This is a genomic window from Variovorax soli, from assembly GCF_031454625.1.
In the GTDB taxonomy this organism is placed as follows: Bacteria; Pseudomonadota; Gammaproteobacteria; order Burkholderiales; family Burkholderiaceae_C; genus Variovorax; species Variovorax soli_A.
On the sequence record NZ_JAVDRF010000009.1, the window covers coordinates 1 to 54,174 of the forward strand.

A 54,174-nucleotide genomic window follows, 5' to 3' on the forward strand; every position below is an offset into this window, starting at 1 on the left:
CAGGGCCGCGCGTGTTTGAGCGAAGCGAGTTTGCGCGGACCCCGCGAAAAGCGAGCACCGCAGGCTTCCCGCAGCGAAGCGCAGGGTCGCGGCCAGTGGGGTCGCCTTTTCTTTGGTTACTTTCTTTTGGCGAAGCAAAAGAAAGTGACTCGCCTGCCGGGGCGACATCCCGGCCCCGGGCCCAAACCAACAGTAACGCCCCAACAAAGCCCCCACCGCACCCCTCTCCAAAACAAAAGAGGGACAAACCCATGAGCCTTCTCAAACTCAAGGTCCAACACTCCCCCAACCCGCAAGCCAACCCGACAACCCGTCGAGAGGCCCCCCGATGACCCGCCGGCATCTCACGCTGGCATTCATCGTCGCCCTAGCGGCCGCGTGGCCCTTCCTGCCCGACTTCTCCGTCACCGTGCTCAGCTACATCGGCCTCTACGCCCTGGTCGCGGCCGGCCTCGTCATGCTGACGGGCGTAGGCGGCATGACCTCCTTCGGCCAGGCCGCCTTCGTCGGCACCGGCGCCTACGCGACCGCCTGGATCTGCACGTCGCCGCTGGTGGCGACGGCGCTGGCCGGCATGAGCCCGGCGCTGCTGCCGTGGCTCGGCCTGCTGTTCGGCATCGCCGTCACCTTCCTCATTGCCTGGGGCCTGGGCGCGATCACGCTGCGGCTGTCGGGCCACTACCTGCCGCTGTGCACCATCGCCTGGGGGTTGAGCTTCTACTTCCTGTTCGGCAACCTCGAGTTCCTCGGCGGCCACACCGGCGTGGCGGGCGTGCCGGCGATTGTGGTCGCCGGCGTTTCCTTCGCTTCGCCGCGTTCGCTGGGCCTGGTCATCTGGGGCGTGCTGCTGCTGGCGCTGTGGGCCCTGCACAACCTGCTGGACTCGCGCGAGGGCCGCGCCATCCGGGCGCTCAAGGGAGGCCGGGTGATGGCCGAGTCGATGGGCGTGGACACCGGCCGCTACCGCATCAAGGTCTTCGTGCTGGCGGCGCTGCTGGCGGCGCTGTCGGGCTGGCTCTATGCGCACCTGCAGCGCTTCATCAACCCGACGCCTTTCAATCTCAACATCGGCATCGAGTACCTGTTCATGGCGGTGGTCGGCGGTGCCGGCCACCTGTGGGGCGCAGTGTTGGGCGCGGCGCTGATCACCCTGCTGAAGGAGCAACTGCAGGACATCCTGCCCAGCCTGCTCGGATCGAGCGGCAACTTCGAGGTGATCGTGTTCGGCCTGTTGATGCTGGTGGTGCTGCAGCGCTTCGCCGACGGGCTGTGGCCGACGCTCGCGCGGCTCGGCGACCGCTTCCTGAAACCCGCGCCCGCGCGCGCGCCGCACCAGGTGCTGGCGCTGCCCGAAACCGCCTTGCCGCCGCGCAACCAGGTCGTGCTGGAGGCCAAGACGGTGACCAAGCGCTTCGGGGGCCTGGTGGCCAACGACGCCGTCAGCCTGGACATCAAGGCGGGCGAGATCCATGCGCTGATCGGGCCCAACGGAGCCGGCAAGAGCACCTTCTTCAACATGATCTCGGGGGTCGACGATCCCACCGAAGGCGAAGTGCGGCTGATGGACCGGCCGATGACGGGCCAGCCCTCGCGCGCCTTCGCCGCGCTGGGCCTGGGCCGCACCTTCCAGCATGTGCGCCTGCTGGGCCAGCGCCGCGTGATCGAGAACGTCGCGCTGGGCGCGCATCGGCGCGGCCAGCGCGGCTGGATCGCCTCGATGCTGCGCCTGGACCGCGCCGAGGAGGCCGCCCTGCTCGCGCAGGCACGCCGGCAGATCGAACGCTGCGGCCTCGGCGAATTCGCGGAAGTCCCGGCGGGCTCGCTCGCGCTCGGCCAGCAGCGCGTGGTCGAGATCGCGCGCGCCCTCGCAGGCCATCCCGCGGTGCTGCTGCTGGACGAGCCCGCGGCCGGCCTGCGCCACCTGGAAAAACGCGCGCTCGCCACCTTGCTCGATCAGCTGCGCGCAGAAGGACTGGGCATCCTGGTGGTCGAACACGACATGGAGTTCGTGATGAACCTGGCCGACCGTGTCACGGTGCTGGAGTTCGGCGCCGTCATCGCGCGCGGCACGCCGGCCGAAGTGCAGTGCAATCCGAAGGTGCTGGATGCCTATCTGGGCGGCGTCGACGAACCCGCGGCAGCAAGCCTCGTGGAGCAGACCGCATGAGCGCCTCGAACCTGCTCCAGCTCGAAGACTTCTGCGTCTCCTACGGCCCGGTCGAGGCCGTGCACCACGTCGACCTGCGCGTCGACGCCGGCGAGATCGTCACCGTGATCGGCCCCAACGGCGCCGGCAAGACCACGCTGCTGTGCGCCGCCATGGGCCTGCTGCCTTCGCGCGGCCGGGTGCTGCTGGCCGGCGAGCCGATGGCGCGCATCAGCGTGGAAGCGATGGTGGCGCGCGGCGTCGGCCTGGTGCCCGAGAAGCGCGAGCTCTTCGGCGAGATGCCGGTCGAGGACAACCTGCTGCTGGGCGGCTTCTCGCGCTGGTGGCGCGGCGAGCGCGACCAGCGCCGGCGCATGGACGAGGTCTTCGCCATCTTCCCGCGCCTGGCCGAGCGCCGCGCGCAGCTGGCCTCGACGCTGTCGGGCGGCGAGCGCCAGATGCTGGCGATCGGCCGTGCACTCATGGCGCGCCCGCGCTTGCTGATGCTGGACGAGCCCTCGCTGGGCCTGGCGCCGCTCATCGTGCGCGAGGTGCTGCAGGTGGTGTCCTCGCTGCGCAAGCATGGCGTCTCGGTGCTGCTGGTGGAGCAGAACGCGCGCGCCGCCCTGCAGGTCGCGGACCGGGCCTATGTGCTGGAGATGGGTGCGATCGCGCTGCAGGGCGCGGCCTCGGAACTGCTGCACGACCGCCGCATCATCGATACGTACCTGGGCCTGGGGGCGCGCGCCGACAAGGCGGCCTAGCGAGCGCACAGGCGCGGCCTTGTCCTTCATGGGGGCGCCGTGCCGCGCCACAGAATCGCGCGTGGAGGCCCGGCATCCCGCGCGGGCCCGCACGCGAAGGCCTCTTTCCGGGGCCGGAAAGCATGGCTGCAAGACCCGGCGAGACCCGCATCGGCATCTCAGGCTGGCGCTATGCGCCCTGGCGCGGCAAGTTCTATCCCAAGGGGCTGCGGCAGCGCCAGGAGCTGGCGTTCGCCTCGCGCATGCTGCCCACCATCGAGCTCAACGGTTCCTTCTATTCGCTGCAGCGGCCGGCTTCTTACCTGGCCTGGCACGACGAGACGCCGGATGGCTTCGTGTTCGCCGTCAAGGGATCGCGCTACATCACGCACATGCTGCGGTTGAAGGAGGTCCGCACCCCGCTCGCGAATTTTCTCGCCTCGGGCGTGCTGGCGCTGCGCGCCAAGCTGGGGCCGATCCTGTGGCAGCTGCCGCCTTCGATGCGCTACGAGCCCGAGCGCTTCGAGGATTTCTTTTCGCTCCTGCCGCGCGACACGAATGCGGCGCTGGCCCTTGCGCGCGGCCACGACGATCGGCTCGAAGGCCGCACCTGGCTCCACCGCGCCGCGAAACGGCCGCTGCGGCATGCGGTGGAGGTGCGGCACACGAGCTTCGTCGACGCGGCTTTCATTGCGCAGCTTCGCCGCCACGGCATTGCCCTAGTCGTCGCCGATACGGCCGGGCGCTGGCCGCTGATCGAGGACCTGACGGCCGACTTCGTCTACCTGCGGCTGCACGGAGACAAGGAGCTCTATGCGAGCGGCTACGACGATGCCGCGCTGGACCGATGGGCCGCGCGCATCGATGCATGGCGCCATGGCCGCCAGGTGAAGGATGCGCGCAAGGCCTCGACACGCGCCGCGCCGCGCCGGGCCCGGCGCGAGGTGTTCTGCTACTTCGACAACGACGTCAAGGTGCATGCGCCGTATGACGCGGCGAACCTGGCGCTGCGCCTGGGCGTGCCGACGGGTCTGGGGCCTGACGGAGAATTCGCTGCATGGCATTCCTGAGGCACGCCGCCGTCGCCGTCCTCGCATCGCTGCCGGCGCTGTCGGTCCATGCGGGCGCGTGGGGCGAGGGCGCCTTCGACAACGATGCCGCGCAGGACTTCCTGAGCGAATGCGCGCGCTCGTCGGACCCGGCCGTGGTCTCGCAGGCCATCGAACTGGCGCTGGCTGCGAGCTTCGTGGACGCCGACGACGGTGCTGCTGCGGTCGCCGCTGCCGAGGTGATTGCCGGGGCCCTCGGCAGCAGCGGCTCGGCGCCGCGGACGCGCGTGGTGCCCTGCCTGGCCGCGGCGCCGCGCGAGCAGGTCCGCGCCTTGGCGCCGAGGGCCGTGCAGGCCGTGGAACGCGTCGGCGATCCCGCCGTCTCCGAGCTCGCCCAGCAGTGGGCCGAAGAGAAGCCGAACCGCTGGTCGGTGGTCCTGCGGCAACTGGCGGCGCGTCTTCGCCGTTAAAAGCCGTTGCATTCGGGCAGCTCGACCGGGGGGGCGCGAAGGATGCCCCATCCCCGGCAAGCCAGCAGCAGCTATCGCTTCGGCCCCTTGAAGCTCCACCACGGAAGCAGCGCGCTCAGCGACTGCACGTCGCCACTGTTGGCACTCTCGTAGCCTGCGAGCGTGCCCAGCTGGTGCTGCCAGGCAGCGCTGCGCAGCAGCACGAGCAGCGCCTGCACGGCCGGCTGGTCCAGCGCCGACTTGAGGCAGGCGAGGTGGTAGCGCTCGTGCACCAGCGGCACGAAGCCCAGGCCCGCGCCGCGCGCGGCCGATTCGATGCCCAGCCCCGCATCGGCCCGGCCCGAGGCCACCGCATGCGCGACGGCCGTGTGCGAGGGCTCCTCGCGCGCGTAGCCCTGCAGCGCACACCGATCCAATCCTTGCTGCGCCAGCAGTTCGTCCAGCAGCACGCGCGTGCCGGTGCCGAGCGCGCGGTTCACGTAGCGCGCGCGCAGCCGAACGACATCGGCCATGCCGCGCAGCCGCAGCGGGTTGCCGGGCGCGACGATCAGCCCCTGGGTGCGGCGCGCGAAGCCGATGATCTTGTGCAGCCCCGGCTTGAGCAGCGGTTTGTAGGTGCGCTGCGCGAGCGAGCCGGCCGGCGGCCGCTCCAGCGTGTGGAAGCCCGCCATCACGCAGCGGCCCTGGTTGAGCGCGCTGATCGCGTCGACGCTGCCGGTGAAGCGGATGTCGAGCTGCAAGCGCCCGCGCTCGGCCGCGTGGGCGCGCAACAGCACCAGCGCATCGTCGTGGCTGGCCTGCAGGCTCAGCACATGCAGGCTGTCGTCGAAGGCCATCGCGAAGGCGCGCTCCAGGTCCGCGTGGAGGGCCTCGATCTGCGGCGCGAGCCGGGCCTGCGCCTGGCGCTCGGCCCACAGCAGCTTGTCGCCGAACTCGGACAACTGGGCCGAGCGGCCCTGCTCGCCACTGACGAGCGGACGGCCGAGGTTCTGCTCCCAGCGCTTGAGCTCGCCCCAGACGTGGCGGTACGACAAGCCCAGCGCCCGCGCCGCGGACGAGATCGAGCCGTGCTCGCGCACCGCGTGAAGCAGCTCCATCAGCGGGTTGCGGATCAGCCCGCGGCCGCTGCGGCGCGGGGCGATGGCATAGGACAGTTCGATCTGTTGCACGTCGGGAAGCGAGGCATGAATGGTGGCGCAACGATTATGCAAAGTCCGTGCTTTACCTATGCAAGTGTTTGCATAAGTTGCCCCTTCGCGCTGCCGATACTGGACGGCTTGTGCACCACCCCATGAACACCTTCACGGACAGCGCCATCGCCGCGTGGCACTTGCTGGTTTCGGGCGATCCCGTCCTGCTCGGCATCGTCGGCCGTTCGCTGGGCGTCAGCGCCATGGCCTGCGCGCTGGCCTGCGGGCTCGGCCTGCTGTCCGGCGCCTGGCTCGCGGTCGCGCGCTTCGCCGGCCGCGGACTGCTGCTCACGCTGCTCAACACGCTGCTCGCCCTTCCCTCGGTGGTGGTGGGGCTGGTGATCTACCTGCTCCTGTCGCGCTCGGGGCCGCTCGGTTTCCTGGGCTGGCTGTTCTCCTTCAAGGCGATGGTGCTGGCGCAGGCGCTGCTGGTGCTGCCGGTGGTCACGGCGCTTACGCGCCAGGCCATCGAGGACGCGGACCGCGCGCACGGCGAGCAGTTGCGCTCGCTCGGCGCCGGCGCGCTGGCGCGGGCGCTGCTGCTGGTGTGGGACGAGCGCTATGCATTGATCACGGTGCTGATCGCCGCCTTCGGCCGCGCGGTCTCGGAGGTCGGCGCGGTGATGATCGTCGGCGGCAACATCGACGGCTTCACGCGCGTCATGACCACCGCCATCGCGCTCGAAACCAGCAAGGGCGACCTGCCGCTGGCGCTGGCACTGGGCCTGGTGCTGCTGGGCGTGGTCCTGCTGCTCAATGTCGCGATCAGCGGGCTGCGCGGCTGGCGCGAGCGCGTCGATGGCGGCGCTGTCGACGCGGCGGGACTGCGGCGCATGGAGGCGGTCTCGTGAGCAGCCTGCGGCCATCCGGCGGCGCCCGTCCGCTGCTGCGTGTGGTGCCCCCGCCTGGCGCCGACGCGACCGAGGGCGACTCGGCGCTCTTCGCATTGCACGACATCGACGTGCGCTACGGCCGCGTGCCGGCCCTGACCCACGTCACGCTCTCCATCCACGCCGGCGAGCGCGTGGCCCTGATCGGCGCCAACGGCAGCGGCAAGAGCACGCTGCTGCGCGTGCTGCACGGCCTGGCGCCGCATGCGGCCGGCGCCTTTGCGAGCCAGGTGCCGCCGCAGGGGCAGGCGATGCTGTTCCAGCGCCCGCACATGCTGCGCATGAGCGTACGCAACAACGTCGCGCTGGCGCTCTGGCTGCACGGCGTGCGGTGGCGCAAGGCGCAGCAAGACGCGGTGGCGGCGCTCGGGCAGGTCGGCCTGGCCGGCGAAGCCGGGCGCAATGCGCGCACCCTCTCCGGCGGGCAGCAGCAGCGCGTGGCGCTGGCGCGCGCCTGGGCGCTCAAGCCGGCGGTGCTGCTGCTCGACGAGCCGACCGCCAGCCTGGACCCGACGGCCAAGCGCGAGGTCGAGGCACTGATCGCCGACGCGGCGCACGGCCGCACCCTGGTGTTCGCGAGCCACAACCTGGGCCAGGTCAAGCGCCTGGCAAGCCGCGTGATCTACCTCGAGCACGGACGGGTCCTGGCGGACCTGCCGGTGCAAGATTTCTTCAACGGGCCACTTCCCGAGGAAGCCCGTCAATTTGTCAAGGGAGAGCTGGCGTGAGGTCATTCAAGTTCCTGGCGGCGGCCCTCACCCTGGCTGCGGGCAGCTTCGCGGCGCAGGCCGAAACCATCACCATGGCGTCCACCACGTCGACGGAGCAGTCGGGCCTGTTCGCGCACCTGCTGCCGGCCTTCAAGCAGGCCAGCGGCATCGACGTCAAGGTGGTGGCGGTGGGGACCGGGCAGGCCATCGACATGGCCAGGCGCGGCGACGCCGACGTGCTCTTCGTGCACGACACGGCGGCGGAGGAGAAGTTCGTCGCCGAAGGCTTCGCCGCGAAGCGCTTCCCGGTCATGTACAACGACTTCGTGCTGATCGGGCCGAAGAACGATCCGGCGGCGGCGAAGGGCAAGGACATCGCAGCGGCGCTGAAGAAAGTGGCCATTGCCAACGCGCCGTTCATCTCGCGCGGCGACAAGAGCGGCACCGACGCCGCCGAGCGCCGGCTCTGGACGCAGACGGGCCTGGCCGAGGCAGGCCAGCCGGTGCCCAACGACAGGAAGGGCGCGGGCTACAAGGAATGCGGCTGCGGCATGGGGCCGGCGCTCAACATCGCGGCCTCCAGCGGCGCCTATGTGCTGGCCGACCGCGGCACCTGGCTCAGCTTCAAGAACCGGGCCGACCTGGCGGTGCTGGTCGAGGGCGACAAGCGGCTTTTCAACCAGTACGGCGTGATGGTGGTGAGCCCCTCGAAGTTTCCGCAGCTCGACAGCGCCGGCGCGCAGAAGTTCGTCGACTGGGTGATCTCGCCGGCGGGGCAGTCGACGATCGCGAGCTACAAGATCGGCGGCGAGCAGCTGTTCTTTCCCAACGCGGGCAGCCCGTAGGGCAAGGCGGCGGTCCCTGCACCAGCACCGCCACCTGCGCGGCGGCAGTTTGCCCACAGGGACTTGCGGCCTTCGCGCGACGGGCCTGCGCGCCGCGGGTCATCGGAACCCGAGCTTCAGCGGTCCATCGGCAGGTAGAGGCTTTCCTTGACTTCCTCCATCACCACGTAGCTGTTCGATTCGGCCGGCACCGGCAGCTTCTTGAGCAAGTCGCCCAGGAGCCGCCGGTAGTCGCTCATGGCCCGCAGCCTGGCCTTCACGAGGTAGTCGAAGCCGCCCGAGACCAGGTGGCATTCCATCACCTCGGGCACGTGCAGCAGTTCCTTGCGAACCTTGTCGAAGACATCGGCCGACTTCGACGACAGCGTGATCTCCACGAACACCAGCAAGGTCTTGCCGATCGCCTGCGGGTCGATGCGGGCGTGGTAGCCGGTGATGACGCCTTCGCGCTCCATGCGCCGCACGCGCTCGGTACAGGGCGAGGTCGACAGGCCGATCTGCTGTGCCAGCTCGGTCATCGGGATGCGTCCCTGGCGCTGGAGGAGGTCGAGGATCTTGCGGTCGGTGCGGTCGAGCTCGGTCATTTCACTCCTGGAAGGCGCCTGCTGCCGCCTTGGCGGCAATATGCACTGGCAAACTTGACAATTTCAGTGAAGTTTATGGCGTCAAGATGAATAACCTTGGGTTCTCTCTTGGAGTTTAAGGGGTTCAGCAATGAAAGTGATCGTCCTGGGCGGCGGCGTCATCGGCGTCACCACGGCCTACTACCTGGCGCGGGCCGGCGCGGAAGTGACACTCGTCGACCGCCAGGACGGTCCCGCGGAGGAAACCAGCTTTGCCAATGCCGGCCAGGTGTCGCCCGGCTACTCCACGCCTTGGGCCGCGCCGGGCATTCCGCTGAAGGCGCTCAAGTGGATGTTCCAGAAGCATGCGCCGCTCTCGATCCGGCCCGACGGCAGCCTGTTCCAGCTGCGCTGGATGGGGGCAATGCTGAAGAACTGCTCGCCCGAGCGCTATGCGGTCAACAAGGAACGCATGATGCGCGTGGCCGAGTACAGCCGCGACTGCCTGCGCACGCTGCGCGCCGACACCGGCCTTCGCTACGAGCACCGCACCCAGGGCACGCTGCAGCTCTTTCGCACGCAGGCGCAACTGGATGCGGTCGCGCGCGACCTGGCCGTGCTGGAGGAATGCGGCGTGCCCTACCAGCTGCTCGATCGCCGCGAGCTGGGCGCCTTCGAGCCTGCCCTGGCGCATACCGGCGACCTGCTGGCGGGCGGCCTGCGCCTGCCCAACGACGAGACCGGCGACTGCCACCTGTTCACCCGCGGGCTGGCCGAGGTGGTGCGCGGGCTCGGCGTCTCCTTCCGCTTCGGCGAGGCGGTCGAGAGCCTGCTCACCGATGGCGGACGCATCGCCGGCGTGCGCCTCGCCGGGCCGAAGGGCGAGGTGCTCAAGGCGGATCGCTACGTGATGGCGTTCGGCAGCTATTCGCGCGAGGTGGTGGCACCGCTGGGACTCGACATCCCGGTCTATCCGGTCAAGGGCTATTCGCTGACCGTGCCGCTGCTGGACCCCGCGCTGGCGCCCCAATCGACCGTGCTCGACGAGACCTTCAAGATCGCCATCACGCGCTTCGACGACCGCATCCGCGTGGGCGGCATGGCCGAACTGGCCGGCTTCGACCTGCGCCTGAACCCGCAGCGGCGCGCGACGCTGGAACGGGTGGTCGGCGAGCTGTTCCCCGGCGGCGACCTGCCGCGCGCCAGCTTCTGGACCGGCCTGCGCCCGATGACGCCCGACAGCACCCCGATCGTCGGCCCCACGCCCTTCGCCAACCTGTACCTCAACACCGGTCACGGCACGCTGGGCTGGACCATGGCCTGCGGCTCGGGCAAGCTGGTGGCAGACCAGGTGATGGGGCGGCGGCCCGACATCCGCACCGACGGGCTGGCGATGGACCGCTATGCCGCACCCGAGCGCGGGCGCCTCGTCGGCACCGCGCCGGGCACGGCTTCGGCCTGATCAGGCCGGCTGCGCAGCGCGATCCTCGAGCAGCTTGACCAGCGTGTGCAGCACGCGGTTGACCGGCGTCGCGATGCCCAGCGCCTCGCCCTGGCGCAGCACGTAGCCGTTGAGGTGGTCGATCTCGCTGCGCTTGCCGCGCGCCAGGTCCTGCGCAGTGGAGGAGTACTGCGAGGGCATGCTCTCGGCGATGCGCTGCACGGCGGCCCAGGTGTCGCCTGGCACGGTCACGCCGGCCGCGTCTGCGACCGCCAGGCATTCGCGCACCGCGTCGCCCATCACGGCCTGCACGCCTTCGCCTTGCGACAGGCGCCCATAGGGCAGCTGCGTGATGGCCGACAGCGCGTTGTAGGCACAGTTGAGGATCAGCTTGGCCCACAGCGCGCCGGTCACGTTGTCGGAGATCTGCGTGGGCACGCCGGCGGCGATCAGGAGCTCGGCGACTTCGGCGCTCTTCGTCGAGGGCGCGATGACCAGTTCGCCGCGCCCGTGGTGCTTGACGTGGCCCGGGCCCGCCATCTCCGTGGCCACATAGACCACGGTGGCCGCCACTTCCTGCGCCAGCGCGGCCTGCAGACGCGTCGCGTTGTCGACGCCGTTCTGCAGCGTGAGCACCAGCGCGTCGGACGCCAGGTGCGGGCGCATCGCGGCGGCGGCGCTCTCGGTGTCGGTGGACTTCACGCAGAAGAGCACCAGCCGGGCGTCCCGCACGGCATCGACCACGGTGCTGGCCTCCAGCGGCACGCGCGCCTGGAAGGACTGCGTGTCCAGCAGCAAGCCGTCGCGACGGATCGCCTCCACATGCCGCGGGCGACCGACCAGCACCACCGAATGTCCCGCCCGCGCCAGCATGCCGCCGTAATAGCAACCCACCGCACCCGCGCCCATCACTGCAATCCGCATGACCTGCTCCATCAACGCATTGGCTGCATGGTAGTGCGCCGAACTCGGCTTCGTGCGGCGGGCGCGCCATGACCTCCCACGTCATCGACCCGCGGCGGCTCCGCGGCGACCATTCGTTCACCCCGCGCCTTTGCGGGCTTTGAACGAAAGGAACCGACATGAACACCGCCGCACCCGATGCCGCGCGCATCGCCGAACAGTACATCGCCGTGTGGAACGAGACCGATGCCGAGCGCCGGTTGAAGCTGCTCGAATCCCACTGGAGCGCCGACGCACGCTATGTGGACCCGCTCATGCAGGGCAGCGGCCACGCGCAGATCAGTGCGCTGGTCGGCGGCGTGCACCAGCGCTATCCGGGCTTCCGCTTCAAGCTCAAGGGCCAGGCCGATGCGCACGGCGACCACCTGCGCTTCTCGTGGACCCTCGGCCCGAGCGGCGCCGAGGACCTGGTCGAAGGCACGGACTTCGTGCAGCTCGAGTCCGGCAAGCTGCGCGCGGTCACCGGCTTCCTGGACAAGGTGCCGGCCGGCGCGTGATCGTCAATCGACGATCGCCACGCCCTTGACCTGCGCGTGCACGGCCGCGCCTTCGCGCAGCCGCAGCAGCGCGGCCGACTTGCGCGTGATGCGCGCCAGCAGGCGCGCGCCGCCCACGTCCAGCCCCACCATGACCTGCGCCGGACCGTCTTGCGCGAGATCGGTCACGGTCGCCGGCAGGATGTTGAGTACGCTGGTGTCGGCCTGGGGCGTCAGCGTGAGGCTCACGTCGCGCGCCTGGATGCGCACCCGCACCGCCAGGCCGATGCGGCTGCCGCCGTGCGGCAGCCACAGCGTGCCGCCGGCGAAGGCGAGCTGCGTCAGGCCGAAGGCGGCATCGAAGCCGGTGACGGTCGCATCGACGACCGCGCCGGCCGTATCGCCGTGCGCCAGCGGCAGGTCGAGCCGCGTCATCAGCGCAGGAGCAGGGCCGCTGGCCAGGACGCGCCCGGCCTCCATCAGCACCAGGTGATCGGCCAGGCGCGCCACCTCGTCGGCGGCATGGCTCACGTAGATGACCGGGATGTCGAGCTCGGCATGCAGGCGCTCGAGGTAGGGCAGGATCTCGCGCTTGCGCTGCAGGTCGAGCGAAGCCAGGGGCTCGTCCATGAGCAGCAGCCGCGGGCTGGTGGCCAGTGCGCGCGCGATGCCCACGCGCTGGCGCTCGCCGCCCGAGAGCGTGTCGGGCCGGCGGGCCAGCAGGTGGCCGATGCCGAGCAGCTCCACCGCCTGCGCGAGCGGCACCCGGCGCTGTGCGGTGGCGACCCGTCGGATGCCGTATTCGAGGTTGCGCCGCACGTCGAGGTGCGCGAAGAGGCGCGCCTCCTGGAACACATAGCCCAGCGCGCGACGGTGCGTCGGCACGAAGCGCGCGCCGTCCTGCCAGCATTCGCCGTTGACCACCACCGAGCCGCCGGGCGCCCGCAGCAGCCCCGCGATGGCGCGCAGGCAGGTGGTCTTGCCGCAGCCCGAAGGTCCGAAGAGCGCACTCACGCCGCGGCCCGGCAGGTCCAGCGCGATGTCGAGCGAGAAGCCGGGGTGCTCGACCTTCAGGCGCGCCTGCACGCCCGTGCCCGCTGCCGCATCGCTCATCGCCGCCGCCCGGTGGGATTGAGCGCGTAGAGCGCCAGCAGCACGAGGAAGGAGAGGACCACCATGCCGCCGGCCAGCCAGTGCGCCTGCGTGTACTCGAGCGCCTCCACGTGATCGTAGATCTGCACCGACACCACGCGCGTCTTCTCGGGGATGTTGCCGCCGATCATCAGCACCACGCCGAACTCGCCCACCGTGTGCGCGAAGCCCATGACCACGGCCGTGAGGTAGCCGGGCCGCGCCAGCGGCAGGGCCACGCTGAAGAAGCGGTCGAGCGGCGAGGCCCGCAGCGTCGCCGCCGTCTCGAGCGGCTCGCTGCCCATGGCCTCGAAGGCGTTCTGGATCGGCTGCACCACGAAAGGCATCGAATACAGCACCGAGCCGATCACCAGTCCCGCGAAGCTGAAGGGCAGCAGGCCGATGCCCAGCCATTCGGTGAGCGCGCCGAGCGGCCCGTTCGGCCCCATCGTCACCAGGAAATAGAAGCCCAGCACCGTGGGCGGCAACACCAGCGGCAAGGCCACCAGCGCGCCGACCGGGCCTTTCCACGCCGAGCGCGTGCGTGCCAGCCACCAGGCCAGCGGCGTGCCCACCAGCAGCAGGATCAGCGTGGTGAGCGTCGCCAGCTCGAGCGTGAGGACGATGGCGCCCAGGTCGTCGGCGTTGGGCATGGATGAATCGCCGCTAGATGCCGTAGCCGAAGGAACGGATCACGGCCTTGGCGGCGTCGGACCGGAGGAAGGCCATCAGCGCAACGGCGGCCGCGTTGTCCTTGCCGCGGGCCAGCAGCACCGCGTCCTGGCGGATGGGGCGGTGCAGCTCGCCCGGCACGATCCAGGCCGAGCCGCTCTTGAGCGCGCCGTTCTCCCACACCTGCGACAGCGCGACGAAGCCGAGCTCGGCGTTGCCGCTGGAAACGAAGCCGAAGGTCTGGCCGATGCTCTCGCCCTGCACGAGCTTCGGCGTCAGCGGGGCGAGCACGCCCAGGCGCGTCATCGTCTCGACCGCGGCCGCGCCGTAAGGTGCGAGCCTGGGCGCGGCCAGCGCGAGGTGCGCGAAGCTGCCGCGCTTCAGCACCTCGCCCTGTGCATCCACCAGGTCCGGCTTGGCCGACCACAGCACCAGCTTGCCGAAGGCGTAGGTGAAGCGGCTGCCGGGCACGGTCGCGCCTTCCTTGTCGAGCCTGGCCGGCGTCTCTTCGTCGGCCGCGAGGAAGACGTCGAAGGGCGCCCCGCTTCGGATCTGTGCGTAGAACTTGCCCGTCGCGCCCGAGGCCAGCACCGCCGTGTGGCCGGTCGCCTTCTGGAAGTCGGCGGCGAGTGTCTTCATCGGGCCGGCGAAGTTGGCCGCGACGGCGACCTGGACCTCGCCCGCATGCACGGCCAGCGATGCGCCGAGCGCGAGCAGGGCGCCGAGCCGGCGCGGCAGCACGGGTCGGGATTTCATATCGCTATTCATCGATGGAATAGCGCGAGTGTAAGGCCCGCCGGCACAATGCCACGCATGGCATCTCCCCGCTTCGGCGACGCGCTCGGCCACGGCATGAGCGACAAGCGCATCGACATCCTGCGCGGCATCGGCCGCACGGGCAGCATCTCGCAGGCGGCGCGCGAGGCTGCGGTGAGCTACAAGGCCGCCTGGCAGGCGGTGGCCACGCTCACCAACCTGGCCGGCGTGCCGCTGGTGGAGCGGGCGGTCGGCGGCGCGGGCGGCGGGGGAGCCTCGCTCACGGCGCACGGCAGACAGTTGCTCGAGCTCGCAGACGCGCTCGCGCTGGCGCGCCGCGACGTGCAGTCGCGCGCCGGCGCGGCAGGCGCGGGGTCGGCGGTCGCGCGGCTGGCCATTCGCACCAGCATGCGCAACCAGCTGCCGGCGACGGTGCAGGCGATCGAATCCACCGGCCGCATCGTCCGCGTCCGGCTGGCGCTGGCCGGCGCGCAGCCCATCGCGGCGCGGATCACGCAGGAGAGCGCCGAGCTGCTCGGGCTGGCCGAAGGCATGGCCGCGATCGCGCTGTGCAAGGCGACCGCGGTGCGCATCGAGCGTGCCGCCGCGCCGCGCCGCGCCCGGGGTAACCTGCTGGCCGGCGTGGTGCAGGGCGTGGCGCGCGGCGAAGATGGCGACGAGATCGCGGTGGCGCTGGAAGGCGGCCTGCAGCTCGTCGGCTTCGCGCCCGGCGGCTCGGGGCTGCGCGCCCGGCAGCGGGTGCAGGCCTGTGTCGACGAGGCGGCCGTGGTGGTGGCGCTGCCCGGGTAGCACCGCACACGCCGGGCGACGCTCCACGCGCAGGCCGGCATGGCGCGCACAGCCGCAGTGCCGCGCTTGCAGCGCGGGCACGCCTTGGCGGGTCAGGCCTTCTCAGGCACCGGATTGCGGAAGCTCACGTTGAGCAGGTTCCAGGCGTTGATCACCGCGATGGTGAAGCCGAGCTCGGCGATCTCCTCGTCGGAAAACTGCGCCTTGAGCCGGGCGAACGCCTCGTCGCTCGGGTCCCGGTGCGGGATGGCCGTGACGAGCTCGGCCCACTCCAGCGCCGCGCGCTCGCGCTCCGTGAAGAAGGGCGCCTCGCGCCAGCCGGCCACCGCGTTGAGGTGGCGCGCATCGACGTCCTGCTTGATCAGGTCGCGCCAGTGCATGTCCATGCAGAAGGCACAGCCGTTGATCTGCGACACGCGCAGCAGCACGAGGTCGTACAGGCGGTGGCCCAGCAGGTCCTTGCGGACCGCGGCGGAGAGGGTGAGCAGGGACTGGAAGGCCTTGGGTGCGAGCTGGTGGAAGGGAATGCGTGCCGTGTGCGTCATGCGATGTCCTCGGGGGGGGGTGGCGGAGGGCCGCCCCGTGCGGCCTCCATACCTTCAAGACGCGCGACGCCTCCGGTTTGTGACGGCAAGCGGCGAAAACGCCGCGAAACTTCGCCCTGCGCGGCCTGCTGTCCGACGTGCAAAGCTTTTTGCGTCCCACCAGGGACCAGCCTCCCGTCCCCATCATCGGCAGCACCATTGTGCGAGAAGGCAGTCGAGGCATGGCCGATTCGAGGGTGCCGGGGTTCGTGAGGCGCCACCCGTTCTGGGTGGCAGCGCTGGTGGTGCTCGGCCTCCTGGTCCTGCTGTTCGACTGGAACTGGTTCAAGCCTCCGCTCGAACGCTACATCTCCCAGAAGACGAAGCGCGAGTTCCGCATCTCGGACCTGCACGTCCGGCCCGGCCTCACGCCCACGATCCGGCTGCGGGATGTCTATTTCAGCAACGCCCCATGGGCCACCGACAAGGCGATGGCGAAGATCGAACAGCTGGAATTCTCGGTCTCGCTTCGCGATCTGCCGGACAAGGTCCTGGTGCCGCGGGCGGCGCTGACCAAGCCGGACCTGGTGTTCGAGCGAATGCCGGACGACCGCAGGAACTGGGTGCTCTCGGACCCTTCCGACACCTCGCCGAGCAAGCTGCGCATCAGCACCCTGTCGGTCGATCACGGCCACCTGCGCTACCTCGACCACGGCGAGCCCTTTCAGCTCGACATCCAGGGCAGCACTTTCGATCCTGAGAGCGAGCCGAAGACGCGCAACGCCGATGCGCCGCCCTCGAACAATCGCTACAGCACGCAATACACGTTCAGCGGCAAATACCACGATGCGGGCTTCTCCGGCACCGCCCTGACCGGCGAAGTGCTGAGCTTCCAGGAATCCGGTGTTCCCTTCCCGATCAAGGGCAGCCTGATGGCCGGCACCACCCGGCTGGAGGTCGAAGGCACGATCGCGGATGCCGCCAACATCTCCGGCATCGATGCCTGGCTGCACATCGAGGGCCGCACGCTGGCCAACCTCTATCCCTTCCTGCTGCTGCCGCTGCCGGCCTCGCCGCCCTACCAGCTGCAAGGCCATCTGGTGCTGAAGGGCAACCGCTACACGATGGACGATCTTGCCGGCAGGATCGGATCGACCGACGTCACGGGGCAGGGCGCCTACGTCGCGAAGCAGCCGCGCCCGCTGCTCACGGGGAAGCTGCACAGCAAGCTGCTGAACATGGCCGACCTGGGGCCGATGATCGGGATCGAGACCAAGGGCTCCGGCGGCAAGCCCGCCCTGGGCCAGGCGCAGACGCGCTCCCGCCCATCGGCCAAGGAGGCCGCGAGGAAGGTCGACCCCGACCACGTCCTGCCCGCCGGCTCCTTCGATGGCAGCCGCCTGCAAATGATCGACGCCGAGGTGGATCTCGACGCGGGCAGGCTGCTGGTGCCCAAGTACCTCCCGCTGGAGAGCCTGCGTGCATCGCTGCGCCTGCACGATTCCATCCTCGTGCTGCCGCAGGTGGATTTCGGCTTCGCCGGCGGCGCCATCGTGTCGCAGGCGCGGCTCGATGCCCGCGAGCCGACGATCAGATCGGAAGTGCAGATCCGCCTCCAGGGTGTGCACATCGACCGCCTGATGCCCAAGAACGAGAAGATCGCGCAGGCCGCGGGCCAGATGGGCGGCGCCCTCCGGCTGAAGGGCACCGGCAACTCCATCGCCGATGCCGCCGCGAAGGCCGATGGCGGCATCGCCGTGACGATCACCAAGGGCCGGGTCTCGAACCTGCTGGACGCGCTCAGCGGACTCAATGGTGGCAAGGTGCTGCAGCTGCTGGTGGGCGGCGACCGCGTCATCGCGGTCAACTGCGGCGGCATCGCCTTCGACGTGAAAGGAGGACGCGGAGACTCCAGGCTGTTCGTCGTCGATACCGAGCAGACGCAGATCCTCGGCAGCGGAACCTTCGATCTGGAGCACGAGCGCTTCGACTTCGTCGTGGCCCCCAAGCCCAAGCACATGGGCGTGCTGTCGCTGCGCACGCCGGTGCGCCTGTTCGGCACCTTCAAGAACCCGGACTTCGCCATCGAGAAGGGCCCCCTGGTCGCGCGTGCGGGCGGCGCGGCGGCATTGGCCGCGGCAGGGCCCCTTGCGGCACTGCTGCCGTTGATCGAGACGGGGCCGGGCCAGGACACCGATTGCACCGCCGTGCAGGAAAAAGTCGGCAGCGTCGCGAAGCCCGGCAAGCCGGCGCCAAAGAAATCCAGGTGAGCGGCGCGCGGCTCGCCCCGGGGCCGCTTCTTTGGCCCGCCGCTGATTGGGAGCACACTCGCGCTGCGCAGGGCGCCGTGTGACGTGCCGCAGGCGTCGCAGCCCGGCGTGGCAGCCTCAACCAAACAACACCGAGGAGCAACCATGAGCAAGACCCGAACCGAGCACGACCTGCTGGGCGACCGCGAGGTGCCCGCCGAGGCCTACTATGGCGTCCACACGCTGCGGGCCAAGGAGAACTTCCAGATCTCCGGCACCACCATCTCGGCTTTCCCCGAGCTGGTGATCGCGCTGGCCTCCGTCAAGGAAGCGGCCGCGCAGGCCAACGCCGAGCTGGGCCTGCTGCCGCCCGAGCTGCGCGATGCGATCGTGGCCGCGTGCGAAGAGATCCGCAACGGCGCGCTGCACGAGCAGTTCGTGGTCGACGTGATCCAGGGCGGCGCCGGCACCTCCACCAACATGAACGCGAACGAGGTGGTGTGCAACCGGGCGCTGGAGATCCTCGGCCACCAGCGCGGGGAGTACCGGTACCTGCACCCCAACGAGCACGTCAACATGGCGCAGAGCACCAACGACGTCTATCCGACGGCGATCCGCATCGCCACCTGCTTCGCGATCGAGCGTCTGCTCGAGGCCATGGAGCATCTGCGCACGGCCTTCGCCGAAAAAGCCACCGAGTTCGCGCACCTGCTCAAGATCGGCCGCACCCAGCTGCAGGACGCGGTGCCGATGACGCTCGGCCAGGAGTTCTCGACCTACGCGGTGATGATCGAGGAGGACATCGCGCGCCTGACCGAAGCCTCGGCCCTGATCCGCGAGATCAACCTCGGCGCGACCGCCATCGGCACCGGCATCACCGCCCATCCGGAGTACGCGGGCAAGGCGCTGGCGGCGCTGCGCAAGATCACTGGGCTGGACCTGGCCACGGCGCCCAACCTGATCGAGGCCACGCAGGACTGCGGCGCCTTCGTGCAGCTGTCAGGCGTGCTCAAGCGCATCTCGGTCAAGCTGTCGAAGACCTGCAACGACCTGCGGCTGCTCTCCAGCGGGCCGCGCTCGGGGTTCGGCGAGATCAACCTGCCGCCGATGCAGGCCGGCTCCTCGATCATGCCGGGCAAGGTCAACCCGGTGATCCCGGAGGTGATGAACCAGGTCTGCTTCGAAGTCTTCGGCAACGACCTGACGGTGACCTTCGCCGCCGAGGCCGGGCAGTTGCAGCTCAACGCCTTCGAGCCGATCATCGCCAGCGCGCTGTTCCGCAGCTTCAAGCACCTGACCAACGGCGCCAGGACGCTGGCCGACCTGTGCGTCAAGGGCATCACCGCCAACCCCGACCGGCTGCGCGAGAGCATCGAGCGCTCGATCGCGCTGGTCACCGCGCTCAATCCGATCATCGGCTACAAGCAGGCCACCGAGGTTGCGGCCGAGGCCTATGCCAACGGCACCAACGTGCGCGACGTGGTGCTCCAGCGCAAGCTGATGACGGAGGCCGAGCTGGAGGAGGCGCTGCGCCACGAGGTGCTGATCCAGCCGCGGGCCTACGAGAAGGCGCGCAAGGCTTGAACGCCGCGCGACACGGTCGCGCGCGGCTCGCGGCGGCCTGACGCTTTCAGGCCGGCTGGACGATGCGCGAGAGCTCCCGCGCGATGTCCTCGCTGCGGGTGGGCCGCACCAGGCGCCCCACCTCCTGGCCGTCGCGCATGAAGATCAGCGTCGGCCACAGCTTGACGCCGAAGGAGCGGCCCAGCGGCCGACCGCTGCCGTCCTCGATCTTCAGGTGGCGCAGCGGCGCCGTGCCGGCCAGGGCTTGCGCGATCAGGGGCTGGGCCGCTTTGCAGATGCCGCACCAGGGTGCGCCGAATTCGACCAGCGTGGGGCCGGGGAGAGCGTCGACTTCGCTGCGCGCGGGTTCTTGGGAGGCGTAGGAATCGTTCATCGCGCCATTCTGCGGGAGCCCGGCGTTCATTGCTGGCGGCGGGCCAGCTTGCGATACACCGTGGCACGGCTGATGCCGAGGGCGCGGGCGGCCTCGGCCACGTTGCCGCGCGCATCGTCGACGGCGCGGCGGATCAGCGCTGCTTCCAGGTCGCGCAGGCGGGCGGGCTCCGGCGCCGCGCTCGGCGGATGGCCGGTCAACTGGGGTCGCGCCTGCACGCGCAGGCCGGACCACAGCGGCACTTCCAGCAAGGCGTCGCCGCGCCGCGCCGCATCGAAGAGCATCTGGGACGGCAGGGCGAACAGGTCCTGGCAGTGCGTTGCGGGCTGCCGCGCCAACGGCTGGTGCAGCATCTGGCGCGCCGCGGTGTTGGCCCCGGTCACGCAGCCCTCGGCGTCGATGGCGAGCAGCCCCTCGCTGCCCGGCCCGGCCCCGTAGCCCGGCCAGTCCAGCCGCAGCAGCAGTGCACAGGGATGGCTTTGCACCAGTGCGTTCTCGATGCTGCGTGCGGACTGCACCGCCAGGTGCCGCAACTCGGGTCGCTCGAGCACCTGCACGCCGGTGAGGTCGAGCATGCCGATGCAGTCGCCTTCCGGGCCGAAGAGCGGTGCGCCCGCGCAGCTGTAGATGCTGGTGGCGTCGAAGAAGTGCTCGGCGCGGTGCAGCCACACGGATTCGTGCTCGGCGAGCACGGCGCCGATGGCGGTGGTGCCGACCGCGCGCTCCGACAGATCGACGCCGACGCGCGCGATGTCGCGCGCATGGCGGTCCGCGGGGTCGCTGCCGCCGGGCAGGGCCCCGACCTCGATCACGGTGCCCTCGGCGTCGGTCAGGACCGCGAAGTAGCGCGTGTCGGCGATCGCCCGCGAGAGCCGCGCCAGCACCGGCCGCGCGGCCGAGAGGAGGCTGCGGTTGCGCTCGGCGATGCGACGCATCGCCTGCTGCGTGACCGGATCGAAGCTGACCCGATGCTGCGGCCGGTGGCCGGCCGCGAGGCAGCGCTGCCAGGAGCGCAGCAGCCAGGGCTCGATGCGGACGCCGCGCGTGCCGGCGGGCTCGCCCTCGATCCATTCGCGCCGCGCCTGGGCGATGGTCAGGGAGCGCTCAGGCAGGGGCGTGGAAGGTGAGGTCATCGTGATGGAAGGCGCCGCCGGGCGACGCATGCGGAAGGCCTGCCCGCGCGGCAGGATGTTTCATTTTGAGAATTTCAAGGACAACCCGCAAGCGCCTAGGGTTTTGCCTAGGGTGGTGGCCCTGCCCCGCGTCCAACATCCTGTTTGCTCTAGCCATCACCCAAACGGAGACAGCCACATGCAGGTTCCATTCACGGTCAACGGCCGCGCGGTCACGGTCGATGCGCCCCCCAACACCTTCCTCGTGCAAGCCATCCGGGAGCACCTGCTCCTGACGGGCACCCACGTGGGCTGCGACACCGCGCAGTGCGGCGCCTGCACGGTCCACGTCAACGGCCGCGCGGTCAAGTCCTGCAATGTGCTGGTGGCACAGGTGGCGGGCGCGGACATCACCACCATCGAGGGCATCGCGCAGCCCGACGGCACCCTGCATCCGATGCAGGCGGCCTTCAAGGAATGCCACGGGCTGCAATGCGGCTTCTGCACCCCGGGCATGGTGATGAGCGCGATCGACCTGTGCACGCACTACCCCAAGGCCAGCGAGTCCGAAATTCGCGAGCTGCTGGACGGCAACCTGTGCCGCTGCACCGGCTACCAGAACATCGTCAAGGCCATCCAGATGGGCGGCGAGGCCATGGCGGCCGCGCCGGCCAAGACCGCGGCCGCGGCCTGAGGAGCATCACCATGGGCGCACCTGATTTCGCAAAGCTGCCGCACATCGGCGAGGCACTCAAGCGCAAGGAAGACTACCGCTTCCTGACCGGTGCCGGGCAATACACCGACGACGTGAACCTGGCCAACCAGTGCCATGCCGTGTTCCTGCGCTCGCCGCATGCGCATGCGGCGATCAAGTCCATCGACACCGCGGCGGCCTCGAAGATGCCCGGCGTCGTGGGCATCTTCAGCGGCAAGGACATCGACGGCAAGATGGGCGGGCTGCCGTGCGGCTGGCTCATCAACAACCCCGACGGCACGCCGATGAAGGAGCCGCCGCATCCCGTCCTCGCCATCGGCAAGGTGCGCTATGTGGGCGACCACGTGGCAATGGTGGTGGCCGACACCGTGGAGCAGGCGAAGAACGCCGCCGAGGCGATCGAGGTCGACTACGAGGTGCTGCCCGCGCTGGTGAGCGTGGCCGATGCGGCGAAGAAGGCCGGTGGCGTCACCCTGCACGACGCCGCTCCCGACAACCAGTGCTACAAGTGGGCGCTCGGCGACAAGGCGCAGGTCGACGCGGTCTTCGCCAAGGCCGCGCACGTGACGAAGCTGGACCTGGTCAACAACCGGCTCGTGCCCAATGCGATGGAGCCGCGGGTGGCGATCGGCAGCTACAGCCGCGCCAACGACGAGTACACGCTCTATGTCGCCAATCAGAACCCGCATGTCGAGCGGCTGCTGATGACGGCCTTCGTGCTGGGCCTGCCCGAACACAAGGTGCGCGTGATCGCGCCCGACGTGGGCGGCGGCTTCGGCTCCAAGATCTTCCTCTACGCCGAAGACGTGGCGCTGACCTGGGCCGCGAAGCAGCTCAATCGCAGCATCAAGTGGACGGGCGAGCGCTCCGAGGCCTTCCTGTCCGATGCCCACGGCCGCGATCACGTGAGCCATGCCGAGATGGCGATGGACAAGGACGGCAAGTTCCTGGCGCTGCGCGTGCACACCGACGCCAACCTGGGCGCCTACCTGTCGACCTTCTCGACCGCGGTGCCGACCATCCTCTACGCCACGCTGCTGGCGGGCCAGTACACCACGCCGCAGATCTACGTCGAGGTGGACGCCTGGTTCACCAACACGGCGCCGGTCGATGCCTACCGCGGCGCGGGCCGGCCTGAAGCGACCTACCTCCTGGAGCGCCTGGTCTCGCGCTGCGCGTGGGAGATGGGGCTGGGCCAGGACGAGATCCGCAAGCGCAACTTCATCACCGAGTTCCCCTACCAGACGCCGGTCGCGCTGCAGTACGACACGGGCGACTTCCATGCTTCCATGGACAAGGCCAAGGCGCTGGCCGAGGTGGCGGGCTTCGCCGAGCGCAAGAAGGCCAGCGAGGCCAAGGGCCAGCTGCGCGGCATCGGCTACTCCAGCTACATCGAGGCCTGCGGCATCGCGCCGTCCAACATCGCGGGGGCCCTGGGGGCGCGCGCGGGCCTGTTCGAGTGCGGCGAGATCCGCGTGCATCCGACCGGCAGCGTGACCGTCTTCACCGGCTCGCACAGCCACGGCCAAGGCCATGAGACCACCTTCGCGCAGGTGGTGGCGGCGCGCCTGGGCATCCCGGTGGAGAACGTCGACGTGGTGCACGGCGACACCGGCCGCGTGCCCTTCGGCATGGGCACCTATGGCTCGCGCTCGATCTCGGTCGGCGGCGCGGCGATCATGAAGGCGCTCGACAAGATCGAGACCAAGGCCAAGAAGATCGCCGCCCATCTGATGGAGGCCAGCGATGCCGACGTGGAGTTCGCCAATGGCGAGTTCACCGTCAAGGGCACCGACAAGAAGATCCCCTTCGGCCAGGTGGCGCTGACGGCCTACGTCCCGCACAACTACCCGCTCGACAAGCTGGAGCCGGGGCTGGACGAAACCGCCTTCTACGACCCGACCAACTTCACCTTCCCGGGCGGCACCTACATCTGCGAGGTGGAGGTGGACAAGGACACCGGCGAGGTCAGGGTCGACCGCTTCACCGCCGTGGACGACTTCGGCACCATCATCAACCCGATGATCGTCGAAGGCCAGGTGCACGGCGGCATCGTGCAGGGCCTCGGCCAGGCGCTGATGGAGAACTGCGTCTACGACAACGAAAGCGGCCAGCTGCTGACCGGCAGCTTCATGGACTACGCGATGCCGCGCGCCGACGACTTCCCGATGTTCAAGCTGGACACCACCTGCACGCCCTGCACCCACAACCCGCTGGGCACCAAGGGCTGCGGCGAGGCCGGCGCCATCGGCTCGCCGCCCGCGCTGATCAACGCGGTGCTCGACGCGCTGGCGCCGCTGGGCGTCAAGGATTTCGACATGCCGGCCTCGCCCCATCGTGTGTGGGAAGCGATCCGGAAGGGCAGCGTGAGCCCGACGCAGGAACCCCAGCAAGCCCCCTTGACCGCCAGCACCCAGGGCCGCCCGACGCCCTGACCCCCGGAGGAAATCGAACATGTACGCCTTTACCCTCGAACGTCCCGCCAGCGTGGCGGATGCGGCCAGGCTGGCTGCCGCCGGCGGCAAGCCGCTGGCCGGCGGCCAGACCCTGCTGGCCTCGATGAAGCTGCGCCTCGCGGCGCCCGAGCAACTGGTCGACCTCGGCGGCATCCGGGAGCTGGTCGGTATCCGGAAGGAGGGCAACGCCTTCGTGATCGGCGCGATGACGCGCCACCTCGACGTCGGTGCCAACGCCGAGATCAAGGCGGCCTTCCCGGCGCTCGCCTGGCTGGCGGACCACATCGGCGACCGCCAGGTCCGTGCCATGGGCACCATCGGCGGCTCGCTGGCCAACAACGATCCTTCGGCCTGCTATCCCAGCGCGGTGCTGGGCTCGGGCGCGACCGTGATCACCAGCAAGCGCGAGATCGCGGCCGACGACTTCTTCCAGGGCCTGTTCGCCACCGCGCTGGAAGAGGGCGAGCTGATCACCGCGGTGCGCTTCCCCATCCCCAAGCGCGCGGCCTACGAGAAGCTGCGGCAGAAGGCCTCGAACTTCCCGCTGGTCGGCATCTTCGTGACCCAGGGCGACGGCGGCGTGCGCGTGGCCGTCACCGGCGCGGGCAACGGCGTGTTCCGCCACACCGGGCTCGAGGACGCGCTGAGCAAGAGCTTCACGCCCGAGGCCGCGGCCAGCGTGAAGATCGATGCGAGCGATCTCAACAGCGACCTGCACGCGACGGCGGCCTACCGCGCGAACCTGATCAGCGTGTTGACGCAGCGGGCCGTGCGCAAGGCGCTGGGCTGAATGCGGACACCGGACGCAGAGGGCGCGGAAAGCCATTGAAGGGGATTGACGGGTATCTTCTTCGGTTTCTGCGACCTCTTCGACTTCTGCTCCTTCTGCGACTTCTGCAGAACTTCTGCCTGCCCTGCGTTCAAGAATGATTTTTCCCAGCATCGACTCCGTCATCGCCGGCCTGGAACAGGCGGGTTACTTTGCCGACCGGCGGTTGGCGACAGCGGTTTTTCTCGCCCTCAAGCTGCAGCGTCCGCTGCTGCTGGAAGGCGAGCCCGGCGTGGGCAAGACGGAGCTGGCCAAGGCGCTGTCGAGCGCCCTGAAGCGCGAGCTGCTGCGGCTGCAGTGCTACGACGGCCTGGAGCAGCGCGAGGCGCTCTACGAATGGAACTACGCGGCGCAGCTGCTGCACATGCGCGCGGCCGAGGCGCATGGCGCGGCACGCGACGTGGAGGCCGAGGTCTACCAGCCGCACTACCTGATACGCAGGCCGCTGCTGCAGGCCTTGCAGGCACCGGCGCCGGGCGCGGTGCTGCTGATCGACGAGGTCGATCGCGCCGACGAGCCCTTCGAGGCCTTCCTGCTCGAATACCTGGGCGAATACCAGGTCAGCATTCCCGAGCTCGGCACCGTGCGCGCGCTGGTGCCGCCGGTCACGCTGCTCACCAGCAACCGCACGCGCGAGCTCAACGACGCAGTGAAGCGCCGCTGCCTCTATCACTGGCTGGACTACCCGGAGCGCGAGCGCGAGCTGGCCATCGTGCGCGCGCAGGCGCCGGGGGCCAGCGAAAGGCTGTCGCAGCAGGTGGCGGATTTCGTCGCGCGGCTGCGCAGCGCGCCCTTCGCGAACGCCTTCCAGCGCGCGCCCGGCATCGCCGAAAGCGTCGAATGGGCGCGGGCGCTGATCGCGCTCGATACGCTGGCGCTCGACCCCGAGGTCGTCGTCGACACCGCGGGCATCCTCTTCAAGCAGCGCGACGACGTGGCTGCGTTGACGCTGGACCTGGCCTCGGATCTGTTGAAGCCCGAGGAGGCGGGGACATGAATGCCGGATGCAGGCAGCGAAAGGGCTTTGCAGAGAGCGCAGGCCATTTCAAGAGATCGCTCGATTTGTCGTTTCCACGACTTCTGCGAGAGCTTCGCGTCCTCTGCCTTCGGCCTGCGTTTTCAACATGCAGCAACTAGGCGACGCCAGACGCGGCAAACTGGCCGACAACATGACCGGCTTCGGCCGCGCCCTGCGGCGTGCCGGCGTGCGCACCGACTCGGCACGCATCGCCTTGGCGGCCGAGGCCGCGATGCTGGTCGGGGTGGACCGCCGGCCCGACCTCTCGGCCGCGCTGGAGGCCGTGATGATCAGCCGCGAGCAGGACCGCGGTGTGTTTCGCGAGCTCTTCGACGCCTGGTTCCGCGATCCGGAGCTCGCCAACAAGCTGCTCGCGCAGATGCTGCCCAGCGCCGAGGGCAAGGCCGAACCTTCGAAGCGCCGGCCGCGGGTGCGCGAGGCGCTGGCGGCGCCGCGCGATCCGGTGCCGGCCGTGCGGACCGAGCGCGAGGTGGACTTCGATGCCGCCATGACCGCCAGCGACCGGCAGCGCATGCACCATGCCGACTTCAATGCGCTCGGCGCCGCCGAGTACCGGCTGGTGGAGCGGCTGGCGCGCGATGTCGCGCTGCCGGTGCCCACCCTGGCCGCGCGCCGCCTGCATGCGGCCGGCAATGCCGGCGCGCATTCGCGCATGAACTGGCCCGGCATCTGGCACGAGGCCGGCCGCACCGGTGGCGAGATGCTGCGCCTGCCGCGACTCTCCCGGCGCACGCAGCCGCTGCCGCTGCTGGTGCTGATCGATGTCTCGGGATCGATGGAGCGCTATGCGCGCCTGCTGCTGGCCTTTTTGCATGCGGCGACGCGGCGGGCCGGCCGGCGCGACGTGTTCGCCTTCGGTACCCAGCTGACGGACCTGACGCCGGCCTTCCGCATCGCCGACACCGACGCGATGCTGGGCGCCGCCGGTGAAGCGATCGCCGATTTCGCCGGCGGCACGCGCCTGGGCGCATCGCTGGCCGAGCTGCGCCAGAACCACGCGCGCCGGCTGACCGGCCGCCGCACATTGGTGCTGGTCATCAGCGATGGCCTGGACACCGGCGAGCCCGAGGTGCTGGAGCGGGAGCTCCAATGGCTCAAGCGCCATTCGCGGCGCGTGCTGTGGCTCAACCCGTTGTTGCGCTACGAAGGCTATGCCCCGCTCGCGCGCGGGGCCGCGGTGCTGCACCGCCATGCGGATGCGATGCTCGCGGTCCACAATCTCAACGCGCTGGAACAACTGGCCTCCAGCCTCGCCTCGCTGATGCGCTGCGGCCGCTAACGAAGAAGGAACCCCACCATGGAAATGCTTGGCAACCGCCGGCTCCCGATCACGCAGCAGCAGGCCTGGGAGGCGCTCAACGATCCCGAGACGCTGAAGAAATGCATCCCCGGCTGCGACAAGTTCGAGCCCGCCGGCGACAACGAGTACGCGGTGGCGCTGGCGGTCAAGATCGGGCCCGTCTCGGCCAAGTTCAACGGCAAGGTCAAGCTGGCCGACATCGTGCCGCCCGACAGCTACAAGCTGTCCTTCGAGGGGCAGGGCGGCGTGGCCGGCTTCGCCAAGGGGTCTTCCGCGGTCTCGCTCAAGCCGGTGGATGGCGCGGAGGGCGTGGACGGGCCCGCGTGCGAGCTCGACTACACGGTGCAGGCGCAGGTGGGCGGCAAGATCGCGCAGCTGGGCCAGCGCCTGATCGACGGCGCCGCCAAGTCGACGGCCGACGACTTCTTCAAGCGCTTCGAGGCCGAAATGCAGGCGCGCCATGGTCCGCCGCCCGCTGCCCAGAGCGCGGATGCGCCGGCCGCCGAACCCGCCGAACCCGCCGAGAAGACCGGCAAGATGGCCGGCTTCATGCGCAAGATGGGTTTCGGCAAGAAGGACGAAGCGCCAGAGGCGGCCGGCGGCGAGAAACCGGGCGAATAGCGCCGCCACGGAAGACCGGTATGGAAAACCTCGACGTGATGGTCCTGCGCACGCTGCGCGACTGGCGGCTGGCGGGCCGCCGCGCGCTGCTCACGACGGTGGTGCGCACCTGGGGCTCCTCGCCGCGGCCGATCGGCTCGATCATGGCGCTGGCGGAGGATGGCGCGGTCGTCGGCTCGGTCTCGGGCGGCTGCATCGAGGACGACCTGATCGCCCGCTACAGCCGCGCCCATGGTGCCGTGGGCGAGATGCCCTCCGGCCCGCCGGCGCTGGTCAAGTACGGCATCACCGCCGACGAGGCGCACCGCTTCGGCCTGCCCTGCGGCGGCACGCTGGAGCTGCTGCTCGAATACGACCCGGACGCCGCATCCCTGGCCACGCTGGTCGAGGCGCTCGAGCAGGGGCGCCTGATGCAGCGCACGGTCTCGCTGGCCGACGGCGCCGTTCGGCTGGCCGAGGCCGGCGCGCCGGCCGAGCTCGCGGTCAACGACACGGAGCTGGTCAACACCTTCGGCCCCGAGTACCGCATGCTTCTGATCGGCGCCGGCCAGCTGGCCGAGTACCTGTCGACCATGGCGAAGTTCAGCGGTTTCGCGGTCACGCTGTGCGACCCGCGCGCCGAGTACCGCACGGCCTGGTCGACGCCCGGCGTGGCCATCAGCACCGAGATGCCCGACGACGCCGTGCTCGCCTTCAAGCCCGACCGCCGCAGCTGCGTGGTCGCGCTCACGCATGACCCCAAGCTCGACGACCTGGCCTTGCTGGAGGCGCTGCAGAGCGAGGCCTTCTACGTCGGCGCGATCGGCTCGCGCCGCAACGCGCAGGCACGGCGCGAACGCATGATCGAGCACTTCGACCAGACTGAGTCCTCGCTCGCGCGCCTGCGAGGCCCGATCGGCATCTACATCGGCAGCAAGACGCCGCCCGAGATCGCGGTGAGCGTCATGGCGGAGATCCTGGCGGTGAAGAACGGGGTCACGCTGCCGCGCGAGACGGAGGTGGCGGTGGCGAAAGAGGCTGCATCCGGCTGAGCGGCGCCGAATCAGCGCTTGCCCAGGCCGGCGAGGAAGGTGGTGCTGCGGCCGAAGGCGCGCTGCATCTGCTTCGACTCTCGGGCTTCCTTGCCGGCCCGCGAGAAGGCGAAGATCGCGGCGGCGAACGCGAAGCAGACGCCGATCGCGATCAGCAGACCGGTGAACGAACCCAGCCACCAGGCAGTGGCGAGGACGGCGACGCTGGCGAGAAGAAGTAGGGCACGCATGCGCTGAAAGTACCAGAGCATGCGCCGCGCGGCTGTGAACTATTGCTCGGAACGGGTGAGCACGATCGGGCTCATTCGCCCGTGCCGGGCACGCGCGCCGGGCTGCCATCGAAGACGGCGAGCAGCAGTCGCGTGAGCGCTTCCATGCGCATCGGCGCCGGCCCCTCCTGCGGCAGGAGCCCCGGCCTGAAGCCCGCTGCCTCGAAGCGCTGGAGCAGCGCGGCATCGCTGCTGATGATGTGGACCGGCACGTCCCACGAGGCACCCGCGCCGCTCACGCTGGCCAACGGCTGGTGGTCGCCGATCATGATCGTCAGCAGCTGCCGCGGCGCACGGTGCTCGAGGTAATCGCCCAGCCATTCGAAGGTGTAGCCCAGGGCCTCGAGGTAGGCCGGCACCGGCGCCTGCCACGAGACTGGCGCGGCCAGCGATCGCGCGACCTCGGCCGGCGTGTAGGCCTCGCTGCCCGCGAGCTTGTCCCAGTCGCTGACGTAGGGCGGCAGCGGGCGGAAAGGCGCATGGCTCGCGAGCGTCGCGAAGACCATGAAGCGCGGCGCGCGCGTGCCGGGCGGCGCAGCCAGCTCCTGTGCATGCAGCAGCGCCATCGAGGCCTGGTCGGGAATGCGCCAATAGCCGAAGGCCGGCCCGCGGTAGCCGATGTGCTCGGCATCGCCATAGCGGTCGTAGCCGTAGAAGCGGCCCTCGGGCCAGGGGCGCTGCAGGCCTGGCATCCAGTTCACGGTGCGCCAGCCATGGGCCTGGAAGTGGCGCGCCAGCGTCGGCCGCTGCGTCGCCAGCAGCAGCTCGTAGGCGCCGGGGTCCTGCATGTCCACGCCGCTCAGCAATTCGGCATGGGCCAGCCACGAAGCGCCGCCGTAGGTGGGCGATCGCACGCGCGCCGACACCACCTGCAGGCCACCGGCCGCGAGCGCCTGCGCGAAGGCGGCGCGTCGCGGCGCGAGGGCGGCGGCCTGTCGTGGATTGTCCAGCGTGGTTGCGCCGTAGGACTCGGCGAAGAGCAGCAGCACGTCCGCGCCGTGCAGGCCGGCGAGACTGGCCTGCGCGAAGTCCGGGCTGGGCGTGAGCCGCGCGCTCGCCTGCCCGGGCAGCAGCTGGCCCGCCAGCACGCCGGCCTGCTGGGCGAGGATCGGCGCCACCGGCATGGAGAAGAACCAGCGCGTGTCGCGCCCGCCGATGCCGTGCGCCGCGAAGCAGGCGACAAGCAGCAGGCCGGCCAAGCCGATCGCAGGCCGTGGCCGCGGCCAGGCCAGCGCCTGCGCAATCGCGCGCCAGCAGTGCAGCGCAAGCCGGTACAGCAGCAGCGGCACGGCGAGCAGCGCCAGCGCCCCCAGGGCGATCTGCCAGGCCGGGAACTCGCCCATGCGCAGCACTTCCAGCGCGTGCCGGCTGTCCCAGTAGAGGTTGAGCTGGCGGCCGAACACGGCCGACACCGTGACATCGAAGTAGCGCGCGACGATCCAGCAGGCGCTGGCGGCGGCCAGCAGGCGCAGCACCCGCGTTCCGGGCCGGCCGCGCCACGCCGCCCAGCCGGCGAGCGCCACCACGGCCACGACCAGCTCGAAGGAAAGGCGCAGCGCCGGCCGCGGCCACAGGCCGGGGCCGTGGTTTTCCAGCGTCAAGAGGGCATTGAGCAGCAGCAGCGGCCCTGCGATGCGCGCCAGCCAGCCGCCCCAGCCTGAGGGCGACATCGGGGACGGCCGTGCGCGCGTCACTTGCGCCTCGGCTCGAACTCGATGATCAGCGCCACCTCGTCGCCGACCCAGCCGTTGTTCAGCGTGCGCGCAGCGGGAGCTTTCATGTCGGTGTTTCCATGGGATGTTCTCGGTGGCGCCGCAGCCAGGCGATGTCGATCGCGAAGGAAGCGGCGAGCAGGGCCAGGCTCGCGGCTGCGAAGGCCTCGCTCCAGCGCAATGCGATGAACGGGCTCAGGCACGCGATCAGGCTGGCGATCTGCACGACGCACACGGTCTTGCGCCGCTGGCTGGGCGGCAGCGCGCGCGACAGCCAGGGCCAGGGCCGCGCCGCGAGCAGGAAGAGGTAGCGCATGAGGCCGGCGGCCAGCACCCATGCACCCGCCTTGCCGAAATGCACGACCAGCAGCGACAGCACCAGCACCAGCAGCGCGTCGGCCTCCATGTCGAAGCGTGCGCCGAAATCGCTGGCCAGGCCGCCGCGCCGCGCGAGCGGGCCATCGATCGCATCGAGCAGGGCAGCGCTGCCGGCCACCACGATGCTGCCCCAGGCCACGGCATCGTCGACCGGCTCGCCGGCCAGCGCAGCCAGCAGCGCGATCAGCGCCAGGCGCGCCAGCGTCACGCGATTGGCGGCGCCGAAGCGCGTGTTCGGCGCATGCGCCGCGAGGCCCGCCAGCACCAGCGCGAAGGCGCCGGCGAAGAGGGCCAGCGACTTGAACTGGAACCAGGGACCGAACGCACCCAGGCGTCCCACCCAGGCGCCGAGTGCAGCCAGCAGCAGGAAGCAGGGCAGGCCCTCGCGCCAGGCATCGCGCCGCAACGCGGCCAGTCCTTCGGCGGCCGCCGCGGGCACGGTGGGGGATCGCGTGAGCATGGTTTTAAGATCGGTTGCCGAACACGAACCGGACGATCCAAGGAGCATGCCAGCAAATCCATCTCGCGTCGCCCCGGGCGAGTCCCGGGCCTGCTGGGTCGAGGCGCCGGGCCGCGCCGGCCTGCGACAGGCGGTGCTGCCGGTACCAGGGAACGGCGAGGTGCGGGTCCGCGCGCTGCACAGCGGCATCAGCCGCGGGACCGAGCTGCTGGTGTTTCGCGGCGAGGTGCCCGAGAGCGAGCACGAGCGCATGCGCGCCCCGTTCCAGGAGGGCGACTTTCCGGCGCCGCTGAAATACGGCTACGCGAACGTGGGCGTGGTCGAGGAGGGGCCGCGAGCCCTGCTGGGGCGCACGGTCTTCTGCCTCTATCCGCATCAGACGCATTACGTGGTGCCGGCCGGGGCGGTGCATCCGCTGCCGGAGGGCCTGCCGCCGGCGCGTGCCGTGCTCGCGGCCAACATGGAGACCGCCGTCAACGCGCTGTGGGACGCGGCGCCGCGCATCGGCGATCGCATCGCGGTCGTCGGCGCGGGCGTGGTGGGACTGCTGGCGGCCTGGCTGGCCGGTCGCTTGCCGGGCTGCGAGGTGGAGGTCATCGATACGAATCCGGGGCGCCGTGCCATCGCCGAAGGGCTTGGACTTGCCTTCGCGAGTCCGCAGGCGGCGCGCGCCGATGCGGACCTGGTCATCCACGCCAGCGGCAACGGCGAGGGCCTGGCCACGGCCTTGCGGCTCGCGGCATTCGAGGCGACGGTGCTGGAGATGAGCTGGTACGGGAGCCGCGCCGTCACGCTGCCGCTGGGCGAGGCCTTTCATGCGCGGCGGCTCACGCTGCGGAGCTCCCAGGTCGGTCACGTTTCGCCGTCGCAGCGCGCACGCTGGAGCCACGGCCGGCGGCTGGCCTTGGCGCTGGCGCTGCTGCGCGATCCGGCGCTCGATGCCCTGCTGACCGACGCGGCACCCTTCGACACGTTGCCGGCAGTACTGGCGCGGCTGGCAGCGGGCGCGCCGCAGACCTTGTGCCATCGCATCGACTATCCCTGAACCGTTCATCCACTCGCAAGGAAGCCATGTACAGCGTCAACGTCCGCGACCATTTCATGATTGCCCACAGCTTCCGCGGCGCGGCCTTCGGGCCGGCGCAGCGGCTGCATGGCGCGACCTACGTGGTCGACCTGGAACTGCGCCGCCCCGAGCTCGATGCCGACGGCATGGTGGTCGACATCGCGCGCGCCACCGAAGTCCTGCGCAGCGTGCTGGCCGAGTTCAACCTGCGCAACCTCGACGAGGACCCGGCCTTCGAGGGCCGCAACACCACCACCGAGTTCATGGCGCGCGTGATCTTCGAGCGCGTCGCCGCGCGCATCGCGGACGGCGAGCTCGGGCCGCATGCGGACGGTCTCGCGGGCATGCGCGTGCGGCTCAACGAATCGCACGTGGCCTGGGCGGCTTACGAGGCGGCGCTTTGACGGGCGAGCCGCGCTGCAGCTTCCTGGTGCCGGGCGATCTGAACACCCGCACCGGCGGCTACGCCTACGACCGGCACGTCATCGAGGGCTTGCGTGCGCGGCAGTGGGCGGTCGAGGTGCTGTCGGCGGGCGAGGGTTACCCGGCGCCCGAGGCCGCAGCGCTGGAGCGCACCGCGCGGGTCGTCGAGGCCTTGCCCGATGGCGCGCTCGTCGTTGCTGACGGCCTGGCCTTCGGCGTCCTGCCCGAGCTCGCGCAACGGCATGCGCAGCGCTTGGACTGGGTCGCGCTGGTCCATCATCCGCTGTCGCTCGAGACCGGGCTGAATCCCGGCCGGCGGCAGGCGCTTTTCGACAGCGAGCGGCGCGCGCTCGCCGCTGCGCGCGGCGTGATCGTCACCAGCCCTTCAACCGCGCGCGCGCTGGCGGACTTCGACGTCGAGGCCTCGCGCGTCGCCGTGGTCGAGCCTGGCACCGAGCCGGCGCCCTTGTCCAGGGGCTCGGGCGGCGAAGTCCTCTCGCTGCTGTGCGTGGCGACCGTGACGCCGCGCAAGGGGCATGCGCTGTTGATCGAGGCCCTGGCGGGATTGAAGGACCGGCGCTGGGTGCTGCATTGCGCCGGCAGCCTCGTGATGGACGCTGCCTGCACTTCCGCGCTCTTGCAGGCCATCGACGCGCATGGCCTGCAAGAGCGCGTGCGGCTGCATGGCGAACAGGACGACGCGGGCCTGCGTGCGCTCTACGCGAAGGCCGACGCCTTCGTCCTGCCTTCCTTCCACGAGGGCTACGGCATGGCGCTGGCCGAGGCGCTGGCGCATGGACTGCCGGTGATCAGCACGCGCGCCGGCGCCATCCCCGACACGGTGCCGGTCGAAGCGGGCGTGCTGGTGGAGCCCGGCGAGCCCGCCGCCCTGCGCGCCGCGCTGCAGCGATTGATGGACGACGCCGCCTGGCGCGCACGACTGGGCGCCGGCGCGCGGTCCGTTCGAGGGCGCTTGCCGAACTGGGCGCAAAGCAGTGCGCGCTTTGCCTCCGCGCTGGCCGGCTTCGCACGGGCAACCCGGCCATGACCGGCTTCAGCGCCGACTGGCTGGCGCTGCGCGAGCCCTTCGATCTGGCGGCGCGCGCCGAGGCGGCTGCGACGCTGGATCTGCGCGGCATGGCCAACCGGATGCGCCGCGAAGGCCGACCGCTGGAGGTGCTGGATCTGGCTTGCGGCACCGGCGCCAACCTGCGCGCCCTGGCGCCGCGTCTTGGCGGTGCGCAGCGCTGGCTGCTGGTCGACCACGATCCGCGGCTCCTGGCTGCGCTGCCCGGCGTCTTCGCGGCGTGGTCGCGTGCGCAGGGTTTCGCGCTGCGTGCCGTTGCCGAGGGCCTTCACATCGACGGACCCGACTGGCGTGCCGAGCTTCGATGGCGCTGCGCCGATCTCGCGAGCGGGCTGGACGCCGTGCCCTTCGCGGAGGCGCAGCTCGTCAGCGCCGCCGCGCTGCTGGACCTGGTGTCCATGCCCTGGCTCGAAGCGCTGTTCGCGCACGTGCGGAAAGCGGGCGCGGCGATGTTCTTCGCGCTCAGCGTCGACGGGCGCGTGCGCTGGCGTTCCGCCGTCGAAGAGGACGATGCGATCCAACGTCTGTTCGAGGCGCACCAGCGGCGCGACAAGGGATTCGGCCCGGCGCTCGGCGGCGACGCCCCGGCATCGGCGGCGGCTTTCCTGGCCGCAGCGGGCTACGGCGTCACCCAGGCGCGCAGCGATTGGCAGGTCGAGGAAGTGGAGATGCTGAGGGCCTTGATCGACGGCATGGCCACCGCCGCGCTCGAGCAGGCCCCTGCCGCGCAGGCACGGGTGGAGGCGTGGCGTGCGCGGCGGATGGCAGCGGCGCCGAGTACCCGTCTGCAGGTCGGGCATGTGGACCTGCTGGCGGAGCGCGGCCAGGGCCTTCCCGCAAACATCTCGCCTTTCTGACCTCAGGGGGCGGGCCGCAGATCCAGGTCCCACAGCACATCCGCCCCCATGCGGAACACACGGGCAGGGGGCCGCGGGCAGTCGCGCATCGCGGCCGTGCCCGGCAGCGACAGCCCCGGCCGTCCGCTGCCGATCAGCACCGGCGCGACGCTGAGGTGCAGGCGGTCGATGCAGCCCTGCGCGACGAAGCGCGAGACCGTGATGCCGCCGCCCTCGACGAAGAGCACCCGCAGGCCGCGCGCCTGCAGCACGGGCAGCAGCGCGCGCAGATCGGGCGGGCCGCCGTCGTTCTTCATCAGCCCCGGCACGCCCAGGACTTGTTCGGGGCCCACCCGCTGCGCTGCCTCGGACTCGCGTGATGCATCGCAGACCAGCAGCGTCGGAGCCTGCCGGTCCGACAGCACGCGCAGCGTCGGCGCCAGCCGCAGCGAAGGATCGATCAGCACCCGCATCGGGTGCTCGCCCGCCACGCGGCGCGTGGTGAGCTGCGGGTTGTCGATGGCCGCGGTGCCGGCGCCGACGATGACGGCATCGCACAGCGCGCGCAGCCGGTGCAGGTGCAGCAGCAGCTCCGGACCGTTGACGAAATTGGAGTCTCCGCCGCGGGTGGCAATGCAGCCATCCAGGCTCTGGCCCAGCTGGCCGATCACCCAGGTGCGGCCGTCGGGCGGGCGGTCGAGCACGGGCTTGAGCAGCGCGAAGAGCTCGACGGCTTCTTCATCCCAAGCGGGTTCGTCGAGCGTGAAGCCGTTCGCCGGGTGCCGGGTGAAGGGCTGCGTCGCCTCGGCCGCCGGCAGTGGACCCATGCCGCGGCGATGCCGCACGATGGCCAGGCACAGGGGCCACAGCGCTTCCACGCCGAGCCGTGCGCGCGGGGCCGAGGTCATGGTCGGGCGCAGGTCGAAGGCATTCACCAACTTGGCTTGTAGTAGGGATCGGCCATTGTCGCCCGCGGTGCATCGCCGGCGCCGCCCCACTGCGCGACGGCGAGTGCAGCGGCGACCCATGCCGCGGCGACCGCAGCGACGATCAGCGGCTCGACCCAGGTCCGCGCAGTGGTGGGGGGCGGGGCTGGCCCCGGGCGCTGCAGGCGTCGACGTCCCCAGTGCACCAGCGGGCCGGCGGTGAAGGCGCCGGCGAGCAGCAGCAGCGTCGGCGGGCGGACCTCCGTCAGCAGTGCGGTGGCGAGCGTGAGCGCGAGCCAAGCCAGTGTTGCGACGAGCGCGCCGGCCGCCCCGAAGGCGATGCGCACGAAAGGCCAGAGCCACAAGGCGCAACCGGCCACCGCGGCGGCCAAGGACAGGCTCAGCTCGAAGAGCATCGCCGAGCCGGATGCCATCGCGACCGCGGCCAGGCCCAGGCTGGCCACGACGAGGATCGAGGCCGCATTGGCGCGGGCCGCGTGTTCCCGCAGCACGGCCGGATGACCGCCGTGCCCAGCGCCCAGAGGCCGATCATGAGCGGCAGCGCCTGCGTGGCCAGGCTCGCCAGCGCCAGTGCCCACAGCATGCTGGCCGTCAGCCACTCGCTTCGCCGGCCTGCGTGCAGGGCCTCCAGCCCCAGCCCGGCCAGCGCCACGACGGCATACACCCACGGCAGCCTTTCCGTGAGCGTGCCGGGCGGCGTGCGCCAGCCCAGGATCCACACGGCGGTGCCGACGATGGCCAGTGCGGCACCTGCGCCGGCCCAGCGCCGGCCCTGCACCGGTCCCAACGCGCCGCGCAGCATGCCGGTCACCATGAACGCGACGACCAGCGGCAGCGCGAGGCTCTGGAACAGCGGGTGATGGAGGTCCATCGCCGGGTTATGAGCTGCCGCGCGGCATCAGTCAATGCTGGCGTCGTGGGGCGACACGCCCTGGGCCAGCGCCGCCTCGCGCTGCGCTGCGAGCGCGCGTCGATAACCGTCGCGCTGCTGCAGCCGGGCCCAGTAGGCGCTGACGGCGTCTGGCAGCTGCCCCTGCAACCCCAGCTGCCCGGCCAGCATCAGCGCATAGCCGACCGAGATGTCGGCGGCGGTGAAGCGCCCCGCGCTGAGGAACTCGTGGTCTTGCAGCAGGGCCTCGGTCCAGCGCAGCCGCGCCAGGAACCACCGGGTGTAGTCCTCGGCGACCTGCGGCTGCTTGCGCTCGTCGGGCTCGAAGCGGCCATAGCGCAGCACGAGGGTCTGCGGAAAGGTCAGCGTGCCCTCGCCCTGGTGCAGGCCGTTGAGCCAGGCACCGAAGCCGGGCTCGTGCGGGCGCACGGCAAGGCCGCGCTGGTTTTGCGGATCGAAGCGCTCGGCCAGGTACTGGCAGATCGCGGCCGATTCGGTCATGCGGGTGTCGCCGTCGACCAGGTAGGGGATGGTGCCCAGGGGATTGATGTCGAGATAGCTGCGCGCATGCACGCGCGGCGGGAACGGCAGGACGCGCAGCTCATAGGGGGCGCCCAGCTCCTCGAGCATCCAGAGGGGGCGGAAGGAGCGGGCGCTGACGCAGTGGTAGAGGACGACCATGCGGGCACTCTAACCGCCGTGCCCGTGTCTCAATCGAGGGTCGAGCCGGATTGCCGGACCAGTTTCCGGTGCTTCGCGAGCTCGGACTGGAAGAAGGCGGGCGCGGCGTCCGGTCCGGTGTCCAACACCGTCAGGCGGGGCCGGGTCCGAGGCGCAGGGAAAACACGGAGAAGCCGAAGAAGACGGGGTCGCGGGAGCGCTGAAGGACAATCCGGGGCCGGGCTGCATTTTCCGAGCCGTCGCCGCATGCGGCGCGACCCCGTTCCCGCAACTGGGCGAGGCGAGAAGTCCCCCATCAACGAGACCATCCATGAGTTCAAGCCAAGACATCGTGATCATCGGCGGCGGCCATGCCGCTGCGCAGCTGTGCGCCGGGCTGGCCGAGGCGGGGCAGGGCGCCCGCGTGCACCTCGTGTGCGAGGAGGCCAGCATTCCCTACCACCGGCCGCCGCTGTCCAAGACCTTTCTCAGGAGCCCGGAAGAGGCGCCGCAGCTGCATCGCGCCGAGGCCTGGTATGCCGAGGCAGGCATCACGCTGCACCTCGGCGATCCTGCGTCGGCGATCGATCGTGCTGCACGCACCGTCACCCTGCGCTCGGGCGCTGTGCTGGGCTGGGAGCGGCTCGTGCTCGCCACCGGCACGCGCGCGCGCCGTCTGCCGGCCCTGGTGGGGCTGTCGAACGTCGCGCTGCTGCGCGCCGCGGACGAGGCGGCGCAGCTGCGGTCGATGCTGTCCGCGGCGCAGCAGGTCACGGTGCTGGGCGGCGGCTTCATCGGGCTCGAGGTGGCGGCCACGGCGCTGGGGCTGGGCAAGCACGTGACCGTGCTGGAGAGCGCGCCGCGCCTGCTGAGCCGGGCCGTGTCGCCGGCGCTGTCCGAGCATGTGCTCGCGACGCATCGCGCGGCGGGCATGGACATCCGCGTCGGCGCGAAAACGGGCGCCTGGCGGACCGAAGGCCAGCGGCTGGCGGCCATCGAGGTCGACGGCCAGGCGCTGCCGGTGGACCTCCTGATGGTCGGCATCGGCGCCGTGCCCGAGACCGCGCTGGCCGAGGCCGCCGGCCTCGAGTGCGCCGACGGCATCGTGGTGGATGCCTATATGCAGACCAGCGACGAGGCCGTGTTGGCGGTAGGCGACTGCACCCGCTTCCCCGACCGGCGCGCCGGCCAGGCGCTGCGGCTGGAATCGGTGCAGAACGCCAACGACCAGGCGCGCACCGCGGTCGCCACGCTGACCGGCGCGGCCCGGCCGCACGACGCGGTGCCGTGGTTCTGGTCGGACCAGGGCAGCCTGCGCCTGCAGATGGCGGGACTCGTCCCCGCCGAAGGTACGCCGGGCGCGAACACGGTCCGGCGCCCGGGCCCGAATGCAGCCGGCTTCTCGCTCCTGCACTACGTGAACGGCATGCTGCGCTGCGTCGAGTCGGTCAACGCGCCGGTCGACCACATGATGAGCCGCAAGCTGCTGGAAGCCGGCCGCAGCCCGGACCCGGCGGTGGCTGCGGACCCCGCCGTGCCCTTGAAGACGCACCTGGCCTAGCTGCTGGCTGCCGCGGTGCGCTTGTTGCTGCGCTCGTCGGCGGCAGCGCTCTTGCGCAGCGCGGCATCCATGGCGCGCGTTCCGGCCGCCAGTGCGGCCTCGTAGGTGTCGGCCTCGTACTCGGCGGCTTTCAGTACCTTTTGCGGCGCGCCGCTGTCGTCGGTCTGCAGCAGTGTCCAGACGAAAGATCCGGGCGCCGCCTCGTCGATGGTGAGCTTGATCGGAGGATGTTTCATGGCTTGTTCATCGTGGTCGGCTCGGCCCCCGATTTCTGTAGGCGAAGTTCCATCGTCGCGGCGGTTACACGGTTCGCGGCCTGTTCAGCCCGCGCGCCCCGCCTGGGCTGGCCGATCGCCGGCACTCACCGGTGCCTGCGATCCGGCGCGCAGCAGCAGCGCGCCCAGCAGTGCGGCCGCGCCCGCGAAGACGGCGCCAACCACGAAGGCCAAGCGATAGCCGCCCACCAGCGCGGCCAGCGGCACGGCTCCGGCGGCCGCCATGCCCTCGGTGCGCGCGGAGGCGAGGCTCGCGAGCACCGCGAGGCCCAGCGCACCGCCCATCATGAAGGCGGTGTTGACGATGCCCGAAGCCAGACCGGACTCGCTGGGCGCCACGTCGCCCATTGCGACCAGCAGCATCGGATTCAGCGCGATGCCGGCGCCCAGGCCGAGCAGCGTCATGCCCGGCATCACGTGCATCAGAAAACTGCCTTCCACCGGCGCGCCGGCAAAAAGCAGCAGCCCCGCCGCCGCGAGCAGCAGCCCGAAGGCCAGCGGTCCGCGATTGCCGAAGCGCATCACCAGCTTGGCCGACAAGCCCAGCGAGAAGGCGGCCATGATCAGGTTGGCCGGCAGGAAGGCCAGCCCAACCTGCATCGGGCTGTAGCCCAGCACCAGCTGCAGGTAGAGCGCGGAGATGAAGAACCAGGCGAACATCGCCGCTGCCCACAGCACGCCCATCACGTTGGCGACCGCGACGTTGCGCAGGCCGAACAGGCGCAGCGGCATCAGCGGATGGCGCACCCGCGCCTCGATGGCGATGAAGGCGACCAGCAGCAGCGCCGCGATGCCGAGCAGGCCCAGCGTCTGTGTCGAGGTCCAGCCGGCCTCGTTGCCATTGACGATGGCGTAGACCGCCAGCATCAGCGAGAGGGTGACCGTGAGCGCGCCGCCTGCGTCCAGCCGCTCGCCGGCGGCATGCCCCGGCAGGTGCGGCAGCAAGGCCAGGCACAGCGCGTAGACCGCCACGCCGATCGGCAGGTTGACCAGGAAGATCCAGTGCCAGCTCAGGGCATCCGTCAGCAGACCGCCGAGCAGCACGCCGATGCTGCCGCCGCCGGCGCAGACGAAGCCATAGACGCCCATGGCCTTGGCGCGCTCGCCGGGCTCGGTGAACAGGTTCATGATCAGCGAGAGCGACACCGCCGAGACCACCGCCCCGCCGAATCCCTGGACTGCGCGCGCCGCGATCAGCAGGGTCTGCGAGTTCGAGAGGCCGCAGGCCAGCGAAGCCAGCGTGAACAGCGTGATGCCGGCGAGGAACAGTCGCCGGTGGCCGAAGAGATCGCCCAGCCGGCCGCCCAGCAGCAGGAAGCCGCCGAAGGTGAGCATGTAGGCATTGACCACCCAGACCAGCGAGGTTTCGTTGAAGCCGAGGTCGGTGCGAATCGAGGGCAGGGCGACGTTCACGATCGTGGTGTCGAGCACGATCATCAGCACGCCCAGGCACAGCACCATCAGCGCCAGCCAGCGGCGGCGCCCTTCGATGTGTTTGCCGCTCATGTTGTCTGGTGGAACAGCGATGTCGGGCGGGTGGGCGGCATGGAATCTCCTGGTTTGTGGATGGTGTACACAAACCATAGCAAAGAGGCTGGATGCCGTCCACACGGACTACGGACTTTCGTAGCCGGGGGCGCGACGCTGCCCCTGCCGTTCCGGCGACCATCACTCGTGCCGCGCGGTCACGGCGCATCTGCCGAACCGCGCGGCGCCAGGCTCAGTAGCGGTAGGGATTGTCCGGCCGGCGGTCGTAGTAGTTGGGCACGCCGTCGCCGTCGCGGTCGCGGTCGTAGCGGTTCGGCACGCCATCGTGGTCGCGGTCGCGCCAACCTCGCTCGCGGTGGTAGTAGCGGCGGTCGTCATGGCCGTAATAGCGCGGCGGTGGCGCGTAATAGGCGCGGGGCGGCGGGGGCGGAGCCGGAACCACGATGACCCGGTTGTCGTAGCGGCCGTCGTGCGCAGAGGCCGGGGCGGCGGTGAGGGCGCCGAGGGAGAGCAGCGCGGCGGCGCCAAGGGCGAAAGTGATCTTCTTCATGCGAGCTCCTCGTGGTGGAACAAAGTGCCTCCATGGTGCGCCGCCTCTGTGAAGCGGCGGTAAGCCGGAAGCGAAATCTTGTATAGCCGTGTGAGCCTTCCTGGGCTGCCAAAAAGTAAACGCCGCCGTTGCAGTGTTTGTTTACATGTAGTTAAAATGTATTACATGAGCACGGATCGAGACAATTTCCATGACTGGGCGCGGGAGAAGCCCGACACCAGCTTCGGCGCCGCCAGCCGGCCCGAGCCCCTCAGGGACTCGCGGCGCGAGGCGATTTGCTGGGGGCGCCTGGCCATCCTGGGACTGCTCGGCGTCGCCCTCGTCGTGGGCTTCAAGTGGCTCGCCGGCCTCTGAGCGGACCGTAGTTCAGCCGCGCTCCGGCGGCACGTCGCCGTCCTTCTGACGCTCGCGGAACAGCGCTGCGCGCATCAGGAAGATGGTCATCACCGGCGCGCTGAGGGCGACGAAGAACGCGATCAGCAACGCATGCAGGAAGAGGTGTCCGTCCTGGACCGAAAAATAAACGGTGGTCGCCAGCGTGATGCACCAGGTGCCCAGCGTAGAGCCCAGCGTGGGCGCGTGGATGCGCCGGAAGAAGGTGGGCAACCGCACCAGCCCGAAGGAGCCGATGGCGGCGAAGGCGGCGCCGGCCACGGCGAGCACCGCGGTCAGGATCTCGGCCAAGGTCGGCAGCGGGCCTGCCATCCAGTCGGTCATCGGACAGCCTCCGCGCCATGCATTCCGCTGCGAGCGCCTGTGGCAACGGCTGGGTGGGAAGCCGCTCGGTGCCCTCCCTGCTTCGCATAGCGGCGCGAGCCCCTTCGCAGCGGCTGGGCGGGGTTCATTCGATCACCTCGCCACGGAGCAGAAATTTGGCCAGCGCCGTCGCGCCGACGAAGCCGAACAGCGCGATCAGCATCGCGGCCTCGAAGTACACGCTGCTCGCATAGACGATGCCCAGCACCAGCATCATCAGCATGCCGTTGATGTAGAGGCAGTCCAGCGCCATCACCCGGTCCTGGGCGGTCGGGCCGATGAGCAGGCGCGCCAGCGCGCAGAGCATGGCCACCGCGAGGAGCAGCAGCGCCAGCTTCAGGGCCCAGAGAAGAACCGGGGTCATGATTCGAAGATCTCCATCAGCCGACGCTCGTAGCGCGTCTTGATCATGTCGATGAAGGCTGCCTCGTCGTCCTCGTGGAAGACGTGGATCAGCAGGGTGGAGCGGTCCAGCGCGATCTCGCCCCAGGCGGTGCCGGGGGTGAGGCAGAGAATCATCGCCAGCGTGGCGAGCGCATTGGGGTCGCGCATCGCGAGCGGCACGCGCACGAAGCGCGGCGCCAGGTCGCGGTTGCGCCGGGTGAGCAGCAGGCGCGCCACGGTAAGTGCGGAAACGACCAGGTCGTACGCCACCAGGCCGCCCAGCGTGAGGGCCAGCAGCGGTCGGCGCATCTTTGCCCGGGCCGGCCGCAGGCTCTGCGTGAGCAGGGGCACCGCGATCGCGAGCAGGGCCGCCAGCAGCAGCGTGGCTGCATCCGGGGCCTCGTTCAGCAGCAGCCAGACGATGAAAAGCGCCAGCGAGAGCATGGGCGATGGCAACCAGCGTTTGATCATGGCTTCGGATCTCCGGCAGGGGCGGTCGGACCGGGCCGCTGGCGCGCGCCGAACACAGCATCGCGATAGGCGCTCGGGAAGCGCAAGCCTTGCGCAGTGGCACTGGCGTGCTGCATTACGGGCTCGGCCATCAGGGTCAGCGCCAGGCAAGCGGCCAGCAATGCGGCCACGGGGAGGACCTCGAGCGCCCGCAACGCGGGAAGCGTCTGGTGCGGCTGGGTCCAGAAATGGCGGATGCCGGTGCGGCTGAGCGCGATCAGCGTGAGAAAGCCCGAAACGATCAGCAGCGCCGTGAAGGCCCAGTCGGCCGCCGTGAGGCCGCGCGCCTCGCCGAGCAGGCCCGAGAGCATCGCGAACTTGCCGACGAAACCCGACAGCGGCGGCAGGCCCGCCAGCAGCAGCGTGCAGCCCAGGAAGCCGAGGCCGAGGAAGGCGATGCCGGCCGGGATGGCGCGGCCGTAGAGCGCCTGGGCGTCGTCGTCGAGGTTCACGTCGTCGAGGTGGCGCAGGTCTTCCGCGAGAAAGGGGGCATCGCCGGCCGCCTCGTGCGGCGCGATGCTCAGTCCGGCGTTGCGCCAGCGCTCGATCATGTCGATCAGCAGGAAGAAAGCGCTCACCGCCAGCGTGGAGCTCAGCAGGTAGTAGAGCGCGCCCGCCCACACGGCCGGCTGCCCCAGGCCGATGGCCGCCAGCAGCGTGCCGGCCGACACCAGCACGCTGAAGCCGGCGAGGTTGGACAAGCGCTGCGTGCCGACGATGCCGAGCGCGCCGCAGAACAGCGTGGCCAGTCCGATCGCGACCAGCGCGCCCTGGCCGAACAGGGCCGAGCTGCCGGCGTCGGGCGCGAACAGCAGGCTCCACAGCCGCAGCACCGTGTAGATGCCCAGCTTGGTGAGGAGCGCGAAGACCGCGCCCACCGGCGATACCGCTGCGCTGTAGGCCGGCACCAGCCAGAAGTTGAGCGGCCAGGCGCCGGCCTTGGCGAAGAAGGCGGTGGCCAGGATGGCCGCGGCGGCATGCACCAACCCGCGATCGGCGACCGGCAACTGGGCGATGCGCAGGCCGAGGTCGGCCATGTTGAGGGTGCCGGTCACGCCGTAGAGCAAGGCAGCACCGATCAGGAACAGCGACGAGGCCGCGAGGTTGATCGCCACGTAGTGCAGGCCGGCCTGCACCCGCAGTCGGCCGGAGCCGTGCAGCAGCAGGCCGTAGGAGGCCGCCAGCATGACCTCGAAGAAGACGAAGAGATTGAACAGGTCGCCGGTCAGGAAGGCGCCGTTGAGGCCCATGAGCTGCAGCTGCAGCAACGGATGGAAATGCACGCCCGCGCGGTCCCAGCGCGAAGTCGAATAGATGGAGGCGCAGAAGGCAACGACGCCGGTGAGCGCAACCATCATGGTCGAGAGCCGGTCGGCGACCAGCACGATGCCGAAGGGGGCGCGCCAGTTGCCCGGCAGGTAGACGCCGATCGAACCCGGCCCGCCGCCGGTGTCGACCGCATTCACCCAGCGCAGGAGCGCGAGCGCGGCCAGCAGGCCCAGCAGGCCCGAGACCACGCTCAGGAAGGACTTGGCGCGTCGGCGCTGCTCGCCCATCAGCAGCATCAGCGCGGCCGTGAAGGCCGGCAGCAGGATCGGCACCGCGATCAGGTGCGGCATGCCGAACTCGAGCAGGCGGTCGAGCAAGGAGAAAAGCTCCGTCATTCGGCGAGCTCCTTCTTCTCTGCACCGTCGACGTGGTCGGTGCCGCTGAGGCCGCGCGAAGCCAGCAGCACGACCAGGAACAGTGCCGTCATCGCGAAGCCGATCACGATGGCGGTCAGCACCAGCGCCTGCGGCATCGGGTCGGCGGTGTTGGCCAGCGTGGCGGCCAACCCCGGGACCAGCACCGGCTCGCTGTCGACCTTGATGCGGCCCATGCTGAAGATGAAGAGGTTGACCGCGTAGGAGATCAGCGTGAGGCCCATGATCACCTGGAAGGTGCGCGGCCGCAGCAGCAGGTACACACCCGAGCCGGCGAGGATGCCGATGGCAATGGCGAGCACGGCTTCCATCAGGCGCCGCCCCCCGCTTCGAACGCGGCGCGTTCGGCTTGCTTTTCTGCTTGTTCGTCGGCCCAGCGATGGCTGCGGATCGACTGGTGCGCCAGCGCCGTGAGGATCAGCATCGTCGCGCCCAGGACCAGCGCGAACACGCCGATGTCGAAGAACAATGCGCTCGGCACGTGCACCTCGCCGAGCACAGGCAGGTGCAGGTGCGCGGTGTGCGTGGTCAGGAAGGGATAGCCGAACAGCAGCGCGCCCGAACCGGTGGCGAGCGCCAGCAGCAGGCCGACGGCGATCCAGCGGCGCGGGTAGATCCGCAGGTGCTCCTCCACCCATTCGGTGCCCGACACGATGAACTGCAGCAGCAGCGCGACCGACATCACCAGCCCGGCCACGAAGCCGCCGCCCGGCTGGTTATGGCCGCGCATGAAGAAATAGACCGACACCAGCACCGAGAGCGGCAGCAGAAGGCGCACCAGCACGGCGGGCACCATCAGGTAGCCGACCGCGGTGTCCGGGGCGCGGCGCGGATTCAGCAGATCGCTGCTGCCGTCGTCGGGCTGCGCTCGCTGCTGCGCAGGCAGTGCCATGGATTCGCGCGCCGGGCGGAAGCGCCGCAGCAGCGCGTAGACCGCCAGGGCCACGATGCCGAGCACCGCGATCTCGCCGAAGGTATCGAAGCCGCGGAAGTCGACCAGCATCACGTTGACGACGTTGGTGCCGCCGCCTTCCGACAGCGCGCGCTCGAGGAAGAAGGGCGAGATGCTCTGCGGGAAGGGCCGCGTCATCATGATCCAGGCGAGCGCGGCCAAGCCGCCGCCGGCCGCGGCCGCCACCAGGAGGTCGCGCCCGCGCCGGCCCCACAGCCGCATGCGCGCGCGCATCGGCTGCGGCTTGGCGGTGCGCATCGGCAGCCAGCGCAGGCCGAGCAGGATCAGCACCGTGGTCACGGTCTCGACGACCAGTTGGGTCAGCGCGAGGTCGGGCGCCGAGAACCAGATGTAGGTCGTGCAGCACACCAGGCCCGCGCCCGAGGCCAGCATCAGCGAGGCCAGGCGGTGGAACTTGGCCTGCCAGGCGGCGGCCAGGGCGCAGGTGCAGCCGATCACCCAGGTCATGGCGAACATCGGCGAGAAGGGCAGCAGCGCGCGCGTGCCGGGCGTCGCCGGCGCGAGCCATAGCGAGGCGCCGGCCCCGGCCAGCGCCACCGCGACCATCAGCAGCAACTGCACCTGCAGGCGCCGGGTGCCCAGCACGCGCCGGCTGCGCCGGCCGGCCTCGCTCAGGCGAGCCAGCAGGTTCTCGAACATGCGCTGGCCGTCGAAGCGATGCAGCAGCGGCGTGTGCTCCAGCGCGCCGCGCGCGCGACCGCGACGCTGCAGCAGGTAGAGCCCGGCGCCGCCGACCAGCGCGATGGCGCTCATCGCCAGCGGCAAGTTGAAGCCGTGCCACAGGGCCAGGCTGTAGTCGGGCAGTTCGCCGCCGACCACCGGCATCGCGGCCGTGGCGAGGAAGGCGCCCACCGACCAGGCCGGCGCGACGCCGACCACCAGGCAGGTCAGCACCAGCAGCTCGGCCGGCACGCGCATCCAGCGTGGCGGCTCGTGCGGCTGCTTCGGCACCCTGGGGCCCGGAGGCGGGCCGAAGAAGACGTCGAACACGAAGCGGGCCGAGTAGGTCACGCTGAACACGCCGGCCAGCGTCGCGATCACCGGCAAACTGAGGTTGATCCATGGCGTCGCCTGGATGAAGACCGTCTCGGCGAAGAACATCTCTTTCGAGAGGAAGCCGTTGAGCAGTGGCACGCCCGCCATCGCTGCGCTGGCGATGATGGCCAGCGTGCCGGTGATCGGCATCAGCCTGAGCAGGCCGCTCAGCTTGCGGATGTCGCGCGTGCCGCTCTCGTGGTCGATGATGCCGGCCGCCATGAAGAGCGAAGCCTTGAAGGTGGCATGGTTCATCACGTGGAAGACGGCCGCGACCGCGGCCAGCGGGCTGTTGAGCCCGAGCAGCAGCGTGATGAGCCCGAGATGCGAGATGGTCGAGTAGGCCAGCAGCGCCTTGAGGTCCCGCTGGAACATGGCCACGTAGCCGCCCAGCAGCAGCGTGGCGGCGCCGGCGCCGCTCACCAGCCAGAACCAGGGTTCGGTGCCGGAGAGCACCGGCCACAGCCGTGCCATCAGAAAGACGCCGAGCTTCACCATCGTGGCCGAGTGGAGGTAGGCCGAGACCGGCGTGGGCGCCGCCATCGCGCGCGGCAGCCAGAAGTGGAAGGGGAACTGCGCGCTCTTGGTGAAGGCGCCGAGCAGGACCAGCACGAGGGCCAGCGGATAGAGCCGGCTGGCGCGTATCTGCTCGCCGGAGGCGAGCACCGCATCGAGCTCGTAGCTGCCCACGATGCGGCCCAGCACCAGCGCGCCGGCCAGCAGGCACAGCCCGCCGGCGCCGGTGATGATGAGCGCCATGCGCGCCCCGCGCCGCGCGTCGCGCCGGTGGTGCCAGTAGCCGATCAGCAGGAAGGAGAACAGGCTGGTGAGCTCCCAGAACAGCACCATCTGGATCAGATTGCCCGAGAGCACCACGCCCACCATCGAGCCCATGAAGGCGAGAAAGAAGGAGAAGAAGCGCGGCACCGGGTCGGAGGACGACATGTAGTAGCGCGCGTAGAGCACCACCAGCGCGCCGATGCCGAGCACCAGCATGCAGAACAGCCAGGCGAAGCCGTCCATGCGGAACACCAGCTCCAGGCCCAGCGAGGGGATCCAGCGGATCTCTTCGCGGATGACGTTGCCGTCAGCGAGCCGGGGAAAGAGCCACGCCGCCTGCACGGCGCAGCCCAGTGCGACCATGCCTGCCAGCGTCGATTCCCTGTTGCGTGCTTTCGACGGCAGCAGGGCCGCGATCACACTGGCAACGAAGGGAAGTGCGACGAGGAGTGCAAGGGGCATCGCGGCCGATTCTATCGACCGCCCCCTGCGCAAGACCTCGCGATCAGCCGGTGGACGGCCGCACCGTGCGGATGCCGAGCCAGGTGAGGATCAGCGATCCGGAGGCCTGCAATGCCGCGGTGCCGAGGGCGGGCCCCGGCGCTCTTTCATCGGCATCGAGCCGTGCTCAGGGGGCCATCTGCCGCGGCAGCCAGGTCACGATGTCCGGCGCGAAGTAGATGATCAGCACCGCCGTCACCATCAGCGCGAACATCGGCAGCGTCACGCGCGCGATGTAGAGCAGGTCCTTGCCCGTCATGCCTTGCAGGACGAACAGGTTGAAGCCCACCGGCGGCGTGATCTGCGCCATCTCCACCACCAGCACGATGAAGATGCCGAACCACAGCGGATCGATGCCGGCGGCGAGCACCGTCGGCATGATCACGCCCATGGTCAGCACGACCATCGAGATGCCGTCGAGAAAACAGCCGAGCACGATATAGAACAGCGCCAGCATCACCACGAGCTGGAACTTCGACAGTCCGAGCGAGCCGATCCATTCGGCGAGATGGCGCGGCAACCCGATGTAGCCCATGGCGAGCGTGAGGAAGGCAGCGCCGGCGAGGATCAGCGCCATCATGCAGTACAGGCGCGTGGCGCCCAGCAGCGAATCCCTGAAGGTCTGCCAGTTGAGCGAACCCTGCGCCGCCGAGATCACCAACGCACCCACCACGCCGACACCAGCAGCCTCGGTGGCCGTGGCGATGCCTGCATAGATCGAGCCCAGCACGGCGAGGATCAGCACAGCGACGGGGATCAGACTCAGCGACTGGCGCAGCTTCTGCGTGAAAGCCATCGGCGGATCGGGCGGCGGCACGCGCTGCGGATTCAGCATCGCCCACACCGCGATGTAGCCCGAGAAAAGCGCAGCCAGCAGGATGCCCGGCACGACGCCGGCGATGAAGAGCTTCGCGATCGACACATCGGCGCTCACGCCGTAGACAATCATGATGATCGAGGGCGGGATCAGCAGGCCCAGCGTGCCGGCCCCGGCCAGCGTGCCGATCACCATGTCGTCCGGGTAGCCGCGCCGCTTGAGCTCCGGCAGCGTCATCTTGCCGATGGTCGCGCAGGTGGCGGCACTCGAGCCCGAGACCGCGGCGAACACGGCGCAGCCCGCCACGTTGGTGTGCAGCAGCCGGCCCGGCAGCGCTTGCATCCAGGGAGCCAGGCCCTTGAACATGTCCTGCGACAGGCGGGTGCGGAAGAGCACCTCGCCCATCCAGAGAAACAGCGGGAGCGCGGTGAGCGTCCAGCCGGAGGCCGAGCCCCAGATGGTCACCGCCATCGCATCGCCGGCGGGGCGGGCAGAGAACAGCTGCATGCCGATCCATGCGACGCCCGAGAGTGTGAGCCCGATCCAGACGCCGCTGCCGAGGATGAGGAACAGGCTGGCGATCAGCAGCCCGGCGATGGCGATGTCATTCATGGCGAAGGGCCTCGGCGGGGCTGGTCTTGGTTGGCCTCCCGCGCCATTCGATCAGGAATTCGTCGACCGCTGCAATGGCGAAGATGAGCGAGCCGACGGCCATGCTCAGCTGCGGCAGCCACAGCGGCGTTGCGTCGTTGCCTGTCGAGATGTCGTTGTAGGCATGCGATTGCCACGCGAGGCGGAGGCTGTAGAGGGCGAAGAGCGCGGCCAGCAGCGCCGCCGCGCCGGTTGCCCATCGTTCCAGCCAACGCCGCGGCGCGCCGTGCAGGCTGCCGAGCAGCAGCGTGACACGGATGTGCTCGCCACGTTTCAGGGTATGGGCCAGAGCCAGGAAGCCGGCACCTGCCATCAGGTAGCCGGCATAGGCGTCGAGCCCCGGGATGTTGAAGTGCAGTTGCCGGCCGACGATGGACAACAGCACCGCCACCAGCAGGCCGATCATGAAAAGCGCCGCCAGGGCGACGGCGCTGTCGTAGAGGAAATCGAGCGTCTTGCGCATCCTGCCCACGCGCGCCTACATCTTCTTGTAGGCGTCGACCACAGCCTGGCCTTCGGGACCGGCCTTGTCGAGCCATTCCTTGAGCATGGTCTCGCCGATCTTCTTCATGTCCGCCTTGAGCTGCGTCGATGGCGAATGGATCGTCATGCCGTTCTTCTTGAGCAGATCCAGGTACTCGACATTCTTCTTCTTGGAAATTTCCCAGCCGCGCTTCTCGGCGTCCGCGCCGGCCTTCAGCAGCGCGTCCTGCGTGGCCTTGTCGAGCGCGTCGAAGGCCTTCTTGTTCACGAGGACGGCGTTCTTGGGCAGCCAGGCCTGGGTGTCGTAGAAGTTCTTGATGTACTCGTAGGTCTTGGTGTCGTAGCCGGTGGAGCCGGAGGACATGTAGGACTCGATCACGCCGGTGGCCATCGCCTGCGACAGCTCGGCCTGCTGCACGGTGACGGGCTGGGCGCCGACCAGCTCGCCGATGCGCGCGGTTGCGGGGCTGTAGGCGCGCCACTTCACGCCCTTGAGATCGGCGGCGGACGCGATCTCCTTCTTGACGAAGATGCCCTGAGGCGGCCAGGCCACCGAATAGAGCAGCATCATGCCTTGCTCGGCCAGCTTCTTCTCGAGCACCGGCTTCTGGGCCTGGTAGAGCTTCCAGGCGGCGTCGTAGCTGTCGGCCAGGAACGGAATGCCGTCGGTGCCGAAGATCTGCCATTCATTCTGGTAGTTGACGAGCAGGATCTCGCCCATCTGCGCCTGACCGCCCTGGACGGCACGCTTGATTTCCGGCGCCTTGAAGAGTGCGGCGTTGGCATGAACGGTGATCTTGAGCTTGCCGCCGGTCGCCTTGTCGACGTCGGCGGCGAACTGCGTGATGTTCTCGGTGTGGAAGTTGGTGGCCGGATAGGCCGTGGGCAGGTCCCACTTGGTCTGCGCGAAGGCCGCTGCGCCGAGGGTGAGGGCGGCGAGGGCGATGCCGAACTTGTGAATCATGGGCTCTCCAGAACGTACGGATGTGAAAAGGCGTCGGGGAGCATACGTGCAAATATCAGGCCACTGCGTGAGGCTTTCCCCTGACGGCATGCGCCCGGCGCGTGCAGGCACTCGCAAAAAAGCCGCCCGAGGGCGGCTTTCGTTGGCGGCGCGGCGCGGTCGCCGCGCGCGTGGATCAGGGCTTGTTATCGGCCTTCTTTGCCGTGCTCTCGGCCTTGTCCTTCCTGGGCTCGGCCTTGGCGACCTTGGCTGGCGGCGCTGCGCCGCCGAAGCTCTGGCCATTGACCGTCAGGCCTTCGCCCGACAGCTTGGCGGCCGCCTTTTCCTTCACACCCTTGACGCGGCTCATGAGGTCGTGCCAATCCTTGAAGTCGCCACCCTTCTTTCGCTCATCGATGATGCGCTTGGAGAGCGAGGGGCCCACGCCCCGGATCGCATCGAGCTCGGCATCGCTCGCCTTGTTGGCATCGACGGCCGCCCATGAAGCAGCGGCAAACAGCATGGCCATGATGGCCAGAATCTTCTTCAGCATTCTTGAGATTTCCCTGTCACGTTAAAGAGACGCTTCTCGCGTCCCGCTCGCATGCGGATTGCATGCGGCGTGCATTTGAACGAGAAGATCGCCAACGGTGTTGGCGTTGCGACAATTTGAGGGATTTCAGAGCTCTTCGACGCGGCGCGGCGGGTAGCTGTCCCAGGCCTGGCAGCCCGGGCAATGCCAGAAATGCTGGTGCGCCTCGAAGCCGCAGGCGGCGCAGCGGTAGCGCATCAGCGGCCGCGTGGCCTGGTCCAGGGTGCGCTGGACGGGCTGGCGGTACTGCTCGTGCGCGAAGCGCTCGCCGGCCAGCCAGCGCGAGGCGGCCACCAGCGAGGGCTGGTGGCTGAGGTGGGCGATGTAGCCATCTCGCGGCTCGGGCGGATTGGAGGCCTCGGCCACGAGGTCGTCGGGCAGCATCGGGGTGCCGCCCAGCGCCATGATGGCTTCGAGCACGTCGATGGACGGCGATTCGGCATAGCGGCGTTGCAGGATGAGCAGCGCTTCGCCGCCGCGTTGCGAGGCGACCGCGGCCTGCTGCAGCATGGCGGCGTAGAGCGGCAGCGCGAGCGGTGCGCTCTCGCACAGGGCGGCGAGCGTGTCGTAGGCACCGGCGGAGTCGCCGTTGCGCAGCTGCAGCGCGGCGGTGTCGATGGCCGGCCGCGGCGCTTGCGGCGCCAGGGCGACCGCCTGGTCCAGCAGCAGGGCGGCGTTTTGGAGATCGCCGGCGGCCACCTGTTCGGCGGCCTGTTCGCAGAGATGGTGGGCACGGCGCACGCTGTAGCTGGCCTGCTCCGCCTCGTCGAGCTTCTGTGCCACGGCCGCGGCCTGGGTCCATTCGCGCGAGCGCTCATAGATGGCCAGCAGCGCCAGCCGCGCCTCGTTCTCGTAGCGGGTGCCTTCGAGCTTCTGCAACGCGGCCTCGGCGCGGTCGAGCAGGCCAGCGCGGAGAAAGTCCTGCGCCAGGGCGTGCTGTGCCCGGTCGCGGTCGGCGCGGCTCAGGTCGCCACGCCCCAGCAGGTGCTCGTGCACGCGCACGGCGCGCTGATATTCGCCGCGGCGGCGGAACAGGTTGCCGAGCGCGAAGTGCAGCTCCTGGGTGTCGGGGTCGTTCTGCACGGCCTCGATGAAGGCATCGATGGCCTGGTCCTGCTGCTCGTTGAGCAGGAAGTTGAGGCCGCGGAAGTAGGCCTTGGGCGCCTGCCGGTTCTCGATGCGCAGCTGCCGGAGGTCGAAGCGCGAAGCGAGCCAACCCAGGATGAATGCAAGGGGCAAGCCGAGCAGCAGCCAGCTGAAATCAAAGTCCATGTTGGCGCACGGCGGGAAGGTCGGTGGCGGCAGCCGGGGGTGCTGCAGTGGCGCTTGCCGCAGGCGGGACCGGCGAGGCGGGCAACTGGGCCGCGGCGCTGCGGTGCTTCCACCAGCCCGGCAGCATTCCCAGGACGCCGACCACGAGTCCGCCCGCAAAGGCGGCGAGCACCACCAGCACCAGCGGGGCGCGCCAGGAGGTGCCGAAGAAGAAGTAGACGGTGGCGTCGTGCTGGTTGTTCAGCGCGAAAGCGAAGAGGGTAAAAAAAATGGCTGCCTTGAGCAGCCAAAGGAGATATTTCATGCGCGTCCCCGATGGCGGGGGAATTCTATGCTTCAGTCTCCGCGCAGACGCTGCTCGGCATCGAGCTCCGCCGTGCGTGCATCGACCGCCTCCCGCAGGGCCTTGCCCGGCTTGAAGTGCGGCACGCGCTTCTCGGGGATCTGAACGCTTTCGCCCGAACGCGGATTGCGCCCGATGCGCGGCGGACGCCGGTTCACCGTGAAGCTGCCAAAACCGCGGATCTCGATGCGATGGCCGCGCACCAGGGCGTCGCTCATCGCGTCAAGGATGGTCTTGACGGCGTACTCGGCGTCGCGGTGCGTGAGTTGCGCGAAGCGGGCCGCGAGTTCTTCGACTAGGTCTGAACGAGTCATAAACCACAGAAGGACACGGTGAGCAGAGCTCACCGTGTCTGCGTCTGCTTTTTATTTTTCGTTGTTGCTGTCGAGCTTGGCGCGCAGCAGGGCGCCCAGGCTGGTCGTACCCGCGTTCTCGCGTGCCGACTGCTGGCTCAGGTTGGCCATCGCGCCTTGTTCGTCGGCCAGGTCCTTCTGCTTGATCGACAGCTGGATGTTGCGGGTCTTGCGATCCACGTTGACCACGACAGCCGTGACCTCGTCGCCTTCCTTGAGCACGTTGCGCGCATCTTCCACGCGGTCGCGGGAGATCTCGCTGGCGCGCAGGTAGCCGACGATGTCGTCGCCCAGGTCGATCTCGGCGCCGCGCGGGTCGACGGTCTTGACCTTGCCGGTCACGACCTGGCCCTTGTCATTCACCGTGGTGAAGGTGGTGAAGGGGTCGCTGTCGAGCTGCTTGATGCCCAGGCTGATGCGCTCGCGGTCCACGTCGACGGCCAGCACGATGGCCTCGACTTCCTGGCCCTTCTTGTAGTTGCGCACGGCGGTTTCGCCGGGCTCGTTCCACGAGAGGTCGGACAGGTGCACCAGGCCATCGATGCCGGCCGCCAGGCCGACGAAGACGCCGAAGTCGGTGATCGACTTGATGGGGCCCTTGACGCGATCGCCGCGCTTGGTGTTTTGCGCGAACTCCTGCCACGGGTTGGCCTTGCACTGCTTCATGCCCAGGCTGATGCGGCGCTTGTCTTCGTCGATCTCGAGAACCATGACTTCGACTTCGTCGCCCAGCGAGACGATCTTGTTGGGGGCGATGTTCTTGTTGGTCCAGTCCATCTCGGACACGTG

58 protein-coding genes (1 of these 58 only partly in view) are annotated in these 54,174 nt (G+C 69.9%); 25 read left to right on the forward strand and 33 right to left on the reverse strand.

Features of this window, described 5'->3' with window-relative positions; translation table 11 throughout:
- Positions 1-328 precede the first annotated feature (328 nt).
- The 4 genes from J2739_RS19035 to J2739_RS19050 all read left to right on the forward strand — a co-directional run bounded on the left by J2739_RS19035 (position 329) and on the right by J2739_RS19050 (position 4,408).
- On the forward strand, positions 329-2,167 hold the full coding sequence (locus J2739_RS19035; RefSeq protein WP_309904473.1) for a branched-chain amino acid ABC transporter ATP-binding protein/permease: 1,839 nt from the start codon (positions 329-331) through the stop codon (positions 2,165-2,167).
- Entirely contained in the window at positions 2,164-2,910 is a 747-nt protein-coding gene (locus tag J2739_RS19040) for an ABC transporter ATP-binding protein (protein ID WP_309904476.1), read from the forward strand. The genes J2739_RS19035 and J2739_RS19040 overlap by 4 nt, the downstream gene beginning before the upstream one ends.
- A 122-nt stretch (positions 2,911-3,032) precedes the next feature.
- Positions 3,033-3,959, forward strand: coding sequence for a DUF72 domain-containing protein (locus tag J2739_RS19045; protein WP_309904478.1), 927 nt, complete (start codon positions 3,033-3,035; stop codon positions 3,957-3,959).
- Positions 3,947-4,408: a DUF4259 domain-containing protein gene (locus J2739_RS19050; RefSeq protein WP_309904480.1), complete on the forward strand. Its 462-nt coding sequence runs from the start codon at positions 3,947-3,949 to the stop codon at positions 4,406-4,408. Before J2739_RS19045 ends, J2739_RS19050 begins: the two co-directional genes overlap by 13 nt.
- Positions 4,409-4,479: 71 nt before the next feature.
- Here the strand turns inward: J2739_RS19050 and J2739_RS19055 are convergent, their stop codons facing one another.
- Positions 4,480-5,577 (reverse strand): substrate-binding domain-containing protein, encoded by a 1,098-nt coding sequence (locus tag J2739_RS19055; RefSeq protein ID WP_309904482.1) that lies wholly within the window; start codon positions 5,575-5,577, stop codon positions 4,480-4,482.
- A gap of 122 nt (positions 5,578-5,699) precedes the next feature.
- Here J2739_RS19055 and J2739_RS19060 point away from each other — a divergent pair, with 122 nt between their 5' ends.
- From J2739_RS19060 to J2739_RS19070, 3 genes are read left to right on the forward strand one after another with little or no spacing between them, the layout of a single operon-like run.
- Complete coding sequence (locus J2739_RS19060) at positions 5,700-6,449, forward strand: ABC transporter permease (RefSeq protein ID WP_309904484.1); 750 nt, start codon at positions 5,700-5,702, stop codon at positions 6,447-6,449.
- A 35-nt stretch (positions 6,450-6,484) separates the two neighbouring features.
- Positions 6,485-7,216: an ABC transporter ATP-binding protein gene (locus tag J2739_RS19065; RefSeq protein WP_405053917.1), complete on the forward strand. Its 732-nt coding sequence runs from the start codon at positions 6,485-6,487 to the stop codon at positions 7,214-7,216.
- Positions 7,213-8,043: an ABC transporter substrate-binding protein gene (locus tag J2739_RS19070; protein WP_309904485.1), complete on the forward strand. Its 831-nt coding sequence runs from the start codon at positions 7,213-7,215 to the stop codon at positions 8,041-8,043. The genes J2739_RS19065 and J2739_RS19070 overlap by 4 nt, the downstream gene beginning before the upstream one ends.
- A 116-nt stretch (positions 8,044-8,159) precedes the next feature.
- On the opposite strand, the gene J2739_RS19075 is transcribed toward J2739_RS19070, so the two are convergent.
- Positions 8,160-8,627: a winged helix-turn-helix transcriptional regulator gene (locus J2739_RS19075; RefSeq protein WP_309904487.1), complete on the reverse strand. Its 468-nt coding sequence runs from the start codon at positions 8,625-8,627 to the stop codon at positions 8,160-8,162.
- A gap of 130 nt (positions 8,628-8,757) precedes the next feature.
- Between J2739_RS19075 and J2739_RS19080 the strand changes: the two genes are divergently transcribed.
- Positions 8,758-10,068 (forward strand): D-amino acid dehydrogenase, encoded by a 1,311-nt coding sequence (locus J2739_RS19080; protein WP_309904489.1) that lies wholly within the window; start codon positions 8,758-8,760, stop codon positions 10,066-10,068.
- On the opposite strand, the gene J2739_RS19085 is transcribed toward J2739_RS19080, so the two are convergent.
- Positions 10,069-10,971 (reverse strand): ketopantoate reductase family protein, encoded by a 903-nt coding sequence (locus J2739_RS19085; RefSeq protein ID WP_309904490.1) that lies wholly within the window; start codon positions 10,969-10,971, stop codon positions 10,069-10,071.
- A 158-nt stretch (positions 10,972-11,129) separates the two neighbouring features.
- Here J2739_RS19085 and J2739_RS19090 point away from each other — a divergent pair, with 158 nt between their 5' ends.
- Complete coding sequence (locus J2739_RS19090; RefSeq protein WP_309904492.1) at positions 11,130-11,507, forward strand: nuclear transport factor 2 family protein; 378 nt, start codon at positions 11,130-11,132, stop codon at positions 11,505-11,507.
- Positions 11,508-11,510: 3 nt separating this feature from the next.
- Here the strand turns inward: J2739_RS19090 and modC are convergent, their stop codons facing one another.
- The 3 genes from modC to modA are packed head-to-tail and all read right to left on the reverse strand — an operon-like array spanning position 11,511 to position 14,045.
- Positions 11,511-12,599 carry a molybdenum ABC transporter ATP-binding protein gene (modC, locus tag J2739_RS19095; RefSeq protein WP_309904493.1) on the reverse strand — a complete coding sequence of 363 codons (1,089 nt, stop codon included), beginning with the start codon at positions 12,597-12,599 and terminating at the stop codon, positions 11,511-11,513.
- The gene (gene modB, locus J2739_RS19100) at positions 12,596-13,270 is read right to left on the reverse strand and encodes a molybdate ABC transporter permease subunit (protein ID WP_309904495.1); all 675 of its coding nucleotides are present in this window, start codon (positions 13,268-13,270) and stop codon (positions 12,596-12,598) included. The genes modC and modB overlap by 4 nt, the downstream gene beginning before the upstream one ends.
- 13 nt (positions 13,271-13,283) lie before the next feature.
- The gene (gene modA / locus J2739_RS19105; protein WP_309904497.1) at positions 13,284-14,045 is read right to left on the reverse strand and encodes a molybdate ABC transporter substrate-binding protein; all 762 of its coding nucleotides are present in this window, start codon (positions 14,043-14,045) and stop codon (positions 13,284-13,286) included.
- Between the two features lie 57 nt (positions 14,046-14,102).
- On the opposite strand from modA, the gene J2739_RS19110 reads away from it, so the two are divergent.
- Positions 14,103-14,855: a TOBE-like domain-containing protein gene (locus tag J2739_RS19110; RefSeq protein WP_309904499.1), complete on the forward strand. Its 753-nt coding sequence runs from the start codon at positions 14,103-14,105 to the stop codon at positions 14,853-14,855.
- 92 nt (positions 14,856-14,947) lie between these two features.
- Here J2739_RS19110 and J2739_RS19115 read toward each other — a convergent pair whose 3' ends face one another.
- On the reverse strand, positions 14,948-15,400 hold the full coding sequence (locus J2739_RS19115) for a carboxymuconolactone decarboxylase family protein (RefSeq protein ID WP_309904500.1): 453 nt from the start codon (positions 15,398-15,400) through the stop codon (positions 14,948-14,950).
- A gap of 221 nt (positions 15,401-15,621) precedes the next feature.
- Here J2739_RS19115 and J2739_RS19120 point away from each other — a divergent pair, with 221 nt between their 5' ends.
- Both J2739_RS19120 and aspA read left to right on the forward strand, forming a co-directional pair.
- On the forward strand, positions 15,622-17,649 hold the full coding sequence (locus J2739_RS19120; RefSeq protein WP_309904502.1) for an AsmA family protein: 2,028 nt from the start codon (positions 15,622-15,624) through the stop codon (positions 17,647-17,649).
- A 144-nt stretch (positions 17,650-17,793) separates the two neighbouring features.
- Complete coding sequence (gene aspA, locus J2739_RS19125) at positions 17,794-19,212, forward strand: aspartate ammonia-lyase (protein WP_309904504.1); 1,419 nt, start codon at positions 17,794-17,796, stop codon at positions 19,210-19,212.
- A gap of 46 nt (positions 19,213-19,258) precedes the next feature.
- On the opposite strand, the gene J2739_RS19130 is transcribed toward aspA, so the two are convergent.
- The gene (locus J2739_RS19130; protein WP_309904507.1) at positions 19,259-19,585 is read right to left on the reverse strand and encodes a thioredoxin family protein; all 327 of its coding nucleotides are present in this window, start codon (positions 19,583-19,585) and stop codon (positions 19,259-19,261) included.
- A gap of 26 nt (positions 19,586-19,611) precedes the next feature.
- The gene (locus J2739_RS19135) at positions 19,612-20,718 is read right to left on the reverse strand and encodes a helix-turn-helix domain-containing protein (RefSeq protein ID WP_309904509.1); all 1,107 of its coding nucleotides are present in this window, start codon (positions 20,716-20,718) and stop codon (positions 19,612-19,614) included.
- Positions 20,719-20,896: 178 nt separating this feature from the next.
- Between J2739_RS19135 and J2739_RS19140 the strand changes: the two genes are divergently transcribed.
- The 7 genes from J2739_RS19140 to J2739_RS19170 all read left to right on the forward strand — a co-directional run bounded on the left by J2739_RS19140 (position 20,897) and on the right by J2739_RS19170 (position 28,688).
- Positions 20,897-21,391, forward strand: a complete 495-nt coding sequence (locus tag J2739_RS19140; RefSeq protein WP_309904511.1) for a (2Fe-2S)-binding protein — start codon at positions 20,897-20,899, stop codon at positions 21,389-21,391.
- Positions 21,392-21,402: 11 nt separating this feature from the next.
- Complete coding sequence (locus J2739_RS19145) at positions 21,403-23,847, forward strand: xanthine dehydrogenase family protein molybdopterin-binding subunit (protein WP_309904513.1); 2,445 nt, start codon at positions 21,403-21,405, stop codon at positions 23,845-23,847.
- A gap of 19 nt (positions 23,848-23,866) precedes the next feature.
- Positions 23,867-24,658: an FAD binding domain-containing protein gene (locus J2739_RS19150; RefSeq protein WP_309904515.1), complete on the forward strand. Its 792-nt coding sequence runs from the start codon at positions 23,867-23,869 to the stop codon at positions 24,656-24,658.
- Between the two features lie 136 nt (positions 24,659-24,794).
- Positions 24,795-25,694 carry an AAA family ATPase gene (locus J2739_RS19155; RefSeq protein ID WP_309904517.1) on the forward strand — a complete coding sequence of 300 codons (900 nt, stop codon included), beginning with the start codon at positions 24,795-24,797 and terminating at the stop codon, positions 25,692-25,694.
- 127 nt (positions 25,695-25,821) lie between these two features.
- Complete coding sequence (locus J2739_RS19160; protein ID WP_309904519.1) at positions 25,822-27,015, forward strand: vWA domain-containing protein; 1,194 nt, start codon at positions 25,822-25,824, stop codon at positions 27,013-27,015.
- 18 nt (positions 27,016-27,033) lie between these two features.
- Positions 27,034-27,657: an SRPBCC family protein gene (locus J2739_RS19165; RefSeq protein WP_309904522.1), complete on the forward strand. Its 624-nt coding sequence runs from the start codon at positions 27,034-27,036 to the stop codon at positions 27,655-27,657.
- Between the two features lie 20 nt (positions 27,658-27,677).
- Positions 27,678-28,688, forward strand: coding sequence for an XdhC family protein (locus J2739_RS19170; RefSeq protein WP_309904524.1), 1,011 nt, complete (start codon positions 27,678-27,680; stop codon positions 28,686-28,688).
- Positions 28,689-28,699: 11 nt separating this feature from the next.
- Here J2739_RS19170 and J2739_RS19175 read toward each other — a convergent pair whose 3' ends face one another.
- The 3 genes from J2739_RS19175 to J2739_RS19185 form a co-directional block, all read right to left on the reverse strand.
- Positions 28,700-28,918 (reverse strand): hypothetical protein, encoded by a 219-nt coding sequence (locus J2739_RS19175; RefSeq protein WP_309904527.1) that lies wholly within the window; start codon positions 28,916-28,918, stop codon positions 28,700-28,702.
- Between the two features lie 71 nt (positions 28,919-28,989).
- Entirely contained in the window at positions 28,990-30,627 is a 1,638-nt protein-coding gene (locus J2739_RS19180) for an alkaline phosphatase family protein (RefSeq protein WP_309904529.1), read from the reverse strand.
- A 106-nt stretch (positions 30,628-30,733) separates the two neighbouring features.
- On the reverse strand, positions 30,734-31,507 hold the full coding sequence (locus J2739_RS19185) for a CDP-alcohol phosphatidyltransferase family protein (RefSeq protein WP_309904530.1): 774 nt from the start codon (positions 31,505-31,507) through the stop codon (positions 30,734-30,736).
- A gap of 46 nt (positions 31,508-31,553) precedes the next feature.
- Here J2739_RS19185 and J2739_RS19190 point away from each other — a divergent pair, with 46 nt between their 5' ends.
- From J2739_RS19190 to J2739_RS19205, 4 genes are read left to right on the forward strand one after another with little or no spacing between them, the layout of a single operon-like run.
- Complete coding sequence (locus J2739_RS19190) at positions 31,554-32,552, forward strand: zinc-dependent alcohol dehydrogenase (RefSeq protein ID WP_309904532.1); 999 nt, start codon at positions 31,554-31,556, stop codon at positions 32,550-32,552.
- 26 nt (positions 32,553-32,578) lie between these two features.
- Positions 32,579-32,977, forward strand: a complete 399-nt coding sequence (locus tag J2739_RS19195) for a 6-pyruvoyl trahydropterin synthase family protein (RefSeq protein WP_309904534.1) — start codon at positions 32,579-32,581, stop codon at positions 32,975-32,977.
- Positions 32,974-34,044, forward strand: a complete 1,071-nt coding sequence (locus J2739_RS19200; RefSeq protein ID WP_309904536.1) for a glycosyltransferase family 4 protein — start codon at positions 32,974-32,976, stop codon at positions 34,042-34,044. The genes J2739_RS19195 and J2739_RS19200 overlap by 4 nt, the downstream gene beginning before the upstream one ends.
- Positions 34,041-34,940, forward strand: coding sequence for a class I SAM-dependent methyltransferase (locus J2739_RS19205; RefSeq protein WP_309904538.1), 900 nt, complete (start codon positions 34,041-34,043; stop codon positions 34,938-34,940). Before J2739_RS19200 ends, J2739_RS19205 begins: the two co-directional genes overlap by 4 nt.
- Before the next feature lie 2 nt (positions 34,941-34,942).
- Here the strand turns inward: J2739_RS19205 and J2739_RS19210 are convergent, their stop codons facing one another.
- Genes J2739_RS19210 through J2739_RS19225 form a run of 4 tightly spaced genes read right to left on the reverse strand, consistent with a single transcriptional unit; the run spans position 34,943 to position 37,436 of the window.
- Positions 34,943-35,854, reverse strand: a complete 912-nt coding sequence (locus tag J2739_RS19210; protein ID WP_309904540.1) for a RibD family protein — start codon at positions 35,852-35,854, stop codon at positions 34,943-34,945.
- On the reverse strand, positions 35,851-36,357 hold the full coding sequence (locus tag J2739_RS19215; RefSeq protein WP_309904541.1) for a hypothetical protein: 507 nt from the start codon (positions 36,355-36,357) through the stop codon (positions 35,851-35,853). The genes J2739_RS19210 and J2739_RS19215 overlap by 4 nt, the downstream gene beginning before the upstream one ends.
- Positions 36,246-36,737, reverse strand: coding sequence for a hypothetical protein (locus J2739_RS19220; RefSeq protein ID WP_309904543.1), 492 nt, complete (start codon positions 36,735-36,737; stop codon positions 36,246-36,248). The genes J2739_RS19215 and J2739_RS19220 overlap by 112 nt, the downstream gene beginning before the upstream one ends.
- A gap of 27 nt (positions 36,738-36,764) precedes the next feature.
- A complete protein-coding gene (locus J2739_RS19225) occupies positions 36,765-37,436 on the reverse strand; it encodes a glutathione S-transferase family protein (protein WP_309904545.1) in 672 nt (223 codons plus the stop codon).
- 310 nt (positions 37,437-37,746) lie between these two features.
- On the opposite strand from J2739_RS19225, the gene J2739_RS19230 reads away from it, so the two are divergent.
- Positions 37,747-38,976 carry an NAD(P)/FAD-dependent oxidoreductase gene (locus J2739_RS19230; RefSeq protein ID WP_309904547.1) on the forward strand — a complete coding sequence of 410 codons (1,230 nt, stop codon included), beginning with the start codon at positions 37,747-37,749 and terminating at the stop codon, positions 38,974-38,976.
- Here the strand turns inward: J2739_RS19230 and J2739_RS19235 are convergent.
- The 3 genes from J2739_RS19235 to J2739_RS19245 all read right to left on the reverse strand — a co-directional run bounded on the left by J2739_RS19235 (position 38,973) and on the right by J2739_RS19245 (position 41,289).
- Positions 38,973-39,212 (reverse strand): M48 family metalloprotease, encoded by a 240-nt coding sequence (locus tag J2739_RS19235; RefSeq protein WP_309904549.1) that lies wholly within the window; start codon positions 39,210-39,212, stop codon positions 38,973-38,975. The two genes, J2739_RS19230 and J2739_RS19235, sit on opposite strands and share 4 nt — an antisense overlap.
- A gap of 84 nt (positions 39,213-39,296) precedes the next feature.
- On the reverse strand, positions 39,297-40,757 hold the full coding sequence (locus J2739_RS19240) for a DHA2 family efflux MFS transporter permease subunit (RefSeq protein ID WP_309904551.1): 1,461 nt from the start codon (positions 40,755-40,757) through the stop codon (positions 39,297-39,299).
- A gap of 214 nt (positions 40,758-40,971) precedes the next feature.
- Positions 40,972-41,289 (reverse strand): hypothetical protein, encoded by a 318-nt coding sequence (locus J2739_RS19245; protein WP_309904553.1) that lies wholly within the window; start codon positions 41,287-41,289, stop codon positions 40,972-40,974.
- Positions 41,290-41,454: 165 nt separating this feature from the next.
- On the opposite strand from J2739_RS19245, the gene J2739_RS19250 reads away from it, so the two are divergent.
- Complete coding sequence (locus J2739_RS19250) at positions 41,455-41,643, forward strand: hypothetical protein (protein WP_309904554.1); 189 nt, start codon at positions 41,455-41,457, stop codon at positions 41,641-41,643.
- Positions 41,644-41,655: 12 nt separating this feature from the next.
- On the opposite strand, the gene mnhG is transcribed toward J2739_RS19250, so the two are convergent.
- From mnhG to rpsA, 14 genes are all read right to left on the reverse strand, one after another.
- Positions 41,656-42,006 carry a monovalent cation/H(+) antiporter subunit G gene (gene mnhG, locus J2739_RS19255; RefSeq protein WP_309904556.1) on the reverse strand — a complete coding sequence of 117 codons (351 nt, stop codon included), beginning with the start codon at positions 42,004-42,006 and terminating at the stop codon, positions 41,656-41,658.
- Between the two features lie 124 nt (positions 42,007-42,130).
- Positions 42,131-42,409: a K+/H+ antiporter subunit F gene (locus J2739_RS19260; RefSeq protein WP_309904558.1), complete on the reverse strand. Its 279-nt coding sequence runs from the start codon at positions 42,407-42,409 to the stop codon at positions 42,131-42,133.
- On the reverse strand, positions 42,406-42,897 hold the full coding sequence (locus J2739_RS19265) for a Na+/H+ antiporter subunit E (RefSeq protein WP_309904874.1): 492 nt from the start codon (positions 42,895-42,897) through the stop codon (positions 42,406-42,408). The genes J2739_RS19260 and J2739_RS19265 overlap by 4 nt, the downstream gene beginning before the upstream one ends.
- Positions 42,897-44,603, reverse strand: a complete 1,707-nt coding sequence (locus J2739_RS19270; RefSeq protein WP_309904560.1) for a monovalent cation/H+ antiporter subunit D — start codon at positions 44,601-44,603, stop codon at positions 42,897-42,899. Before J2739_RS19270 ends, J2739_RS19265 begins: the two co-directional genes overlap by 1 nt.
- Positions 44,600-44,953 carry a Na+/H+ antiporter subunit C gene (locus tag J2739_RS19275; RefSeq protein WP_309904562.1) on the reverse strand — a complete coding sequence of 118 codons (354 nt, stop codon included), beginning with the start codon at positions 44,951-44,953 and terminating at the stop codon, positions 44,600-44,602. The genes J2739_RS19270 and J2739_RS19275 overlap by 4 nt, the downstream gene beginning before the upstream one ends.
- Entirely contained in the window at positions 44,953-47,892 is a 2,940-nt protein-coding gene (locus J2739_RS19280) for a monovalent cation/H+ antiporter subunit A (RefSeq protein WP_309904564.1), read from the reverse strand. The genes J2739_RS19275 and J2739_RS19280 overlap by 1 nt, the downstream gene beginning before the upstream one ends.
- Before the next feature lie 166 nt (positions 47,893-48,058).
- Positions 48,059-49,360 carry a TRAP transporter large permease gene (locus J2739_RS19285; protein ID WP_309904565.1) on the reverse strand — a complete coding sequence of 434 codons (1,302 nt, stop codon included), beginning with the start codon at positions 49,358-49,360 and terminating at the stop codon, positions 48,059-48,061.
- The gene (locus tag J2739_RS19290; protein ID WP_309904876.1) at positions 49,353-49,862 is read right to left on the reverse strand and encodes a TRAP transporter small permease; all 510 of its coding nucleotides are present in this window, start codon (positions 49,860-49,862) and stop codon (positions 49,353-49,355) included. The genes J2739_RS19285 and J2739_RS19290 overlap by 8 nt, the downstream gene beginning before the upstream one ends.
- A gap of 15 nt (positions 49,863-49,877) precedes the next feature.
- The gene (locus J2739_RS19295) at positions 49,878-50,846 is read right to left on the reverse strand and encodes a TRAP transporter substrate-binding protein (protein WP_309904567.1); all 969 of its coding nucleotides are present in this window, start codon (positions 50,844-50,846) and stop codon (positions 49,878-49,880) included.
- Between the two features lie 175 nt (positions 50,847-51,021).
- Positions 51,022-51,378: a ComEA family DNA-binding protein gene (locus tag J2739_RS19300; protein WP_309904569.1), complete on the reverse strand. Its 357-nt coding sequence runs from the start codon at positions 51,376-51,378 to the stop codon at positions 51,022-51,024.
- A gap of 126 nt (positions 51,379-51,504) precedes the next feature.
- Entirely contained in the window at positions 51,505-52,689 is a 1,185-nt protein-coding gene (gene lapB / locus J2739_RS19305) for a lipopolysaccharide assembly protein LapB (RefSeq protein WP_309904571.1), read from the reverse strand.
- Positions 52,679-52,993 carry a LapA family protein gene (locus J2739_RS19310; protein WP_309904572.1) on the reverse strand — a complete coding sequence of 105 codons (315 nt, stop codon included), beginning with the start codon at positions 52,991-52,993 and terminating at the stop codon, positions 52,679-52,681. Before J2739_RS19310 ends, lapB begins: the two co-directional genes overlap by 11 nt.
- Positions 52,994-53,025: 32 nt before the next feature.
- A complete protein-coding gene (locus J2739_RS19315) occupies positions 53,026-53,346 on the reverse strand; it encodes an integration host factor subunit beta (RefSeq protein WP_309904574.1) in 321 nt (106 codons plus the stop codon).
- 51 nt (positions 53,347-53,397) lie between these two features.
- Positions 53,398-54,174, reverse strand: partial view of a 30S ribosomal protein S1 gene (gene rpsA, locus J2739_RS19320; protein ID WP_309904576.1) — the 3' portion only. The gene runs 912 nt beyond the window's last position; 777 of the gene's 1,689 nt are visible here — the last part of the coding sequence; its start codon lies beyond the right edge, outside the window; the stop codon is at positions 53,398-53,400.

Coding starts and splice junctions, on each gene's coding strand:
- J2739_RS19175 (WP_309904527.1), bottom strand. CDS start 28,918: ATGCGTGCCCTACTTCTTCTCGCCAGCGTCGCCGTCCTCGCCACTGCC.
- J2739_RS19160 (WP_309904519.1), top strand. CDS start 25,822: ATGCAGCAACTAGGCGACGCCAGACGCGGCAAACTGGCCGACAACATG.
- J2739_RS19225 (WP_309904545.1), bottom strand. CDS start 37,436: ATGGTCGTCCTCTACCACTGCGTCAGCGCCCGCTCCTTCCGCCCCCTC.
- J2739_RS19170 (WP_309904524.1), top strand. CDS start 27,678: ATGGAAAACCTCGACGTGATGGTCCTGCGCACGCTGCGCGACTGGCGG.
- J2739_RS19155 (WP_309904517.1), top strand. CDS start 24,795: ATGATTTTTCCCAGCATCGACTCCGTCATCGCCGGCCTGGAACAGGCG.
- J2739_RS19110 (WP_309904499.1), top strand. CDS start 14,103: ATGGCATCTCCCCGCTTCGGCGACGCGCTCGGCCACGGCATGAGCGAC.
- J2739_RS19035 (WP_309904473.1), top strand. CDS start 329: ATGACCCGCCGGCATCTCACGCTGGCATTCATCGTCGCCCTAGCGGCC.
- J2739_RS19300 (WP_309904569.1), bottom strand. CDS start 51,378: ATGCTGAAGAAGATTCTGGCCATCATGGCCATGCTGTTTGCCGCTGCT.
- J2739_RS19280 (WP_309904564.1), bottom strand. CDS start 47,892: ATGCCCCTTGCACTCCTCGTCGCACTTCCCTTCGTTGCCAGTGTGATC.
- J2739_RS19090 (WP_309904492.1), top strand. CDS start 11,130: ATGAACACCGCCGCACCCGATGCCGCGCGCATCGCCGAACAGTACATC.
- J2739_RS19260 (WP_309904558.1), bottom strand. CDS start 42,409: ATGACCCCGGTTCTTCTCTGGGCCCTGAAGCTGGCGCTGCTGCTCCTC.
- J2739_RS19040 (WP_309904476.1), top strand. CDS start 2,164: ATGAGCGCCTCGAACCTGCTCCAGCTCGAAGACTTCTGCGTCTCCTAC.
- J2739_RS19195 (WP_309904534.1), top strand. CDS start 32,579: ATGTACAGCGTCAACGTCCGCGACCATTTCATGATTGCCCACAGCTTC.
- J2739_RS19115 (WP_309904500.1), bottom strand. CDS start 15,400: ATGACGCACACGGCACGCATTCCCTTCCACCAGCTCGCACCCAAGGCC.
- J2739_RS19060 (WP_309904484.1), top strand. CDS start 5,700: ATGAACACCTTCACGGACAGCGCCATCGCCGCGTGGCACTTGCTGGTT.
- J2739_RS19235 (WP_309904549.1), bottom strand. CDS start 39,212: ATGAAACATCCTCCGATCAAGCTCACCATCGACGAGGCGGCGCCCGGA.
- modC (WP_309904493.1), bottom strand. CDS start 12,599: ATGAGCGATGCGGCAGCGGGCACGGGCGTGCAGGCGCGCCTGAAGGTC.
- J2739_RS19230 (WP_309904547.1), top strand. CDS start 37,747: ATGAGTTCAAGCCAAGACATCGTGATCATCGGCGGCGGCCATGCCGCT.
- J2739_RS19180 (WP_309904529.1), bottom strand. CDS start 30,627: ATGTCGCCCTCAGGCTGGGGCGGCTGGCTGGCGCGCATCGCAGGGCCG.
- J2739_RS19080 (WP_309904489.1), top strand. CDS start 8,758: ATGAAAGTGATCGTCCTGGGCGGCGGCGTCATCGGCGTCACCACGGCC.
- J2739_RS19295 (WP_309904567.1), bottom strand. CDS start 50,846: ATGATTCACAAGTTCGGCATCGCCCTCGCCGCCCTCACCCTCGGCGCA.
- J2739_RS19140 (WP_309904511.1), top strand. CDS start 20,897: ATGCAGGTTCCATTCACGGTCAACGGCCGCGCGGTCACGGTCGATGCG.
- J2739_RS19240 (WP_309904551.1), bottom strand. CDS start 40,757: ATGAGCGGCAAACACATCGAAGGGCGCCGCCGCTGGCTGGCGCTGATG.
- J2739_RS19250 (WP_309904554.1), top strand. CDS start 41,455: ATGAGCACGGATCGAGACAATTTCCATGACTGGGCGCGGGAGAAGCCC.
- J2739_RS19285 (WP_309904565.1), bottom strand. CDS start 49,360: ATGAATGACATCGCCATCGCCGGGCTGCTGATCGCCAGCCTGTTCCTC.
- J2739_RS19085 (WP_309904490.1), bottom strand. CDS start 10,971: ATGCGGATTGCAGTGATGGGCGCGGGTGCGGTGGGTTGCTATTACGGC.
- J2739_RS19150 (WP_309904515.1), top strand. CDS start 23,867: ATGTACGCCTTTACCCTCGAACGTCCCGCCAGCGTGGCGGATGCGGCC.
- J2739_RS19245 (WP_309904553.1), bottom strand. CDS start 41,289: ATGAAGAAGATCACTTTCGCCCTTGGCGCCGCCGCGCTGCTCTCCCTC.
- J2739_RS19185 (WP_309904530.1), bottom strand. CDS start 31,507: ATGCTCACGCGATCCCCCACCGTGCCCGCGGCGGCCGCCGAAGGACTG.
- mnhG (WP_309904556.1), bottom strand. CDS start 42,006: ATGACCGACTGGATGGCAGGCCCGCTGCCGACCTTGGCCGAGATCCTG.
- J2739_RS19135 (WP_309904509.1), bottom strand. CDS start 20,718: ATGACCTCACCTTCCACGCCCCTGCCTGAGCGCTCCCTGACCATCGCC.
- modA (WP_309904497.1), bottom strand. CDS start 14,045: ATGAAATCCCGACCCGTGCTGCCGCGCCGGCTCGGCGCCCTGCTCGCG.
- J2739_RS19315 (WP_309904574.1), bottom strand. CDS start 53,346: ATGACTCGTTCAGACCTAGTCGAAGAACTCGCGGCCCGCTTCGCGCAA.
- aspA (WP_309904504.1), top strand. CDS start 17,794: ATGAGCAAGACCCGAACCGAGCACGACCTGCTGGGCGACCGCGAGGTG.
- J2739_RS19190 (WP_309904532.1), top strand. CDS start 31,554: ATGCCAGCAAATCCATCTCGCGTCGCCCCGGGCGAGTCCCGGGCCTGC.
- J2739_RS19270 (WP_309904560.1), bottom strand. CDS start 44,603: ATGACGGAGCTTTTCTCCTTGCTCGACCGCCTGCTCGAGTTCGGCATG.
- J2739_RS19075 (WP_309904487.1), bottom strand. CDS start 8,627: ATGACCGAGCTCGACCGCACCGACCGCAAGATCCTCGACCTCCTCCAG.
- modB (WP_309904495.1), bottom strand. CDS start 13,270: ATGCCCAACGCCGACGACCTGGGCGCCATCGTCCTCACGCTCGAGCTG.
- J2739_RS19045 (WP_309904478.1), top strand. CDS start 3,033: ATGGCTGCAAGACCCGGCGAGACCCGCATCGGCATCTCAGGCTGGCGC.
- lapB (WP_309904571.1), bottom strand. CDS start 52,689: ATGGACTTTGATTTCAGCTGGCTGCTGCTCGGCTTGCCCCTTGCATTC.
- J2739_RS19205 (WP_309904538.1), top strand. CDS start 34,041: ATGACCGGCTTCAGCGCCGACTGGCTGGCGCTGCGCGAGCCCTTCGAT.
- J2739_RS19310 (WP_309904572.1), bottom strand. CDS start 52,993: ATGAAATATCTCCTTTGGCTGCTCAAGGCAGCCATTTTTTTTACCCTC.
- J2739_RS19275 (WP_309904562.1), bottom strand. CDS start 44,953: ATGGAAGCCGTGCTCGCCATTGCCATCGGCATCCTCGCCGGCTCGGGT.
- J2739_RS19290 (WP_309904876.1), bottom strand. CDS start 49,862: ATGCGCAAGACGCTCGATTTCCTCTACGACAGCGCCGTCGCCCTGGCG.
- J2739_RS19220 (WP_309904543.1), bottom strand. CDS start 36,737: ATGGACCTCCATCACCCGCTGTTCCAGAGCCTCGCGCTGCCGCTGGTC.
- J2739_RS19130 (WP_309904507.1), bottom strand. CDS start 19,585: ATGAACGATTCCTACGCCTCCCAAGAACCCGCGCGCAGCGAAGTCGAC.
- J2739_RS19165 (WP_309904522.1), top strand. CDS start 27,034: ATGGAAATGCTTGGCAACCGCCGGCTCCCGATCACGCAGCAGCAGGCC.
- J2739_RS19120 (WP_309904502.1), top strand. CDS start 15,622: ATGGCCGATTCGAGGGTGCCGGGGTTCGTGAGGCGCCACCCGTTCTGG.
- J2739_RS19145 (WP_309904513.1), top strand. CDS start 21,403: ATGGGCGCACCTGATTTCGCAAAGCTGCCGCACATCGGCGAGGCACTC.
- J2739_RS19050 (WP_309904480.1), top strand. CDS start 3,947: ATGGCATTCCTGAGGCACGCCGCCGTCGCCGTCCTCGCATCGCTGCCG.